This is a genomic window from Catellatospora bangladeshensis, assembly GCF_016862575.1.
GTDB classification, from domain to species: Bacteria; Actinomycetota; Actinomycetes; order Mycobacteriales; family Micromonosporaceae; genus Catellatospora; species Catellatospora bangladeshensis.
In genome coordinates this window covers 115,344-173,014 of record NZ_BONF01000017.1, presented here as the reverse complement: position 1 = coordinate 173,014, position 57,671 = coordinate 115,344, and the positions used below count along the sequence as shown (strand labels likewise).

The window sequence follows — 57,671 nt, the reverse complement described above, 5'->3', positions numbered from 1 at the left end:
CATCGAGTCTCGCCGGATCACGCCGGAGCTAGATCGGGCAGGCCGTTATGACGTGGTGAGCCGCGCGGACCTAGACGAGTTGCTGGCAGACCCGGCGAACTGGCAGTACACGGAGCGAGGTTGGGATGAGCGCGACGAGGGTCTCTGCATCGTGCTGGTCCACGTCCGCCAGGCCGTCTTAGGTCAACTGGCAGCAGACAACGACGACCAACGATGCTAATGTTTACGCTTGTCGCGAGCCTGATCCCGTCTATGACGGCTGGTCGTTGAACTCGCTAGCCAGTTCAACGCCAAGTGAGACATGGGCCTTGAAGCTCATACGCCGAGCATCGACGTGTCTAGTCCCTCCTGCTTGACCGATCCGTCCCAGTAGCTGCTTGACCGGTGACCTAGAAATGGTTGCGACCTTGCGGGGTCGTTGTGCTGTGTCGGCTGGCAACGCCGTCAGTCGCCGTACTCGTCGACGTCCAGTTCGGCGTGGGTGCGCCGTAGAAAGTCCAGTACCCGAGCGTCGACGTGCCAGCCGAACAGGTTGCGCTGCTCTGGCGACTCCTGCTCAAGCGTGGTGGTCGAGTCCTCGTCCTCGTCACCGAAGTACCGCACGACCTGCAGAACGCTGGAGATCGTCCGCTCATGGTCTCGGCCCGGCTCGGCAGCCAGCCCACCGATGCGGTCGGCAGCCGGCAGCAGCCGATCCAGAATGTGTTCGATCTGCTCGTCCACGGTCAAGTTCGGTTCGCGGCAGACGATCTTCCAGACATGGCATACCGGTCGCACGAACGGGTCGGTCTGGCGACTGCCGCGCACCCCGACCTCGTCGGGTTCGATGCCCAACCACGCGGTCATCTCGGAGGCCGAGACTGCCTCGGACTTCAACGCGAAGTACGCGTACTGGCGCAGGCGCATGGCCGGACCCTACCCATGAAGGCCGTCTACGCACTCCGGGTTTCCGGCCTATTGATCTACGCATCGGATGCCACCAGCCTCGGACGGTGCGCTCTGATCCGGGTGACGGCCTGGTCAGTGGTGCGGCGCACGGTCCGCACGCCGTCGTCGCACTCCACGGCCAGATGCGTCTCCGACACGGCGATGGTCAGTGTCTTGCCCGCGTGGACCCGACCGAGAGCGACCTTCTGCCCGACCACCATGATCACGCCGTTGTTGCTGGCCCGGCGCTGCACCCGCACCGGCTCGTCCACCGGCTGCGGAGACGGCCCGGCCGGACGGGCGCCGCGCAGCCGAGCGACCTCCGCCGGGCTTAGCGGGTTCGGGCGGGTGCGCAGCAGCTCACGGGTTTGCGGGTCGAAGAACATCAACGTGTGCTCCTCCACCCTGATGCTCACCCTGCGCCCGCCGAGGATGTCAGCGGCCAGCACGATGTGCTGACCAAGCGATACCGAACCGGTCCGGTTGACCGTCCGGTCCACCTCCACCACGTTACCCGGGCGTCGGCGGAGGCAGCGGCGACGGCCCAGCGCGACGGCCGCCGTCACGGGCCAGGATCTCCAGGTCGGTCACGGACAGGTGCGACCGCACCGACTTCACCCGCGACCCGCCGATCAGTAGGTGGATCACGTCGGTGTCGGCCCAGAACGTCACCAAAACCCCTGACCGCGCCGGGCCGAGCCAGAACTGCTTGCCACGGACCTCCATGTTCCCGCTGGGCGCCACGACCCGGTCGAACTCCACCGGCCCGCCGTCCCACGGCTGCGCGACCAGCGGCATCGCCATCGCGGCCACGTCCGCCGACACACGCTCGTTCACCGCTTCACGCAGCCCCACAGGCAGCCGCAGCGGCATCTCCACCGGGTCCTCGACCGGGCGGAACCGCTGCGCCGGAGATGCCATGTCCAGGCTCTGATGCGGCCGGGCGGTGTTGTATTCGGCCACCCAGGCGTCGACGGCCGCCAGCGCCGCGGCCACCTCCGCGAACACCCCGGAGTGGTTGAGCAGCTCCTCGCGCAGGCTGCGATGAAACCGCTCCACCTTCCCCGTCGTCGTCGGTGAAGCCGGCTGCGTCAGCCGATGCACGACGCCGTTCTCCCGGCAGATCCGGTCGAACAGCACCTCACCGCCCTTACCGAACCGGTCGGTGAACTCTGAGATGGGAACGCGCCAAGCGCTCTACGCCGATCTCGAAGTCGGCGCCAGTGAGATCCACGAATACCAGATGGTCTACCTGCCCGGGCTACTACCGTCGTACACCGAAGCGCGTGTACTGATGGACCGCCCGGACCAAGCAACTTATAGCCACGCCAGGGCACTGGAAGCCCGTGGCGACCGCCAGGTCGTACTCGAACGACCCGATGGCCCCACCCACCTACGAAGTCATCATCGACGAGCTGGCGGTACGCCGCTTCGCCGCGCCCGCACCGGTGATCGCCGAACAGCTCGACCACCTGGTGATGGTCGGGCACGAGCGCTCCACCATCACGATCACGAGGCGCAGACCTAGGACGGCAGCCGGTTCGTGGGACGAGCTGCCCGAATGCGGGGAGGCTACCGTCGCCTGATCATCGGATGTTGTGGCCACGTTAACACGCAGGACAGCGGCCTGGCCCCGCCTGAGGCCAGGCTCTGAGGCACGATGGCGGGCCGCAAGCATTCAGCTGGCTACCCGCCATCGTGCCGTCAATGGCCTCGACTATTTGAAATTGCCCACAACGAGTCGCCCTGCCACGCCGCTGAGATTAAACGCCCCTGAGGTGTACCAGCCAGCCCATGAGTTTCCACCCTTAAAGACGTGGTAGGTGAAGGTGGCGTCACTGTTCTGGTAGGCCATTACGATGTCGCCATCGCCATCGCCGTCGACATCCCCAGCAGCTACTCTATTGCCGACCTGGCTCAGCCGGAACGTACCTGATACATAGTCGGTTGTATGAGTGAACGACGAGCCCGTGGAGTGGTAGCGGAAGATGGTCATGGTGTCGCCGTGGTCTCTAGCAAGAGCTGGATCGGCCTTGCCGTCCCCATCGAAATCTGCGACGACAAGCCGACCGCCCACGCCGCTCAAATTGAACTGGCCAGAGGTATACCACCGTCCGGCATTTGTGATTCCTCCCTTGAAAACATAGAAACCGAAGGTGCCGTCACTGATCTGATAGGCCATTACGATATCGGCCTTGCCGTCTCCGTCGACATCGCCGCTCGCGGCACGATCGCCAACATTGGCCAGGTCGAACCCGCTAGCGGCGCTCCAATCTGTGATCCGCTGGAATGAAGATCCAGTGGACTGCCATCGCCAGATCGTCATGGTCCCGTCGCCATCATCTCGAACGAGAGCTGGTTCGGCTTTGCCGTCTCCGGTAAAGTCGTCGACGACGAGTCGACCGCCCACCGGGACCAGCGAGAATGTCGAGGACGTATACCACTTTCCGGCGTAGGAGTTCCCATTCTTCCAGACGTGGAAGCTGAATGTATTCTCCGCGTCTGGGTTTTGGTAGGCCATGACGATATCGTCTTTCCCGTCGCCATCGACGTCGCCACTAGCGACACGATCACCTACCGCAGATAACTGGAAGGTGCCGGATTCGTAACTCGTGGTGCGGTTGAATCCGCTACCGTTGGAGGACCAACGCCAGACAGTCATGCTGTTGTCGCCGTTGTCTCTCGCCATCGCCGGCTCTGCACGGCTGATGGTGCCGCTCGGATCCGAGCCGCCGCTTGGATCCGAACCTTGATTTACGTCTGGGTCTGGCAGTACATATTCAGCGCTGCCGGGAGCAGAAGTTCGATTGCGGCAGACGTTGTAGGCATTGGATTCGACCGCGCCAGCCTGCCAACTCTTGTCGACTACGCTCCAGCTGGCTCCGAATCCGTCTCTACTGGCCTGAAATCCGGTCGGAGTCCAGTCCGCGTACGAGTGGCCGTAGACCATGTATGCCTTTTGGAAGATGCACTCAGGGTCTGTGACGTTCAATAGGTCGAAGCCGTAGACAATGGCACCGCCATGCATATTGAAGTCATATTTGGATTCTACAAGGTTGCCTATAGAGCACGCGTAGTGACCGTCAAAGGGCGGCAAGTCCGGGGTTTTCAGCCCCATCAACTCGTCTTGCAGCATGAACGTGACCCCGAACTCATTCTGCGATACGCCGCCCGGAGCAGAACTCCGAGTGGCGCTGATCGTCTGAGTGCCGTGGTCATTGGGATACTGGTCCATACTGGGGTTTCCCCAGTAGGTTAGAGACGACGCGAAATGGAAGTAACCTGAGCTAGGGCCCGTAACGCGGATACCTACGCCGTCGAGGCCACCTACGTTCTCGCCATTGCAGAGAAAATCCGTGGCATCCTTGGAGTAGTTCGAGTTGTTCCATTCGAATACGCCAGAAGCGTAGAAGTGATTAGAATACTGATCCTTGTACAGCGCCACATTGTAGATGCCGACGTCATTGGGTATGGAGAATTCGGATTCCGTTAGGACGCTAACGCCCCGCGAGGAGACTTGCGTGGCACCGTCGGTGCCTGAAACCTTCTTTAGGCACCAATCGGATGCAATCTTTTCCTCTAGGGCCTCGCCTCCCAGTCCTGACCGGGTGAGTGCCGCTATGGCATTACTAAGATTGTCGGCGGTGGTGGTTCCCCCGGCTGCGGAACCCTGCTTTCGGCACTGTGGCTCACGCGACGGTGAATCTGCTGTCGCAGGTTCAACCGCAACTATCCCGGTGGCTGCGAGGATGAGGGCGCCAATAACCAGCACGCGTGACGTTCGCTTCATAAGCCCTTCAATCGACGGACGCGTTTCCAAAGAGGAGATGCCCGGCAGGCTATGTCCACGTGAGGCCGCTGAGAACGAAGTTAACTCACAAGGAGAACTTCTCAAATTCAACGAATGCTTACAAGTTAGCGTATGACGTGATTAAAGGTACAGCTATCGAAAAGTGCGCCGGGCCTTAGCTGGGTGATGTCGTGATCAGTGGAGCAGGCGAGTTCCGTGACCGGTCTCCAGCGGCGAAGTGGCTGATCCGTGCGACGGTCTCGGTGTCGGCGTCACCAGTCGAGACCAGCGCAGCAGGCGGGCGATGTCGGGTGGCGCGAAGCGCAGCGTGTTGATCAGGCACCGGGCCTCGGCGACAGTCAGGGCGATTATCTCGGTCGTGATGGTGCTGGTCAGTGCTAGGCGGTAAGGGACGGCGGCTGTCCGCGCTCTGAACGCGGCCAACATCCGGTTCCTCGCCGTAGAGGTACCGCTGACCTAGACCGAACCTAAGATCTTCCAGCCGTGCCAGGCTGCTGCGCGACGTCGCAGACCCGATCGTGATCGTCACCGACAACCACTCGGTGCACCACGCCCGCGCGGTCACCGCCTGGATTACCAAGGTCAACACCGCGCAGGCGTCGCGAAGCGCCACAACGGCGCGGATCTGCTCATTGCTCCAAGTGCTCACGACGATTTCGTCGAATCGTCGCCGCAGGCGGGCCCTAGCCAAAGGCGAAAGAAGCAATCACTGCGTGCGGTGACGGCAGGTAGCCGCCGCCAACGCTGGACACGTTTGTTGCCGTGGGCGGCTGGCTGCGAATCATGTACCGCAACTTCCGGCGGGCGGCGCGGTGTTGGCGTGATGAAAGTCGGGATGCTGAGTTCGGACACGGCCGCCGCCTGCCAGAGGCAGCAGGCGGCGGCACACCGGCCGGACGGCTAGCGCATGGCCGGTCGGCCGATCACGGGCTGGACGAGTCCGCTGTCGAACCCGCTGTCCCACGGGAACTGGTGCAGCGCGTCGGGCCATACGATCTGCTGCAACCGCACGTTGCGCCGGCCGAAGACCTCGTACGCCATGCCGGGTACCAGCCGCCCGGGGAGATGCATGTCCGCCTCGATCACGCACACGTCGAAGCCGTCGAGGACGTCGGTCAGGACTTGGGCGTGGTGCAGCCTGCGCTCGCCTGCCCGGATGGACTCGCCGAGGTCGTTGAGGATGTGGTGGGCGACGTCGACGGCCAGGCCGACGGTGAGCAGTTCAGGTTGGCCAGCTGCGGTCAGGCCGACGGTGTAGAGCATGGAGGTCGGAAGTTCGCTGTCTGCATGGATGTTCATGATCGTGAACTTGCCGCCGTCCGCGGTGGCCCGCATGTTCTCGATGAGCGTCTGCCGCCGCCGGGCGACTTCCTCAGCGGTGACCGGGCGCTGCGGGTGCAGCTCGGCGGATTCGGCGAAGCCGACCTCGATGACGTCGTCGTCGGGCAGGCGCAGGTACATGAAACGGAAGCCGGAAGCACGCATCCGCTTCAGCAGTGCGGTCGCGGGCTCGGTCGCCGACCGCAGGTGTAAGGGGCTGACGAAGCCGCCGTCGAACGGGCTGTCAGGGTCCTGGTGCTCGCCGCCCGGCTCCCATCCCCGTGCGTAGATCAGGGAGCTGGTGCCCGGGCCGAACTCGGCCGCAGGCAGCCCGTTGGACTCGAGGTAGACGCCCGTGTCGTCGGACACCCACAGCAGAGATCCCGGGCATTCGCCGTCGGGGTGCTCATTGCACGGCCCGCTTGAAGGGGTCACCGCGGCGTGCGACGCCAGGCGCAGCACCCACTCGAGGTCGAAGAAGAACACGTTGTCGTCCATGACGAACTCCTTGCAGATGGTGGGGCGCTCGACCCGTCTTTCGGCGATCTCTCGCCGTCGAGCGCAAGGAAGGTGTTGAAGCCTGCGGGCCTGCCGCCGGATTTCTGCACGCGTGATCAGGGCGGCGAACCGCACGCCCGGCACGGCGATCTGTCCGGTGCGAAGGACCCGTCAGGCCGCCGTGCTGCGTGCAGCCGGCTCAGTTGCGGGCTGAGGCGTACCTTGGCGGGCCGCTTCCAGGGGCCGGCTGCGAGCGAGCAGGCAGGGCGTGGGCGCCGTCGGCTGTCTCCGCCGGTGTCGCGAAGACGCCCGGGCGGAGGTCATCGCCGGGCGGTCATGGGCGGTCGTTGCCGCCGAGCCGGTGCCATCAAGTGCTCGCTGCAGCCCGTGTGGCGAATCTGTGTCATGCCCAGGACGGCCAGGCGGTAGGCCGTCAGTTCCAGGTGCAGTGCGGCAACGGTGGCCGCCTGCAGTGCGACGGCGGTGTTGCCGGTGCCGTCCGGGTCGCGGTCGGCGCCGAAGTCCACGATGCGCCACATGGGTGCTGCTCCGGTGTGGAAGTCGAGCTGCCACGCTGCGGCGAAAGGAACTCCGGCCTCTTCCGCGGAGGCCTTGAGGAGGGCGAACGCGTGGAAGATCATCGGCAGTTCCATGTCTGCCAGCGCGTCGATCGCGGCTTTGGAGACTTGCCGGGTCATCGGCCGGTCCCGCCAACACGAAGTCGTGCACAGACCTGCTGCGCCGGCAGCGGGCGGCCGGAGGTGTTGGGCGGAGGCGTCATACGTCGCCAGCCGAGCGTCTCGCATGCCAGCCACCGTGTTCGGCCCGTGTCCGCGGTCACCGCGAGCACGTCGCCGACCGACAGCGATCGCAGCCCGAGCAGCCGGTAGACGTAGGCGTTGAGGAATGCCAGCTCCCCGTCGGGGCCGGATCGCTCCCGCTCCAGCTGTTCGAGGTCTGCGTTGTAGATGTGGAACGCCCACTCCGCGAGCGTCTCGGGCTGCGTGGCGGCAGGCAGGTCGCGCCAGTGCGACATGGCCGCGGTCAGTCGCTGGCCGTCCTTGTATGGGATGAACAGCGTCTCGTTGTTGTGGTAGACGATCGTTTCGAACAGTGTCACTGCGTGTGTCTCCTTCGGCGGGTGGAGGTCAGGGCCGCGGGCCCGCGGGTATCTGCCGCGCGGGACGGTCGGCCGCCGTGGTGGGTGTCAAACGGGCCCGTGCTCCTGCAGCGGGCCGTGGGCTCCCTGCGTGCACGCCCAGCGTGAGTAGCGGGCTTCGAACAGGTAGGTGGCGGCGTGCGGCGACTTGTAGAGCCGGTTTCGCAGGTCGCGGAGCATCGGTGACTGCTCGGCGCGACGATGCCGGTCGGACTGGTATGCGGCGCATGTGTGGCAGGACGGTCCCTGATGGCCGGGGAAGGCGTCGTTGCTCTGGCGCGACGCGAACGGCAGCGCCCATAGCTTCCTCATGGATCTGGCTTCCTATCGGTAGTTCGAGTGCCGGTGATGTTCTCGGGCAAGCGGCTTGCCCCTGATGCGGTGCAAACGGCCGCTGACAGCGGCCAGCGGGAGATCCGGCGGGCGGACGGGACGGGGTAGGCCGCGACCAGCCACGGTGAAGGAGTCGGCTGGTGAATCGGGTGCCCATGTGCTGGGGTGGATGATCGCCAGGTGATCGAGTCCGCGGACTTCACGCTCGCCGACAACTGGCTCGGCGGCTTCTACGAGCTGGCGCTTGAACTTGGCGAACCGAGCGACGTGCGGCTGGAGACCGCGCTGGGCGTCCTATAGCCGGCCGCGGAGTAGAGGCATACGGCTGCCACCGGATGCCCCCGTCTTCCCGCAGGCCGTACCGTGCACCGTGGCGTCACTGGAACGGTTGCGCCGCCTGCACGGCGTGATACGGACGCCCAACGGAGCAGCGATCGTCTGCGGTGTCATGGCAGTCCGTGAGGACAACGTCCCCGACCGACTGGACTTCTACCTGCCCCTGGGCGCACTGGCCCGAGCCGCGCTCCGGTGAGCACATGGCTGGCGACCCTGCGACAGCGTGGCATCCCTTGCCTGGCGCAGGCCGATCGATGCCTGGCTTGCTGACCTGGGCGGTCGCGGGTACAGCGCCGTCGGCATCCGGCCGGGCTTGGCCGGCAACGAGATATCCGGCCAGACAGATGCCGCCGACGTTGGCGCGGGCCCGCCCTCGCAGCGCACGATGGGATACCTAGACCCCGACGACGGCCGGGTGCGCTACCTGCCGCGACCTAATTACCAACCCGGCCGAAGCGGCCCGGCCGGCTCGACTCCGACGCGCTGGCATCACGGGCCGAGACTGGCAGGGCCGCCACGGCAATGGTTCCCGCATCCGGGCGGGTGTGGTCGCCTGTTCTAGAGATTCAGCCTCCCGGACCTACGTCTTCAGCGCAGTGGGCACAGGCAGCGTTAGTTCAGGCTGTGGGCGTGGACGGCGCTCAGCAAGGCCCTGAGCGATGCGGGCACCCGACCCTCGACGCGAAGACCGAACGCGTCGTCGGCCGAGTCGTAGAAGACCGCCGGCTCGCTGCCTCGGATGCGCTGGACACACAGGTCCCGGCCGGGGAGGGCAGCCGACATGATGCGCACCTCCTGCCGCTGCGGGTGACGGCTGATCGGACGGGTAAGCCGGGAGTTGCGCACCTGTTCGAGCGCGGTGGGATCGGACACGGCCCACGCCTCGGTCACCACGCCCAGGCCGACGACGCCCGGACCGAGGCCCGACACGAAGCTGGCACCCACGATCGGGTGAGCGGTGACCGCCCAGGCGAGCTCTTCCAGGTAGCCGGCCGCGTCGGCGATGGGCTCGGGCGTCGTGACCACATTCGCGCTGATCACGGGGCCGCGCTGCCGGAAGATGATCAGGTTCGGTGGGGCGTCCCAGCCGTGCAGGTCCGCCTCGGCTTCGGTCTGGAAGACAAGGCTCAGAAGTACATCGTTCTGGATCATGTAAGTCTCCTCGTACTAACGATCGGTGTCATGCGGCGGCCAGGTGTGCCGCTGTAGAGCGGGGCCATGCCTGCCGCGACCGCGGCGACGCCCGCGCAGGGACACCGCCGCGGGCTGTGGCAGCCCATCCAGGAGCTGCGTGTATGGGCGCCGGGTGCCGCGGGCTGCGGCCACGCACGTGGCGGTGCGTTACGGCGCAGCCGTACCGGTGGGGCCGTCGGTGTCGGCACCTGTCCGGCCGAGGACCCGCACCGTGGTCGAGTGCCGGATCGGCAGATCGGCGGGCCCTTTGAGGAACGGGCTGATGTACACCGGCTTGCGCAGCGCCCGGCCCGGTCCGTGGGCCTGGTTGCGCCAGTGCCCCGACGTCCACCACCGGTGGGTGCGAACCTGCTCGCCGTGCGCTGCCGATGCAGCGGGCGGCCGTACGGCTGCGGTGCCCCGGATGCGGATGAGCCGCACGTCCGGTGCGGGCCGCCTGGCGCGCTGGTAGGCCTTGCGGATCGCCGGATCAACCTCGGCAGGCGCGACGTCGGCGACCGACTGCTGGCCGATGAGCAGCCACGTCGTGAGCAGGGCCGCTGCAGGGTGGCTGCCGGCGGCCAGCTGCCCGCGCCGCAGATGCGACGTCCGTATCGGCATGAGCCAGCCGACGGCGGCCCGCAGGTGCTGCACGGCCTCGTCCGGGCGGCCCTCGGCACCCAGGCCCGCGTACTCGACGACCTCCCATCCGTCGGGGCCGGCCGTCCAGCTCGCCGCCGCCGCTCCCGCGACCGGCTCCGCCCACGTGAGCAGGCCGTGGTCAGCCGGGGCGAGCGCAGCGGCGGCCGTGGTGGGCGGCAGCGCGGCCGTGGCGTGCTGGACCATCTGGCTGAAGTGGGCGTCGACGTAGTACAGCCGGGCCTGGTCCAGGCCTGATGCGAGGTCATGCCGGACCGGTTCCAGCGGCGGAGTGTCGATGTGGTCGGGGCCGCGCAGCAGCGCGGCCAGCCGGTCGCGGACCTTCGGCAGCAGCCGCGCGGCGGGTGCCGCCGACGGCCATCGGCCCGTCGTGATCAGCACCCGGCCGGGCAGCAGGCTGTCGAGCACGACACGCTGCAGATGGCCGGTGATCGCGAGCCCGGCGGCGTCGCGGCGAAGGCCGCTGCCCGTGGCCGCGCGGTCCAGCAGCCGGCCGGCGTCGCCGACAGTGAGCCAGTGGGAGCACATGTCGCATGCCGACCAGCGGGTGCCGTAGTACTCGACGTGTTCGACACCGGCGCCCACGGCCAGCGCGCTGATCGGGTGCGTGCGGTAGACGAACAGCAGCGGGTCGCTGCCGGACCCGCAGAAGTCGCACAGCCTGCGCAGGCCGGTCAGCCGCTCGGCCGGCACCGGCACCGGCCGGTGGTCGACCAGGCCGAGGATCAGCGGGTGTTCGTACACGGCCAGGCCGTGCTCGTCAGCACGCCGGTTGAGGACATGGGAGCAGATCTGGCAGCCGAACTCGCGGGTCATCGCATCACCTGCTGCTGCTCGCGGCGGTCGCGGCGGCGTGGGCCTTGCCGATGCCGGGCCTCGGGCATGGCCATGCCCGGCCGGTGCATAACGAACAGCCGCCACGTGTGCTTGGCGTGATAGAGGGCGACGTCGGCGCGGTGCAGCAGCGTGTCGAGGTCGTCGGACGGCTCGCTGATGCACACGCCGGCGCTGGCTGACGCCGGGAGCTCCACCGCGGTGCCGTCGATGCTGATCCTCACGGGCTGGCTGACGACGGCGACGATCGCATCGACGGTGCGTTCCAGGTCGCGGTGAGCGGGAAGCAGGACGGCGAACTCGTCGCCGGAACGGCGCGCGGCGGCGCCGCCGTAGAGGTCCGCGATCTCGGCGAGCCTGTGGGCGACCTCGATCAGCAGCTCGTCACCGGCGTGGTGGCCGTGGGTGTCGTTGACGGCCTTGAAGTCGTCGAGGTCGAGGAACACCAGCGCGAGCGGCCGGTGGTGTTTGCGCTGCCACCGGTCGTGCGCGGCGGCCAGGCCGCGCCGGTTGAGCAGGCCGGTGAGCGGGTCGTGCTCCAGCTGCCGAACGGCGCCGGCGAGCCGGCGCCGCAGCCTGCGGGTGGCGGGGACGGCGGCGAACCTGCCGAGCAGGAAGACCACCACCCAGCTGGCGATCATGGGGATGAACTCGGACACTTGAACCCTCCAGGTTTGGAGAGCCCGGGGCGTAGTTGTCGAAGCTGGCGTCCCGGGCACTAAACGGCGACGGCCCGCCGACGGCGGGCCGTGTTGCTGTGTGGTTTCTGCCGCGAGGCGGTACGGCGGCGGCGTTCGGTGCTGCGGAGACCGCGGTATTGCGGACCTGGCCGCGGCAGCAGAGCCGCTCGATGATCACCGTGACGGCGGATGGTGACGTGGTGGCCGCACGGTTGCCGCCCCTGCGCCTCGTCAGGAAATCGGGCTGCGTGCGGGCATGCAGCCAGGCAGCATGGCGGAATGCCGGACCTGCTGTGGGATGATGTCAGGGACTTCTTCGACCCTGACCTGATGGGCGCTCTGCCGGATCTCCACGTGGCGGATGCCTCGGTCGGGGACTGGCAGGCGGTGTTCGGCCTGGTCAGGTCGAAACGTTGGACGTTCGAGTACTCGGTGGGCGGTGTCGTCGGCCCGCTGCCGTCGGCAGCGCAGGTGCTGTCACGTCCGGCCGATGCTGACATGGCAGATCTGAGGGTCTGGCCGGTGCCGGATGTGCTGGCGGTCTTCCGTCCGAGAGGTGCCGACGAGATCGACTTTGATGTCGATCTTCGTGAACTGCAGGGCCAGGAGTGGACACCCTGTGTGGCTTCATGCGCGACATCGGCCGCCACCTGAGCAAGCCGGTAGTCATGACGGCCGAGGGTGGCTACGCCAACCCGGTCCTCGGATTCGATCCTGCTGCTGACAGAGTGGTGCTGCTGGCGCAGCCGCGGTTCAGCTGAGCGGATCGGCCAGACCGGGCCGGGTGGCACCGGTTGTGGAGCAAGGCCGACAGGACGTCATCGCGCAGGCCGGCCCGGCAGAGGTGGCGGAGGATGCACGGCGATGCGGTTGTGTTCAGCTGAGGTCGACGCCGCGGCTGGCGAAGAACGGCACCGGGTCGACGGCGTTGGCCACGATGGCCGGCCGGCCCGTGTGGGTCTGCAGGTGAAGGTGCGGGCCGGAGGAGTGGCCGCTGCTGCCGACCAGGCCGATGACCTGACCGGCGATGACCTGCTCGCCGACCGCGACGGTCGGGCGGCGCAGCATGTGGCAGTACCTGGTGACCGTCCCGTCGGTGTGCAGGATCTCGGCATACCAGCCGCAGCCGGGGGTACTGAGGTTGCCGTCGATGTCGCAGGAGCGTGGCGACCCGTCGGCGTTGTAGGCGTTGCACCGCACCTTGATCACCACACCGGACGACGCGGCCCGGATCGGTGTGCCCCGTCCAGCGCCGAGGTCAACGCCGTCGTGGCCCGGCCGTGAACCGGTGCGGAACCCGGAGTTCAGCGGCGCGTCGACCGGTTTGACCCACGCCCCGCTGACACAGAACCCGAACCCGCCCGGCGGATCGATCCCGGCGGCGGCGAGGGCGGCTGCGACCAGCGCGGTGGCATCGGGCTCCCACTTGGCGTACGCGTCGGGGTAGGCGCTGCGCTGCACAGCCTGCGCCGCCTGGGTCAGCGGCATCTGCTGCCAGCCGTCGACGTCCAGGAGCCTGCCGTAGAACCTACCGGCCGCATACCGCGGGTCCATGATCTGCTCCGGCGTTCCCCAGCCCTGGCTGGGCCGTTGCTGGAACAGGCCCAGCGAGTCGTGGTCGTTGGCGTCGCCCTGGTGGCCGAGGTTGCGCAGCCCCGACTCCTGGATCGCTGTCGCGACCGCGATGACCATCCCACGGACGGGCACGTCCTTGCCGGCGCCGACGGTGACGATGGTTGCCGCGTGCCCGGTCTGCTCGCTGTCGTAGCGTCCGGTCCACGCCGCCCCGGACGGGGCCGCGGCGGTGGGCGGGACGCAGGCGGTGGCGGCGCCGCTGAGGCCGACCACGCCGGCCACGCAGCAGACGGTGACGCCGAGGACCGCGGCGACGATGATGCTGATCGTGCGGCCGGTCATGTCCGGGCCGTCTCGAACTGTGGGGGCATGGTTCCTCCTTCGTGTGCCGCGTGTGTGCGGCGGTCCTCCCGCGGTGGTGTGGTGCGCAGCCGCTGCGGCGGGTGCGCACGGGCGGAACCGGGCCGCCCACGGTGGGCGGCCCGGTGAGGTCAGCGGGTGATGGGGGCGAGGCGGGCCAGGGCCCGCATGTCGGCGGTGACCGGGCGAGCGTGGATCGCACGGTCGGCGCGGGCGGCGTCGAGCAGCTGCAGAACCTTCTTGGCCTTGCCGATCGCCTGGGGGATAAGGCGCATGGGCAGGTCCTTGGGCAGCACGATGCGGCGCCCGGACAGGTCCAGGCTCGCGTACACCCGGGCCGGGCGGTTGCCGTCGGCGCTGTCGTGGCAGGTCAGGATCAGGTAGGCCTGGTCGTCGCCGGCCGGCCCGGCGATGACGTAGTGGGTCTGCCATGCGCGGTGGGCGATGTCGGGCGACAGGCGCACCGTCGCCGGTTTGCCGTGCCGGTGGTACGGCCACGGTCCCCGGCCGTAGGCGATCTGGGGTGTGTCGAGCTGGTAGCCCCACGCCCCGGTGAGGTCCCCGGCCAGCTGCAGCGGGTCGCCCGGCAGGTCGGCCGGCGGCGGGTAGGGCAGGGGAGCGGCGTGCCCAGTCGGTACGGGCATCGGTTCGGTCACGGTAGGTCTCCGTCAGTTGTCCGAGCGGGTCGGTGATGGGGTGGAGTGGCGCGCCGAGCACGCGCAGACCGTTCCCGCGGCAGCGGGCGGGCTGCCTCGCAGTTCGGGGCGGCACTCCGTTGGAGCCGCCGGTGCTGTGGTTCAGCCGCGCGGTGCGGCAGCGTTCGCGATGACCGGCGGTCGGTGCGTGCCAGGTCTCTTCGTCCGGCGATGCCGGTTGAAGCCGGCGCCACCGGGCCACGCGGCGTACAGCGCCGGTCGGGCGGGTCAGCGTGGTGGGCCGCAGGCGGGCGCGTAGCGCGCCTTCCCGCAGCCCACCTGCTCAGGCCGTGTTCACGGGAAGGTCAGCGACGTACGAGAGTGAGCAGCCGCTTGTGGGCGGTGTTCTTCCTTCCGTCCTGGTCTCCCTCAAGGGCCTGGCTGGCACGCCAGGCCGTCTCGGTCATCGACTTCGGCGCCCGCACACCACGCCCCCAGTCCATGAACTCGGTGATGGCCCGCTCCGCGGCGTAGGCGTTGCGGCCGAGCTTGTCGGCGTTCTGCTCGAACCGGTGGACCATGCCGTCGGCGAACCGCCGGTACTTGGCCTTGGCCTTATCCGCGTCGTCGTCGCCGGGCGGGGCCCAGACGTCGGCGACGACCGCCAGGTACTCGTCGATCGCGAGCTCGGTGGCCAGCAGCAGCTCCTGCTCGGCGGCGAACGACGCGTAGTACCTGCGCGTCATGCGCAGGGTCTGCTCGGCCTGCCTCAGCCGCGCCAAGGGGTCGCCGACGTGCGGGGTGCTCCACCGGGCGACGGCGTCACGCGCCGCGAACCGCTCGGTGTTGCCGCACAACACCCGCCACGGCGTCACGACCGACTCGTAGCCGGTCAGGCCGTCGTGGGAGTTGAACGCGGCCAGGAACGGCGCGACGACGTCGGCGATGCCCGCCGGGTCGATGACGATCGTGTCCGGCAGCCGCATCGTCACGAACACCCGCCGCCCGCCGCGCAGCGCACCAGCCGTCTCCCAGATGACGTCGTCGCGGCCGACGAGCGCCTGCAGGAACCCGAAGATGTCGCGGTTCTGCACGACCTCGTACCGGTTGCCGACCACACCGAGCCCGGCGTCGGTGTCCCGGCGGACGGTGACCCGCTGGTCGTCGAGCTCGTGCAGCTGCCCGTCGGGGGTGCGGAACAGCACCGGGAACGTCTCGACGGCGAAGTCGATCGCGCCAGCCTTGAGTACGGTGTCGATGTCGGTGGTGCCGCCCTCGATCACGGTGCCGAGCTGGTGCCAGGCGGGCTTGGCCGTGTAAAGCGCCGCCCGGCCGGTGGACATGTCCAGGCCGTGCTGCGGGACGACCAGGCCGCTGTCCTGCTGGATCCAGATCTCGCCGTTGTCCCAGCTGCCCGGGTCGTTGACCCGGTAGCGGCCGTCGCCCAGCGGGATGAGGGTCCCGGCGTCCAGCCGGGTCTTCAGGTCCGCCTGCCTGCGCTCGACAGCCTCCAGCTGCCGGGCCCGCTCGCTGGCGAACGCGTCGTTCACATCGGCGTGAGGGCCGAATGCTACGGTTGTCATCGGTCTTGGCTCCTTACCAGAGTGACCATTGCTCGTCCGGCCTCAGGCGTTGCCTCGTCTGAGGCCGTTGTCGTCCGGTGATGCCGGACGGATGACCCGGCTTGGCCGGGTGCGCACGGGCCGGAACCCGTACCGCGGCGTTGGCGCCGCAAAGCAGGACACGTCCACACGCTGGTGTCATGACAGCGGCGACGTGTCGGCAACAGGGCCGAACAAGGCACCTCGGCGGCGCGGACCAGCCAGTCCGCGACGATCGCGGTCATCGGGACGGTGCCGACGAGGTAGTGGACGGTGACCCTGCCGCCGGTCAGGACCTCGGTCACGGTGGCGGGCAGCCACGTCGAGCCGACGTTGAGGTGGACGGGCTGCTGCGCTGCGGACGGTCCCGCGCCGGCTGAGGGCGTGCGTATTTAGGTCATGGCGTGGACTCCTATGGCGAAGGATGGGAGTCCGGGCACGGCCTGTCGGCCGTGCCCGGAACGCGCTGCTGCGCGATCGGCCAGGCTCGGCCGGGGAGTCGCTGGGTGTTGATGCAGTTGGCGAGCGCGCAGACGGGTCGGTGGTCCGCGTGCTCTGCCTACGGCGCTGGTGGGACCGCTCACGTCAGCGTCTGGCAGCGGCGTGATGACGGCCGTGCCTGCCGGGCGTGATCGCAGCTGCGGCGTCGGTGGCTTGGCCGATGCCGATGATCCAGCCGACGAGGGTCTGGATCGTGGGGATCGGTGCTTTGGCGGCCAGGTGCTTGACGACTGTGGTCTCCCAGCCGGTCAGCTGCACCTGATGCAGGGCCAATGTCATGGTCAGCCACGCACGGGCGAGCGTGCGCCGGTCGGCGGTGGTCGGCTGCGGCAGTGCCGCGAGCCGTTCGTCGAAGGTGGTCAGCGCCTGCGCAGGGTTGTCGTAGGGACCGGCCCAGGGTGCGAGGCGGTCGGTCCAGAGGCTGGGGCGTGTCTGGTGGAGCAGGCATATGGCCGTCCACATCTGAGCTTCGTCGCAGACCCCGGCCAACACCTGCACCTGGACCGATTCCCAGGTCGGCAGGTGCAGGCCGTGGGTTGTCGCCAGCAGTGAGCCCATCCGCATCGCCGCCATCGTCGTGCGGATGCCGGGAATGGAAACCGGCACGGCCATGGCGTCGAACTGCTGTTGGGCGTGCTCACGGCTGAAGCAGCGCTTGTAGTCGGAAGGTTCCGCCACGAGGACTCCTTAGGTCGAGACGGTTGATGGAGGTCCGACAGCAGGAGGCGTCGGGCCTGGTGTCAGAGTTGTTGCGGCTCAGCGTCGTGTGACGGCGGTCTGCCGGTCGGCCTTCACGGCGGCCAGCGTGAGTCGGCACAGCTGGTCGCAGGCCGGGCAGTATGCCGCTTCGGGGACGTCGTCGCGGTCGTGGTGGTCGCAGAGGACGGCGATGAGCTGGATGTCGCGGCACCGGATCGGTATTGCAGGACCGGCACACCTGAACAGGACTGCGTCGTCCGCGCCCGAACAGCGCCGCCACGGGCAGGGTTGCAGCGACCGGATCCAGGACGGCATCGCCGCCACCCCAGACGAACCGTGGCCGTCTGGGCATTGCCGCCACGGGCAGCGTCGCGCGCCACACCGCGGGATCGACGGTGGAAGTCCATGTTCACGGTGTCGTCGCCGCGGTCGTCGGCGACGATCTCGTCCCGGGTGCCGTCAGGTGCGAAAGCCAAGACGACTCCGAGCGTGTACTGGGAACAGCGGCAGCCGGCCAGGCATTTTCGGCGCGGCACGAAACGAAGACTTGAGCGCCCTGGCCACAACCAGACACAGGCCGGTGGGTGCTCGCCTGAACGGGCCACGACGGCGAGGGCTCGGATCCGTCGAACCGGATCTGAGCCCTCGCCGTCGTCGGGTCAGTGCTCGAGCAGGGCGACCATGCAGTCGTCGGGCGACATCTGCCGCATCGCGATGGCGGCGAACTTCATGAACTCCCACAACTGCGACAGCGGCTGGTTGGGTCGGCACTCGAAGATCTGGCCGCCGAGGGCGACCATCGCGTTGCCGGGCACCGCAGTGTGGTAGCCGAGTTCGACGTAGGCCTCGCAGCCCACCTGAAATGCCTCCAGGTGATCCAGGGGCAGCGGCGTCACGGCGCGGCCAGAGTTGTTGTAGATCTCCATCGCCGCGATCCGGGGCTGTGCCCGGAAGTCGCGGTGCGCCTGTTCCAGGCTGTACCCGCGCTTGGGGGTGGTGAGGTGCCGGTCGACGAATCGCCACAGGGGCTGCGCGTCCCGGGTGCCCTGCACGACCTGACGCCACACGTGCCAGCGGCGGCGGTGAACGGTCGCGTTGTGCTGCGCCATCCAGCCCAGGTTCAGCAGCCTCACCGGACCTCCCGCGGCCAGGTGCTCGCGTGGGGCGAACAGCTCGCCCCGGCTGCGTCGGTTCGCGGTGTGGACGAAGTGGGGGTAGGGGTTGTTGGCGTAGTCGGGTGAGGCGACAGCGATCGTAGCGGGGGTGCTGGCAGACAGGGCTCGTATGTAGGCGGTTTTAGCCTCGTGGCCTAGGCGGACAGCGGGCTTGTCGGGACCTGCGGGCAGGCAGACGGTGACGATTTGCGGCATGAGGTGGACTCCTTCTGCGTGCGGATACGCGGAAACGCACCGCTGGTCAGGCGGTGCTGGCAGGCAGGGTGAAGTGGCGCGGGTGATGTCACCGCGCTGCCTCCGGTCAGGGACCGGGAACGGGGTGTTCGCCGACGTTGTGGTTGCGGGCCGACCGGCTTGTGGCGGGTGGGCGGTTACGACCGCAGGTCGTGGCGGACAAGCCCTGGGGTGGTACGTACTGGTTGTCTCTAGGAGATGACCCAAGCGTATGGCCCCTGCCCAACGCACCTCACAGACCGCCGGAACGGGATGGTGTCTGAACTGCGGGTTTGCCCGACGTGCCGAGTAGGGCAGGCAGTGCGCCAGCGACTGCGTACAGTCGCTGACCTGGTGTTGGTCACGTCGCGGAGAAAGTTTCGCCCACCCGCTTGGTAACCACGCAACCCACCGCACCGGAAGCCGCTCCACTCGGGTCTCGGCCGATGCCTGATGCCGCCGGCAGCGGTCAACGGTGCTGCAACAGCCGCAGCGGGTCGTCTGCGGCCGATGGCGGCCCGGGATTGATTGGGCCTGTCTGGCCGTGCGAGCTCGGCAGGTCCACCAGCCGGCGTCGACGGCCGTCGCCTACCAGCTCCCACACCGCAGCTGCTGGGTCGGTGCCGGCCTGCGGACACGTCGTGGCGACCGTGACCGTCGTACCCACCCCAGCGCCCAAACGCCGATGCAGGTGCTGCTCGCGCACGGGGCTCTGCAGCACGAACAGGACCGGGTAGTTAGGGCCGCCGTCCTCGCACAGCCGCTGGTAGGCGGGCAGCTTGTCGATGAGGCGGCCGATGGGTTCGGTGCCGGTGTCGTACTCGACGAAGAAGCCGACGGACGCGGTGCCCTTGGTCCAGACACCGTGGCCGTCGGGGCGGATCCGGCGTCCGTAGGCGGCGGTGCTGCTGCGCTCGGACCACCACCGCGCCAGGCGCGTCGACGGGTCGGTGCGGGTGTGGGCTGCCAGGGTGCCGAAGAAGCCGTTGACGCCGAGAAGGTGGTCGAGCCTGGGGCTGGCCATTATCCGTTCGGCGCGCTGTTGGACGGCCTTGGGTGTTGGTGGAGCCTCATCGCGGGCCAGCGCGACGTACCGAGCGGCCAGGGGGCCGACCACCCAACACATAGGTCGCGGCCTGGTGGGTTGGTTGCGGATGAACCTGTCGACGAACCGTAGCTTGCGAAGGCTGTTGAGCCGGTGTTGGCACGTGATCTGGCTGCCGAACAGCATCGCGGTCAGTTGCGGAGTGGTGAGTGCGGTGTGCTCGTCGAGCAGGTGGGCGATGGTGTAGTCGCGGGCGTTGAGGCGCCCGGACAGGTCCATGAGGGTCGGCAGCCGCGCCGTCAGCGGGCGCTTGCGAGTCTTTGCTCTGTCATCGTTCCCCGGTAGGGAAGAGTCCCCTTGAAGGGACAGTCGCGATTCGCGTGCGTCGGTCATCGTGTGCTCCTGGCTGGATCTTTCAGCTGAGTCGGGGCGGCAGCGGGCCGGCAGTACACGGACCGGACCCACGTGCACGTGGGAGTCAGGGCAGGACCGGGGTCAGGACCGACGCCGTCGGGGCGTGGCCGCCCAGTGCCGGATGCGGCCGTTGCGGTGCCAGCGGTTGACCAGTGCGCGGACGTAGGCGTGACGCGTTCGGTGCGGCGGTGGGGGCGGCGTCGGCAGCCGCCAGAGCGGGCCTGCCTGGCGCCGACGGCGGAGCTGCCGGCTGGCGGGAAGGGCGGTGTCTTGTCCTGTCACCTGATCTCCTCCTGGTGTGGGTTGTGCTGCCCGGCAGCCGCGGCTGCCGGGCAGCGAGGTCAGGCACCGGGTTCGTCCGGGGCGGCATCGGTGTCGCCGACGCCAGCGAGGCGGGCGACCGCGGCCGTGCGCCGGTGTCGGGCGGCCGCGGTGATGACCTGCCGCACGGCGGTGGTCTCGTTGGCCAGCGGCGGTGCGGGATTGGTGCGGAGCACGAACGCCGCGGTCTCGCGGTTGTTGACCAGCAGGCGTGCGGCTGCCCGGAACGCGTCCAGGTGGGACAGGTCGTGGTCGTCGAGTTCGGGGTTGGTGTGTTTGGCCAGGTGTGTGGCGTCTTCCGGCGAGCTTGAGAAGAAGATCTTCGTGCGGGCGTTGGCGGACAGGGCCAGCTGCGTCTCCCGGGGCAGCTGGGTGAGGTTCTGGTGGGCCAGGACGAGGCCGAAGTGGTAGCCGCGGGCCTCGGCGAGCATGTCGCCGACCGATCCGGGCAGGTTGAGGAAGTTGTGGTGAAAGTCGGCCCGCAGCGCCCTGCTGGTGTTCCCGCCAGTGGGTTTCTGCGGACCGCTTCCCGAACCGGACGTGCGCCTCTCAGCGCATCCGGCTCTCCACAAGTCCCGTTGTGCGGTGTGATCCTCAGATGGGCTCTGACCATGGCGTCGGAATCTTCGCTCCCCGGTAGCGGTACACGATCGTGCGTACCTTGCCGGGGTCGAACAGGGTGATCCCGTCGTCGCTGGGCCACCAGCGTCCGCCGCTGTAGCGGCGGCGCAGGTCCTTCCAGGTGGTCTTGGGGTGCTTGCGACGGATCCAGGACCACACGTGCTTCCAGAGGAACGCGCGTAGGTACTGGAACGTCTGGAACGACACCCCGGGTCGGAAGTATTGGCACCAGCCCGCAACTGCCTGGTTGAGGCCAAGCAGCAGGTCGGCCAGAGTCTGGTTCGTGGTCTGTCGGCACAGCGTCTTGATCTTCCCGGTGATGTTGGCCAGGGCCTTCTTCGACGGGTAGGTGTAGACGTGGCGCTGGTCTGCGGTGCCCTTCTTGACGTGGCGCTGGATGCGCCAGCCGAGAAAGTCCAGACCCTCCTCGATGTGGGTGATCAAGGTCTTGTCCTCCGACAGGCGCAGGCCCATCGTGGCCAAGACCCCGGCGATCTCCTCCCGTAGGGCGTCCGCGTCTTCGCGGGTGCCCGCCACCATCAGGCACCAGTCGTCGGCGTAGCGGACCAGCCGGACGTTCGGCAGCCCCTTCGCGCGGCGTCTGAGCCTGACGTGGGCCGCTGACGACGGACCCCCAGGCGCTTGGGCGATGTGCTCGTCCAGCACCGCCAGGGCCACGTTGCTCAGCAGCGGAGAAAGAATCGCCCCTTGCGGGGCGCCGGCGTCGGTCTTGCGCAGCATCCGCTCCTCGGAGAGGATGCCCGCCTTCAGGAACGCCTTCACCAGGTCCAGCACGCGCTTGTCGGAGATCCGCATCCGCACCCGATGCATCAGGGCAGGATGGGAGATCTCGTCGAAGCACGCCTTGATGTCACCTTCCACGATCCAGTCGTAGCGGCTGTTGCCGCTGGTCAGGAAGGTCACCTCCGCGACAGCATCGCGGGCCCGGCGCTTGGGGCGGAACCCGTAGGAGCACGGGAGGAAATCCGCCTCGAAGATCGGCTCCAACACCAGCTTCAAGGACGCCTGCACCACCCGGTCGGCGATCGTCGGAATCCCCAGACGGCGCAGCTTGCCGCCCGCCTTCGGGATCATCCGCTCACGCACCGGCAGCGGGCAGAACGTGCGGTCCTTCAACGAGCTGCGAAGCCCGTTCAGGAACTCTTGCACTCCCACTGTGACCTGGATCGACGCCGCAGTGCGGCCGTCGACCCCGGCGGTCTTGGCACCCTTGTTGCCCCGCACCCGATCCCAGGCGACCAGAAGGAACGCCGGGTCAGTGACGAGGTTGAACAGATCATCGAACTTCTTGTGAGGATCGTTGGTCGCCCAACGGTGCAGCTTGGTCTGGATCTCCAGTACCCGGATCTCGGCCCTCATCAGAGCCGAGGCCAGCTCATCGGTATTCACCGACGGACCTCCTGATCTTCCAGTTCTTCGGCTGCTTGACTTGCTGGACCCCTTCGCCATGTACGCGGCTTTCCCGCGCTCGGACTACTACGGGTCCTCCGTCCCATGCCGTGGCCGTCAGACGACAACGGTCCTGCCCTCGACCGGGATGGCTTCCCGGCCGGTAGGGCGACCACGGATGGTTCCCAGGTTCACTGCACACCGGTCCACGGATTAGGTGCCCGACTCTGCCCCGGCAGCATCGCCAGTGGTACGCCGCAGGCTTTCCCACTGGCCTCCTTCCCGTCGAATGCCAAACGGTTACGGAGTTGACCACCGTCGCTGTGTCGCGGCGGTGGTCACGCACTGCACACCAGCCCATATCCACCAGATTTGAGCTGGCACGTCGCTTACGGGGGTTCAAACGCCGGTTCCTCTCGTACACCTTTCCGCGTTGCTCGCCGGGCCCGGCCTGTCTGGTAGTTCCAGACCGTCCCGTCGTTGTCAGGACTGCTCTCACCCTCACCGGCGTTTCCCGGATCGGGCTGTCCTCAGCTTCACCAGCCAGCTGCGACTGGCCGGTGGAGGGGCTCTTTCATCCCCTCCCGGTGTTGCATCCCCAGGTCAGCAAGCTGACCTGGGACTACAGCGCTTCCTGGCGCACGCACTCGTCGACGTAGGTCACGCTGTCGCGGCGGTCGGCTTCGTCGAGCCGGACCCGCGCCGTGGCGGCCTGCCATGCCGAGGCGAGGACGAACGAGCCCATCAGGCGGGCGGTGTCCTCACCGATGACGCCCTTGGGCACCCGGGCCAGCAGCACGCCGCCGTCCAGGATCTCGCCCATGTCGAAGGAGTTGAACGGTGTGCCGAGGGTGCGGCGGACGAACGGGCGCAGCAGCACCGACCGCAGCCGTGCCTGGACCGGCCCGATGATCTGTGTGCGCACGGCCGGCGGGGTGGCTTCGAACCATTCCCAGAACCCGCGCAGGCCTTCGGGGTCGGTGAGGTCCTCGGTGAACCGGCGCCGGAACTTGAAGTCGTTGAGCAGCGGCGGCACCAGCGTCAGCGTCGCGTTGGCGTGCCGCATCAACGTCAGGCACGACACCCGCAGCACGTCGTCGATGCGGGGTCCCCAGTGCCTGGCGAAGATCCTGGAGAAGATCGACACGATGTTGTCGACGACCAAGTCGTGGTCATCGCCCAGCAGCGGGTTGAGTGTCGTTCCGGTGTCGATGTCGGGGTCGATCAGCACGACGCTTCTGGCCTTCTTCGCCGACATCCGGTCCAGGACGTCGCGGACCAGGTCACCCTTGGGGTCGATGACGACCGCGCCGCGCCCTGAGCTGATGTCGTCGAGGATCATGTTCAGCATCAGGGTCGACTTGCCGGAGCCGGTGCTGCCGACGATGTGCACGTGCTGGCGGGCGTCGGCGACCGGCAGCGCGACCGGATGCCCGCCCCATTCGGCCCGGCCGAGGACCTTGGTGCCGCGGCCGCCGGTGGGGACATCGACCGGCGCGGGCATCGTCTTGGCCCGCGCCCGCAGCAAGCCCGGCACGGCCAGGTCATGTGGCAGCGCGGCGAGGCTGCCCAGCTCCACGGCGTCCAGGACGCATCCGTGCCGCAGGGACCGGGCCGCGACGACCGCCGCCGGATGTGGCATCCGCAGCCGCCGCAGCCGGTTGCGTCCCGTCCACGGACCGGTCGCACCGACCAGCGCCTCGACCGCCGTGACAAGGCGGCTGTGAGCGGTCGCGCCCGGCGGCCGCCCGGGTGCGGCGTGGTGGGCCACCGCGATGCGGATCGCGGTCTCCCACTGAGGACCTGCGGCCAGTTTCTCGACCGCGGCACGGGCGTCGCGGTCACGCTGCGGGTCGACGGCCAGCAACGCCTGCTGCGACGGCCCCGTACTCGGGTGCGGTTGCCGCGACGGGCTGATCAGCCGCTCGAGCCCGTCCAGTGCCGCGCTGAGCCACCAGCCGGGATCGGCGACGCTGCCGGGGCTGCGGCCGGTGCGCAGCGCGGCCACGCCCCGGCGCAGCTGCCGCAGCTGCCGCCGCGACGCCGGGCGGGTCAGGATCTGCACACACGCGGACTCGTTGTCCTTGAGCCCCGACGCCGCAGCCACGACGGCCCGCAGCGGGTCGGTGTCGTGGTCGGTGAGCAGCCGATACCAGGCCGGCATCACCGGTACCAACGCGGTGCCCGCCGACGCCGCGACAGGGCCGCCCTGCCGACGGCTGAGCGCGGGCCCGGCATCGGTCGCCGATACGGTCACGCCCGGCCACGCGCCCCGGATCGCGGCCAGCACCGGCGTGACCTTGACCGTGCCCGGCACCCACAGCACGATCGTGAGCTCCCGTCCGGCCCACCGGTACTCCCAGGCCACGTGCGGTCGCGGCCGCCACAGCCGCCAGCGGCCCCGCGTCAGCAGCGCTGCCATGGCCGCCCAGAACGCGGTGATCCCGGCCGGGTCGACCTGCGGCGGCGCCGCGATCGTGACCTGCTGGGCGCCGGCCTGCAGCATCCGGTCGGCGCGCCGCAGCCACCCGGCACGAGCCGCGGCAACGCCCAACACCACCGCGAACGCGACCAGCCCCACCCACGCACGGTCCCGGCACCACGCTGCCGCGGCGGTGACAGCGTCGGACAGCTCACGCGCCGAATCCGGGCCCTGCGCAAGCCCTGTGGCGAGCGGGCCGCTCATCGGGGCGCCTCCTCGTCCTCGTCGTCTTCGTCGAGCCGGTCGAGATCACCGACACACAGCCGGTGCTCGGCCGGGCTGGCCAAGGCCTGAAACGACACCCGGTGAGCGCCGGCCAGCAGGATCCCTTCGCCGCGCCGTGCTGCCAGCAGGGCGCGGGCTTCGCCGGTGGTCAGCCCGAACGCCTCGGTGATCTCGTCGATGGCCTGCGGCGCCTGCCGCATCAGCACCTGGGTGGCCGCATTGGCGATGACGGCCTGCCCGAGCTGCGAGCCGAGCAGGTCAGCAGCGTCCTGCGTCACGACCGACACCCCGGCGCGGCGCTTGCGGGCCTGCTTGGACAACCGGAACAGGAACCGGGCGCCTTCACCGTCGTGCAGCAGCCGCCACGCCTCATCGACGATCACCAGCCGCCGCAGTGCCGAACCGCCGCGCGCGGGGACGGCGTCGACGTCCTGCCAGATCGCATCGAGCGCCAGCAGCATGCCCGGCGCCCGCAGCTCGTCAGCCAGCTGCCGCGTCGACCAGACCACCAGCTGCCCGGCGGGAACCGTGGTCGTCGGCCCGTCGAAAGGCTCCTTGAACGACCCGGTCGTCCACGGCGTGAGCCGGGCAGCCAGCCCGGCAGCGGCATCGTCGCCCTGCTCGGCCAGGGCTGCGGCGACGTCACGCAGCAGCGGCGCCTGCAGCGTCCACGTGACCGGGTCGTGGGAGATGCCCGCACCGGCGTACGCCGTGGCTATTGCCGTGTCCAGAGCGGCCTGCTCGGCGGCCGTAGGCTGCTCGGCGAGCAGGACCGCGACCAGCGAGTGGACGAACAGGGCCCGCCGTACCAGTGCGTCGCTGCGGCGGTCGCCTGGCGGGATGTCGAGCGGGTTGACCCGCACACCGGGTCTACCGAGCTGGATGACGGTCCCGTCGACGGCCCGGGCCAGGCGCACGTACTCGTCCTCAGGGTCGACGACGGCGACGTGCACACCGTCGGCGAGGCTGCGCAGCACCTCCAGCTTGACGAAGTAGCTCTTGCCAGCACCGGAACGGGCCACCACGACACTGTTGTGGTTGTGCTGCGCCCAGCGATCCCACCAAACCACCCCAGCCGAATCCGGATTGATCCCGTACAGCACCCCACCGGCCGGAGCCGGCTCACCCGGCAGCGGCGCCGGCAGGTCCGCGCTCGCGAGAGGGAACGCCGCGGCCAGGGCTTCGGTGTCCATGACCCGGCGCATCCGCAGACTGTCGGTGCCCAACGGCAGGGTCGACGTCCAGCCCTGCAGCTGCCGGAACGTCACCGGCTGCGTGTCGAGCATCGTGCTCGCGGCGCTGGCCCGTACGTGGGCGACGGCTTCGGCAAGCTCGTCGAGGTCGGTGGCGTGGATCGTCACGTAGGTCGCGACGTCGTGCAGCTTCGACTGCCCGCGCGCGACCCGGTCGGCCAGGTCCGCGGCGTCTTCGGCCGCGGCTTCGGTCGCCGGGTCGGTAAGCCGTCCCTGGTCGGCGTCGAGCCGGCGGCTGGACTCCAGCCGGGCCCGCTGGCGGCGCAGCATCTGCGCCGACTGCGGGCCGGTGAACGGCGAGATGTGCTGGGTGATGTCGATGCGGCCCGGCCACGACGTCAGCGGCGACAGCCACGCCGGACCGACCAGCGTCGGCAGCCCGCTGATCACGAGGGTGGCGGCGTAGCCGTCACCGACCCGCAGCCAGTTCGGCGTCACCTCCACCGCTGACGGGCCCACAACCGCTGCGAGCCCGGCCGAATCGGCGGGGCTCGCAGCGGTGGCGGGGGAGAGTCTGCGCAGTGCGCGGGGGAGCTTCACGGGTTGCCTCCGGTGACGACATCGGTGGGGCGCGACCGTGGCCAGGTCGCGTCGGTGGGGATGTAGGGGTCGACCGCGGTCGTCAGGACCGCGGTCGCGCGCGCACCGTCCAGGACCGCGGCGCTGGCGCCCAGCGCCGTCAGCGCGGTCGCCGCCTGCTCGGCGCGGCGGGTCGCCTCGCTGCTGCGGGTCTTGTCTCCGGTGGCGGTGGCGGTGACGGCGATGGTGACGGTCCGCCACAACGGGTCGTGGTGCTCGGCCAGGTCGCTGAGGAACCGGGCGTACTCCACGGCCACCGCCGCTAGAGCCGGGCTGGTGAGCAGGTCGGCGCGTTCGGTGATGCGCTGGGCGTGGCTGGACAGGTCGACGCGCTGCGTCGACACTACGACCTGGACCGGCCCGGTGAGGCTGTTGAGCCACCGGCCGTATCCGGCCAGCAGCGCGGCCTGCTCGTCTCCGGTGCGCAGGCCGATGTTCAGGGTCGTGCACGCCACCAGCGCCACGGCCGCTTCTCCGGTGTCGACGATGCCCTGCTCGTCGATGCCGCTGGCGGGCAGCCTCAGCACTGAAGGCAGCCGCAGGTTGTCGACCTGCGGTGCCCATACGGGTGGGGGATGGTGCAGCCCGTCGGCGGCTGGGGCAAGCGCCTTCGGTGCCGGCAGGAAGCGCAGCGCTGCCAGCAGCCACGATTCCAGAGGCAGGCCGTCGCGGGTGCCCATCGCGATGGCCGTGGCCAGGCCGCCCAGGGGCAGCATGATCGCCAGCATCGCCGACGGGCTGACATACCCGGCCAGGGCGCGGTAGACGCCGTAGACGGCCACGGCGGCGATGCTGAGGACCGCGAGCTGGCGGGCCGTCAGCCCGAAGGCGATCTTGTCGGGGGTGTTGACGTCGGCGGGGATCCGGGTGACCGGAACGACGTCGGGATCGTGGCGCATGGGTGCTCCTTAGATGGTTCCTCGCGGTTTCTTCATCCGGCGGGTGTAGAGGTCAACTCCGGCGGCCAGTTCGTCGGCTGTGTACGGCTTCGGGCGTGCACGTGCCGGCTGGGCCGCTGTAGCCGGGGAGCGTCGCGCGGCGCGGCCAGCCGGGCCGGCCAGTCCGCCGGGGCGTGAAGACCCGCTCGGATCGGACTGCCAGCTGGGGCGGCCACGCCACGGCGCGCGGCCCGGAGTGGCCGGCTCGGAAGCCATCTCGATCCGTGGCCACCCACCGCCGCCACTGCTGCCGGATCGGGCGCCGATGGCGGCCAGCGGCGCCCTGCGGCCGAAGCCCGGCAGGCGGCCGGTGATGATGCGGGTCGCCTGCTGCAGCACGAGGAAGCCGATGACCCGGCCGCCGCTGGACCCGCCTCGCAGTACCAGACGTTTCATCAGCCCGGGGATCTTGATGACGCCGATCAGGATGCAGGCGGCGACCATCAGGTTCAGGACCGCGCCCGGGTCGCCGGGTATGCCGAGCATCGGCAGGTTGTCGGCTGGGGTCAGCAGGATCCGCATCGCCAGATGCAGGCAGAGGGCCTGCACGGTCACCGTGCCGAGCGTGGCCAGCACCGACCGCCACCACAGCTTCGCCGCCGGCTCTGTCCATGGCGTGCCGTGCAGGGCCAGCGCGACCGGTGAGATGCCTGCCAGGACCAGCAGCAGGCCCAGGCGGGTGATCCACTGTGCGAGCAGGATGGCGAGCAGCACCGCGATGAGCAGCCCGATGAGGACCAGCAGGAACGCGTTCGGGCTGGGCGAGGTGCCGATGGAGCCGGTGCCTGCCTGCGGCAGCGCGGAGCTGACCAGTTGCCGCAGGTATGGCAGTGTCTGCTGGTCGGCGATGGGCCTTTCGGCCAGAGCCGCGGTGACGGAGTTGGCGCCTCGGATGATCAGCGACGTCAGCGGCAGGGCGGAGTTCGCGCCGATGAGCCCGATGATCAGCCGCGGGATCAGTTCTCCGGGTCCGTAGGGGGACTGCGTCATGATCGTGTCCCGCCCCATGATCATCAAGGCGGTCGCGAGGACCGCCAGGATGTAGGCGGCGTTGACGACCGTCAGCGACGTGCTGGCGAACTCCTTCACCTGCGGCAGGGCCGTGACGTCCGGGCTGCGCAGCAGCGCGTTGGACAGCAGGTCCCACATGGTGTTCAGGGTGTTGTCGACGTTGGTGGCCAGCCACGCGATGAACGCCCCGATCATCTGTCCCGCGATCGCGCTCACGGCTACTCGACGATGTTCTTGACCAGCGCGAGCGCCGGCTGGGACACGATCGCCAGGGCGTAGCCGATCAGCGCGTTGCGGAACGCGCCCTTGCCCTTCTCGGTGGCGGCCGGGTCGCCGTTGGCCATCATGTAGCGGACGCAGCCCAGCGTGAGGAACAGGGTCGCCAGGCCGATGAGCAGCCCGGTCACCAGGCCTTGGATATTGCCGATGATCGCGGCGAGATCCAGCTCATCGGGCTTGGTGCCGCCGCCCGGGGTGGGCGCGGCGTAGACAGCGGACGCAGCGACGCTGACGGCGGCGGTCACCGTCAATGTCACGGTGCACGCGAGACGCAAGAGTCGACGGAACATGGCAGCACCTCCGGCCCCGGCCTGGCCGGGGCGTAGTACGGAAACGAGGTGCGCCAGCGCAGAAACCAGCCGCGGTAGGCGGCAGGTACCGGTTGCCGACCGATCGGGTCGCCGCTGCAGCTGGCGCGACGGGCGCCGCAACGTCGGCGCGAAACTCCCGTCGCCTACCAAAGGCTGCTGTTGGTCGCCGATCGACCACAGCGCGGGCCAACACCACCCAACACCCGCCCAACACGCCTGCTGTCACGCCACGGCCGACGCCGGGGCGGGCTGCCGCCCCAGACGGCGAGGCTTCGCAACGAACGCGAGTTCACCGGAGCGGATGGCACCTCTCAACCGCAGCTCCGCCTGTCGGCGCCACCGCCGCGCAGCCGGCTCGGCCAACCCGAGCGCTGACGCCGCCTGCCCCAACGTCGTATCACCCAGCCGCGTCGCGCCGATCACGTCCGCCTCCTCACGGCACAACACCGCAGCTGCCACCGCCCGGGCCAGAACGTAGTCCGGGTGATCCCACGGCAAGCCGGGAACCGCGGGCCCAGCGGCGAGGGAGCTCGGCTGCTGAGACCACGGTCCCGCCGGCTCCGCCCGCCGGACCGCCCGCACCGCCGCGTCGATCAGCCGACCACAGATCCGCGGCGCCTCGATGTCAACCGTCCGCAGCCGGTCCAGAAAGCCCGCGAACAGCTCTGACTCCAGGTCCTCGACATCGCCGCGCCACCGCGACCGGAAGTCGCGCGCCACCCGCCGCAGGCCAGGCAGAGCCATACCCAACGCCGCGACCGTCCACGCGCCCGCCTCCAGACGTGACCGCTGGACCAGACCTCGCCACAACCGGTCGGCGACCCCGTCGCCTACCGCGCCGCCCAGCATCAAGTCGCGCAGCTGCGGCAGCCCGACACGCGACGCGACAACCGATTCCAGCTCCGGCGGCAGCGGCAGTTGCCCAGCCTCGACCAACGCCAGGAAACGCTCCTGCACCGCATCGAAGCACGAACGACGGACCACCAGCGACATCGCAACCCCACCGAGCCAGGCGCCACCAGATCGCAGCGCATCAGCCCATCTGGCCACGGCAAGCCCAACAACAACGGCGTCCCAGCCCAACACCAGGACCGACGCCGACGCCGACGGATCCGGCCCGCCCCCGGCAGCAGCTGCGACGTGGCCCCCTCGCCTGCGACGATCGGAAGGGGTGCACCTGTTGCCGGGTGTTGGCTGCTGACACCGCTGCAGAACGTGTGCAACGGCTGGAAGATCGCGAACGGTCCTGCGGTATGGCTCACGTCCTCGGCGTCCGCCCCCTGGTGCCCCATTCCTGGTTCCCCAGCGTCAGCAGCGCCCAGCACCGGACGGGCAGCGACATCCAATGCCAGATCACGACGTAGCCCAGGCACAGCGCAGGTCCGAGGCCGGTCAGATAGACAGTGACCGCGGTGTCTACCACCAATGCTGCAGGAGCCACCACGGCAGCCCAGCCGAGAAGGCCCTGGCCTGCAAGTAGCGCGGATGCGCCGGACAGGAGCAGCATCACCGGAAGCAGTTCGCCGGCGACGACATCGGCGAGCAGGTAGCGCGGACGTGCTCTCACGATGCGCAGCAGCATCACGAAGTCCCGGTAGTAGCTGCGAGTCCAGCGCAGCTGCTGGCGTAGCAGGTCTCCCGCGTCGCGTGGGGCCTGGGTGCGTGCGCTCGCCTGCGGCACGAAGCGTGTCGCCCGGCCGGGACGGAGCAGAAGCAGCGTGAGGTACATGTCCTCGCCGTGGTTGCAGGCGACGCGGCGGAACCGCTGGCTGATGTAGTCCGGCCAGACGGCCAGCAGCGCACTGCGCCGATATGCGGTCAGCGCTCCTCCACAGCACAGCACGGCGTCGTGGAAGCTGTGTGCGGCTCTGCCGGTCTCGTGCAGTAACCGGTAGCGCATGTCGAGCAGGCGATGCAGAACGGTCCGCAGTGGCGGCTGGATAGTGACCGTGCCGGTCGCCGCCACGACATCGGCGCCGTCGAGCGCGCCGACCAGAGCCGTGATCGCGCCGGGATCTATCACGGTGTCGGAGTCGACGGACACGATGACTTCGGCGGAGCAGTCCTGGAACGCCGCATGCTGGGCCAGTCTTTTGCCACGCCGCTCAGGCAGCCGCAACAGCCGCCATCCGGCAGCCGCATGTCGGTGGAACTCCCTTTCGATCTCCTCGGGCCGGTGTGAGCCGTCATCGACCAGGTGCACCCGCAGTTCGCCGCCGTAGCGTTGCCCCGCCAGTGCTGACAGGCACCGGCCGAGCTCCTGCGGCTGTTCGTTGTGACAGCAGACGATGACGTCGACGGCGGTGGCCGCCTGAGCATCAGGCCCGGCAGCGGCAGGTGCGCGGGTGTGCACGATGCGGGCACGCGACCGCTGCCGCCGAGCGTGCCACACAGCGAATCCCGCGTAAGCGGTCAGTGCCGTGATCACAGGAGCGATAGACATGCCACGATATTGTCTTGGATGCGTCCGCCCGCAGCGGCTGTTCCCACTGCGCGGGCGAGACGAAGCGGCCAGATCACGGAGCGAGATGATCTACCTACTGGTGCGTCGGCGACGACCCCATTCCGGCCCGGCTACATACGCCCGCGGTCTGGCTCATGCTGCAGACGGCCACATCCGGATCCTCGACCTGGGCGAGGACACCGTTCCCGTGCCCGAGCACGATGACCTCGTCGTCTTCGAAGGACACATCGGTGACGACGGACGTGCCCTGCTCGCCGCATGGCCCCCTCGGCCACCGCGAGACGTAGCGGTACTACTGCACAGCCCGCTGCTGCAGATGGACCTCAGCGCCGAGATCGACGGCACCCTCGAGGTGCTGGCCGACCCCACGGTGGGCCTGATCCTCGCCGCCGACCGGCAGACCGCGCAGGTCCTGCAGAAGATGTCCGGACCGGCCAGAGTGGTATGGCTCCCGCACTGCCCGCCGCCCGCGCCGCAACGCCCGCGCCGGGTCGTCGGCCCGCCCGCGCCGCAGCCACCACGATGCTGGCTGCCGATGACACTCGACGACGCCGACCCCTACTACCGCCACAAGAACGTCTACTGCCAGCTCGCCGCGGTTGCACTCAGCGGGCTCGCGCTCCGCGTGGAGACAAGCTACGCCTCAGCCAGCCTGCTTGCATTCGCCCAGCGCCTCGGCGTCGCGCTGACGACCGTGGGCAGCGTGCCCGAGGACGGCTTCGCCGACTACCTTCACCAGACAGCGGTGGGGCTGTGCACGGGCCTCAGCGAGTCGTTCTGCTACAGCGCAGCGGAACTCATGCTCGCCGGCGTTCCGGTGCTGTTCGGGCCCACGCTGCGCTGGGCATGGGACGACCCCGACCTGGCCCGGATCTGCGGCGTCACCGACCCCGGATCGCCCGCCGAGACCGCCCAGAAGCTGCACGCCCTGCTCACCGATACGCGCCGTTCACACGACGCCGCAGCCGCCGGCCGCCGGGCAGCCACTGCCGCGCTGGCACAACACCGATCGGTCGCCCAAGCCGTCGTAGCCGACCTGCACGATCCCCGCACCCGAGGCCACGCCGGAACCACCGCGCGCATCAGCAGCGCAGCCCAGGGACGGTGAAATGCGGTCCCGCTCAGGTGTCATCCTCGCGATCATCGGCGTACTGCTGACAGTCGCCATCGGCATCGCCACCAACGTCGCGACCGGAGGCACCCTGCCAGGATGGCTCGCCGGCCACGAAGCTCTCGCCTGGCCCGCTGTGGCCGTGCTCGCGCTCGCGGCCGTGGCGGCCGCGCTGGCCGAGTGGCACTCCAACCGGGCCCGCACCGCCGGGCCCGGCGGCACCCTGCAGGCGGCAGCGCCGGTCGCGGCTCAACTGCCGCCCGACATCGCCGACTTCGCCGGCCGCCGTGCCGAGCTCAAGGAACTCCAGCGCCTGATCCGGCACCACCGCCGCACCCGCAGCCAGGGACCGCTCGTCCTGCACATCTTCGGACCTCCAGGAGTGGGCAAGTCGACACTGGCCGTCCGCCTCGGCCACCTGATCTCAGCCCGGCACCCCGACGGATCGCTCTACGCCGACCTCCGCGGCGCCGACCCCCAAGCCCGCTCACCCATCGAGATCATCGTGGGGTTCCTCGTCGCCATGGGCGTATCCGAGCGGCCCAGCCATCTCGAAGACGCATCCACCCTGCTGCGGACCTCGCTGCACCGCAAGCACGTGCTGCTGCTCCTGGACAACGCATCCGACGCCGTGCAGGTCCGCCCCCTGCTCCCCGCGGAGACACGATGCACCGTGATCGTCACCAGCAGGGCACCGCTGGCAGCGCTCGCCGGCGCCCATCTCATCCGCCTCAACCCCTTGCCGCCCGCGGATGCTGCGGCGATGCTGCGCCCGGCCACCAGCGCCCTGCCCGACGCCTCGCCGCAAGACGTCGACCGTCTGGCCGTGGCCTGCGGCAACCTGCCGCTCGCGCTGCGCATCGCCGCGTCCCGGCTGCGGGAGCGCACCGACTGGACCGTCACCGACCTGCTGCGCCGTCTGGAGGACCAGCATCGCCGCCTCGGCGAACTCCGGGTCGGAGACCTGGAGGTACGAGCCAGCTTCGCGGTCAGCTACGCCCCGCAGCATCCGTCGGTGGCACACACCTTCCGCCTGCTGGGCCTGCTGCACGGGCTCGACTTCTCGGCCGCCACGGTGGCCGCCCTCACCGCCAAACCCCTCGACGAGGCTGCCGCCGACCTGGATCGGCTCACGGAAGCCCAGCTCGTCGAAGGCCGCGGCGGCGACCGGTACGGCATGCACGACCTGCTGCGGCTGTTCGCACGAGAGCGCGCCGAGGCACAGGAAGACGCCACCCACCTGGCCGCGGCGCAATCCCGCGTCGCCCAGTGGCATCTGCAGTCGGCCAGTCACTGGCTATCCCTGGCCGCCGACGGCGAGCAGCCCGACCCCGGCGCACTGCAGTGGTTCGACGCCGAGCGGCTCGGCCTGCTCGGTGCCGTAACCGACGCCTTCAACGCCGGCCAATGGGAGATCGTGTGCGACACGACCACCGCCATCCGTGACCTCTTCCGCTACCGAGGGCTCTGGGAGCAGGGCGAACAGCTCTGCCGCACGGCGGTGGCGGCGGCGCGCCGACTCGGCAGGCCCCAGGCCATCGCACAGGCACTGGTGGAGCTATCCTCGATCCTCAACGAGATGGGCCGGCCCGACCAGACCGCGGCAAGCCTGCGCGAGGCCTGTGAGCTGCTGGCCCCGGCCGGGCCGCAACCCCTGCTCGTCGGGGCGCTCACCCACCTCGGCGAGGTGTACCGGCACCAGGGCGACACCGAACAGGCCATGCAGGTCCTCCAGCAGGCATGCCAGCACCTCGACGGTATCGAGGATCTGCACACCCACGCGTGGGTGCACACCCACCTCGGCGCGGCATACTTCGACACCGGCTCGCCGCAGCAGGCGCTGGAGTGCTACAACCTGGCGGACGGCCTGTACCGGCAGGCCACCGGGGAACGGTGGCACTGGCTCGGGTACTACCTAGCCGGGGCATACGCGGCCCTCGAACGCCATGACGAAGCCGAGCACGTCCTGCTGGAGTCGATTCAGGCACAGCGCCAGACCGGGAACCTGCGCAGCATCGCCTGGTTCGCGCTGACCCTCGCCCGGCTGCTGCTGGAACTCGGCCGCAGACCTGAAGCCGAACACTGGTACCGCGAAGCGCTCACCATTGCACGCCAGATGCGACTTCGACCGTACGAAACGGAGGTTCTCAGCGAATTGCAGGCGGTCACCGCCGGCGGCAGGCCGGATCGTCGGCCCATGAACGCGTGGCCGTTCTGATCTGGTGCTGCCCACGTTGCCAGACCGTGAGAGAACTCGCACGGGCGAGCTTCAATTACTACCATCACGCTCATCCCAGCCGACGGCACCATCGACTAGCCTCGGTCTTTCACGAGTAGTAGATCTTGTCGTGCATTCGGATGTGCGATGATGTCTGTCGATTCCTGCTGGTGGCGGGCATGCTGATGGCCCGGCTTGGGTCGGGTTTCTCCGTGTCCGGGGTCGCAGTGCTGCTGGATGAATGGCCGGGTCAGGTCGCTCGTACAACTGCGACCCCAACGCCCCGCTCGACCCGGTCGAGGTCACCGCGACCGGCAACACCAGCCTGCGCTACGACAGCACCGGCGGGCAGTACGTCTACAACCCGCAGACCCCCAAGACCAAGGGCCTGTGCTACCAGTTCGCGTCTCGACCGTCGACGGAGTCACCGTGATCGCCCTGTTCAAGACCACCTGACCGCGCTCGCGGTCGTGAGGAGCCGCGGGCCCGGCCCGCCGCTGCTTGCTCATACCCGGCGGTACGGCACCCGCGACGTGCGTGTCACCGCGCCTGCAGCAGTGCGAGCACGGCCAGCACCCGCCGGTTGTCCTCGACGCCGTCGGGCAGGTCCAGCTTGCGGAAGATGCGCTGGACGTGGGTGCCGACGGTGTTGGCCGACACGAACAGCCGCTGGGCGATGCCCTTGTCCGACAGGCCTTCGGCCATCAGCCGCAGCACGTCGTGTTCGCGTTCGGTCAGGCAGCTGAGCCGGTCGGTGTTGCGCCTGGTGGCCAGCAGGTCGCCGACGACGTCGGGGTCGACGACACAGCCGCCCTCGGCCAGCCGTGCCAGGGTCTGGCTGAGTTGCCAAGGCTCCAGGATCCGGTCTTTAAGCAGGTATCCGGTCGCGCGGGCGCCGCCGTCGAGCAGCCGGGTGGCGTATTCGGGCACTGCGTGTTGCGACAACACGAGCACGGCCAGGCCCGGGTGCTCCCGGCGCAGCGCCGCGGCGGTGTGCAGGCCCTCGTCGGTGAACGTGGGCGGCATCCGGATGTCGAGCACGACCGCGTCGGGGGTCCGTTCGGCGACCGCGGCGGCGACGGTGCCCGGGTGCGCGAGGGTGTCGACGACGTGGTGGCCTTCGGATTCCAGCAGCCGCCGCAGGCCTTCACGGACGATGACGGAGTCGTCGACGACGGTCACGCGCATGGCAGCTCCGCTCGTAGTGTCGTGCCGCCGCCGGGCGGCGAGTCCAGGTGCAGCCGCCCGCCGACCGCGTCGACCCGGTCGGCCAGTCCGCGCAGGCCGCTGCCCCGCTGCGGCGACGCCCCGCCGGGCCCATCGTCGCCGACCTCGATGACCAGGTGCCCGGCCTGGACGACCGCCCGGACGCGGGTGGTGGCGGCACCGGCGTGCTTGGCCACGTTCTGCAGGGCCTCGCTGACGAGGTAGTAGGCCGTGGCTTCGACGATCGCGTCGAGCCGGTCGGGGACGCGCACGTCCAGCGTCACCGGCGCCGGCGACCGCCGGGCGAGGTCGGCCAGTGCCGAGGCCAGCCCCTGGTCGGTCAGCACGGCCGGCCGGATGCCGTTTGCCACGTCGCGCAGGTCGCCGATCGCGGCCCGCAGCTCGCGGCTCAGTTCGTCGATCAGCTCACGGTCGGGATGGTCGGCCGTCCGGTTGCGCAGCACGCTCAGTCCCATGCCGACGCCGAGGAAGCGTTGCTGCGCGCCGTCGTGCAGGTCACGTTCGAGCCGCTGCCGTTCGGCGTCGGTGGCGGCGGCGATGCGCTGCCGGGAGGCCCGGACCTCGGCCAGCCGTGCTCGTAGCTCGGCGTGCAGGCGGGCGTTGTCCAGGGCGAGGCGGGCGGCGGCGCCGGCGGCCTGCAGCAGGTGTGTCTCCTCGGCCAGGGCGGGGTCGTGCACGAGCACGGCGATCGGCGGTTCGCCCAGGCGGGTGAGGGTCTGGGAGCCGTCGTCGGGTGGGCGGTAGGGGCGGCCGGACACGTCGACCCAGCCGCCGGAGGCGGGGAACGCGACCCGCAGGTGCGGATCGCGCAGGGTCTGGCCCAGGGCGGTCTCGACGGAAGCGGCCGACACGTGTTCCAGCCGTGCCACGAGCGTGCCGACCGAGGCGAAGGCGAGGCGTTCACGCATCAGCCCGGCGAAGAACGGGACCGGCAGCGCGGCCACACCGGCCCAGTGGTGGCCGTACTGGAGGATCGCGGCCGTGGCCGTGCCCGCTCCGCCGGCGGCGACGGTCGCCGTGAACGCCGCGAACAGGACCACCGACAGGCCCAGCGCGGCCGCGACGAACCCGAACACGCGCCGCTGCCGTCGCGAGGACCGGGCCAGCCTCCTGGCCAGGACGATCAGCGTCACGACCGCCAGGACCAGCCAGCCCGCCAGCACGGCCGCGCGGATCGACACGTACAGCTGCCGGTCGGCGACCAGCTGCACGGGGCTGTGCATGCACCACTGCGCGCAGGTCGCCGGATCGGAGGTCAGCGTCAGCAGCAGCACGACACCGCCGGCCAGCGCCAGGGTGAACGCCGCCCTGACCAGGATCCGCTCCAGCCGCCCGTTCAGGCGGCCGGACGGGTAGCCGAGCAGGACATGACCCGCGATCGCGTACTGCAGCCACACGGTCAGTCCGCCGACCGAGGTGATCAGGCCCTTGCCCGGCAGGTCGGCGGGCAGGCGGAAGTCGTACGGGTTGGTGAGCAGGACCGCCACGCCCAGCGCCAGCAGCCACGGACCGGTCCGGCTGCGCGGCCGCAGACACCACGCGAGCAGCCCGAGCCCGGCGAAGCAGACGCCGACGCCGGTCTCGGATGCGACTGCCAGGCCCGGCAGGCCGCTGTAGCGCAGGCCGAGCCACAGGTTGACCGCGGTGAGCACGGCGACGATCGACGAGTGGGCGGACAGCAGCGGACCCGACGGCCCGCTACTCGTGCGTGCCACCACACCGCGATTCTTCCGTCACGGTTCGTGTGCGAGACACCGTCCGGACGGGCAAAGTCATGGATTCGCATGACCCCGTCTCATGGTTCGCCACGATGCGCCGCGCCCCTCCCGCAACGGATCCTGAACGGGCTGGAGCTGCCAGAACACGGCAGCCCGGCATCCCGGCGAACTCCTGGAAGGGGAGCCCTCATGTCCACCCTCACGCCAAGCCGACCGCGTACGGCCGTCACCGTGCTGCGGCTGGCGGTCCTGGCACTGACCGCTGGCGCGGCAATCGTCTTCACCGGTCCCGCGCAGCCCGCCCACGCCGTCACCGGCACCTGGGAACTCATCGACAGCACCGGTTCCTACAACGTCGCGGCCGCCGACATCGGGCTGGTCCGCCGCAACCACCGCAACGAGATCCACCTCTACACCGGTGCCCCGCCTACCTGGCAGATCCTCGACAACAACCCGCGGACCGTCCAGATCGCCGCATCGGGCGCCAACATCTACCAGCGCCACGGCGACGGCCGGATCTGGAAGTACCTGGGCGTGCCGATCACCGGCTGGCAGCAGCTGGACGCCAACCCGGCCACCGCCGACATCGTCGCCGACGGCAACCTGCTCTACCAGCGGCACTACAACGGCTCGATCTTCCGGTACACCGGTTCTGGATGGCAGCTGCTGGACGCCAACCCCGCCACCCGCAAGATCGCAGCCGCCGGCGGCAACCTGTACCAGATCCACGACACCGGATCCATCTTCAAGCTCGTCGGCGCCGGCTGGCAGCTGATCGACACCAACCCCGCCAGCGTCGACATCGTCGCCGACGGCCAGGACCTCTACCAGATGCACCGCACCGGCGCGATCTACAAGCGCACACCCACCAGCTGGGCCTGGCTCGACGGCAACCCCGCAACCGCCGCGATCGCCGCCCACGGCGGGACCCTCGTCCAGCGCCACCACACCGGATCGGTGTTCCGCCACACCGGCGCGGGCTGGGAGCTGCTCGACAGCAACCCGGCCACGGCCGCGGTCGCCGTCGGCCCCAGCTTCATCTACCAGCAGCACACCGACGGCCGCACGTTCCAGCGTCCGCTGGGCCGTCGCAACACCGCCTTCCAGCCCGCCGTGCACGGGTTCAAGTTCGTCAACACGTTCGTGTCCGAGCCGATCTCCGGCGTCAAGTTCGGCGGCCTGTGCGGCGGGATGTCATACGCCAGCCTCGACTACTACTTCCGGTCGATGCGGATCCCGCAGCAGAACACCCTGCCGCCCAACGGCTCCACCCTGCAGAGCTACATCTACAACCGGCAGGTCAACTCGATCGTCGACAACGCCGACAAGTGGGCCGAGCTGCTGGTGAACCCGTTCGGCTGGCGGACCCAGGAGTTCTTCAACTGGGGCCTGCAGGACTACGACGGCGGACGGCTGCAGGAGCTGCGCTGGCTCGTCGACACCGGCCGGCCCGCCCCGTTGGGCCTGTTCGCCGCCGGCAACGGGGGAGTGGCGCCGCACCACCAGGTCGTCGCCATCGGGTACGACATGGGCCGCTACCGCGGCGACCTCGGAGCGTTCAAGGAGGACCTGAAGATCTTCGTGTCCGACCCGAACTACCCCGGAGAGCGGCTCACGCTCGTCCCGTCGCCGGGCACCACCTCCTACCGTTACCTCGAGCACCCGGAGAAGTCCTGGATGACGTACTTCGTCGACCGCAAGTACCAGGTCGGCAACCCGCCGTCGCTGCCGTGACCCCGACAGCGAGCTGATCACCGGCTCACGGCGGCCACCACCCGCACAGCGGGGGCGGCCACCGTGAGCCTTGTCGTCATGCTGCACCGTGCGTGCAGCCGCAGCGCCTCGAACAGGGCGGGCAGTTGCCGCGCTGGCCGTGCCACGACCCGGAGCGGAGCTCGACTTCGATGCAGTCTGCAGCCCGACGGTGGAAAGTGGGCCGGCACCGGGCAACCCCGGTGACAGCCCAGCGGTCCGGGTCGACGTCGGCGACCCGGACCGCTGGTGCTCCGTGGGGACGGTGTGGGGTCGGTCAGCCGATCACGGTGGCGAAGAACCGGCGGATGTCGCCGGCGAGGACCTCGGGCGATTCGTGCGCGGCGTAGTGCCCGGCGGCGTCGCGTGGCGAGCCGGTGGGCCGGCCGGTGTCGTAGGAGTGCCAGCTGACGATGTTGGCGTGGTCGCGGTCGGCGAACCGTCGGATCGACTGGAAGTCTCCGGCGAACATCGCCAGACCCAGTGGCGCGGTCGTCGGCCCCGTGGACTCGGGGGTGTGGTGTGCGTCTTCGTAGTAGAACCGAATCGACGAGCCGGACGTGCCGGTCAGCCAGTAGAGGGCGACGTTGGCGATCACGAACTCCGGGTCGAGGCCTTCTCCGAACAGCTGCCCGTTCCAGGCCAGCAGGCCCACGGGGGAGTCGGCCAGCGCGAAGGCGATCGTCTGCGGCTGCTGGCTGTGCAGGGTGTTGAAGGCGAACATGTTCTCGTAGAACCACTGCAGCTTGGCCAGTGCCGCGAGGTCGGCGGCATCGAGTCCGTCGAACTCGGCGGCGTCGCCGGAGGGGAAGGAGAAGATCTGCGTGACGTGCACACCGATGACGTTGTCTGGTGCGACCTGCCCCAGCAGCGGCGCGATCATCGAGCCGGCGTCGTTGCCGACCGCGCCGTAGCGGTCGTAGCCCAGCCTGCTCATCAGTTCGGCCCAGGCGCGTGCGGTCCGGTGCCGGTTCCAGCCGGGCGTGCGCGTGGGACCGGAGAAACCGAAGCCGGGCAGCGACGGGATGACCAGGTGGTACGCCGGTGCCTCGAGGTCGGCCGGGTCGGTCAGCGGTGCGATGAGGTCGAGGTACTCCAGCACGGAGCCGGGCCACCCGTGGGTGAGGATCAGCGCGGTCGCGTCCGGCCGCGGCGAGCGCACGTGCAGGAAGTGGATGTTCTCGCCGTCGATTTCCGTCGTGAACTGGTCGTAGGAGTTCAGCCGCTGCTCGGTGACGCGCCAGTCGTACTCGTCGAGCCAGTAGCGGGCCAGCGTTTGGATCCGGTCGTTGGTCACGCCGTAGGCGGCGCCGACGCCGGGCAGTTCGTGCGGCCACAGGGCGCGGGTCAGGCGGTCGCGGAGGTCGTCGAGGCGGGACTGCGCGACGTCGATGCGGAAGGGGCGGATGGCAGACACGACGATCTCCTCGAATCAGAGCGGAATGCTTCGTTCCGTTTCAGCTTAGCAGAGCGGAACGATCTGTTCCACTGCTATGGTGGACGCATGACGACAGCGACTTCCGGGCTTCCGGGCCGGCGCGGGCAGGCGGCCCGAAACGACGAGGTCATCCTCGCGGCAGCCCGCGAAGTCTTCCTGGCCAACCCGTCCGCGCCCATCGCGGCCGTGGCCGAGCGGGCCGGGGTCGGCATCAGCGCGCTCTACCGGCGCTACCCGAGCAAAGAGGAACTGCTACGCACCCTGTGCCATGAGGGTCTGCGCCGATACATCGCCGAGGCGGAGGCCGCCGCCGACGAACCCGACGACTGGCGCGCCTTCACCGGGTTCGTGGAGCGGATCGTCGCCGCCGACGTCCATTCGCTGACGGTCCATCTGGCAGGCACCTTCATCCCGACCGAGCAGATGGGCCGCGACGCGGTCCGCGCCAGCGAGCTCGCCGAGGCACTGATGCGGCGGGCTCACCGTTCAGGCCGGCTGCGCCCCGACGTGGTCACTGCCGACCTCATTCTGCTGCTGGAGGGCTGTGCCGCGGTGCGCGTACCCGACCCAGACCGCACCGCCGCCCTACGCCGTCGCTATCTGGCAGTTCACCTGGCCGGATGGGCCGCCCGTGACGCTGCCGACCTGCCTGGCCCGCCCCCGACAGCCGCCGAGCTCAACTGGCGCTGGCAGCAGTGATATTCGAACCGGCTACTGCCTAAGTCACACTTAGGACAGTGAGGGGTTTTCTTGGGAACGTGTGCGGGCACGGAGGAGCGAATGCACGGCGACCAATGGAATGACGCCGACGGGGTACCAGGCGACATCGATGAGGTCGAACTGGGCGCCTAGCAGCTGGCGCACGAACCAGCTGCGTTGGGAGAGTGCCGCAGGTATGGGGGTGAGCTGCGCGAACTCGATGAACCAGCAGTATGCGATCGCGGCGCTGCCGGCGGCCGGAGGGGAGACCGTCGGCCATATGAAGATCACTATCGTGTAGACGATGGCCGCGGACAAGGCGGCGCCTGAGTACTGTTCGATAGGCCCGTCCATCGCGGCGCGGATTGCGAAGGCAGCCCCTGTAAAGCCGGCTGCCCATGCCACCATCAGCAGCCGAGTCCAGCGCACTGCGAGAGACATCGCGCAATCATAAGGGGCCGCGCAGCTAAGGGTGGCAGCTGGTCTGCTGAGCTTTGACGGGCACAGCTCGCACATCGGATTACTATCCCGGCGGCTCATCGCGGTTACGCATCATCAGCACCGCATTTGAGCCAGAGCCGTTTGTGGCACAGTCCCCTCGACCCGGCGAATGAGGTGCCAGACCTTCGCCTGCTCGGGATCTGCCGGAGGTTCCTCGTTCGGGTCGTCGGGCTGAAGCGTCGTCTCCCGGCGATCATGCCACGCCACGATCGGTTGATAGACGTGACCACGTAGCTTGTGCACGTCGCAGGCGGCCTGGCCAACGTGTCCAGCTGTACGGGTCAGGGCTGGCACCAGAGCCGTTCTGTGCTGACGCCGAGACGGGGTCTTCACCTGCTGCGGCCGCTGCCCTCGAGCGCGCCGAGGGCAGCGGCCGCAGCGGAGGTCAGCAGAGCCCGTCGCAGCCGCCCACGCCCGGGGGAGCGGCGATGATCGGGCTGGGCAGGTCGGGGTGGCCCTCCGGCTGCGCCGTCGTGATCCGCTTCGGTTCGGTCAGCACGAACAGCTCACCGACGGTGCCGTCGACCAGCATGATCGTGGTCGGGTTGCGCGGGTCCTCGGGCTGCTCTTCCATGCCGGGGGCGTTCCAGCCGGGCACGACGTTGATCGCCGCGCCGCGCAGGCGCAGCGTGGCATCCACCATCTCCTGGGTGACCATCACGTTGTACGCCTGCTCGGGGTCGAGGTAGTGCGTCTGCTTCGAGCACTGTGTCCCGCTGGCGTCGCACACGGTGGTCGTCGTGGTCGTGGAGTGCGTCGACCCGTCGCCTGAGGTGTACTCGGTCGTCTCGGTGGTCCTGGTGCCCATCAGGTTGCCGTCTTCGTCGCGGACGTACTCGGTGGTGGAGGTGTAGGTCGTCTGCGAGCCGTCGGCTTCGAGGACCTGCTCGGTGTGCGTCGACTGGATCAGGTTGTCGTCGCTGTCGAGGACCTTCACGTCCTCGAACACGACCTCGGTGGTGCCCTCCTTGGTGGAGTAGCCCTGCGTCACGATCGTGCCGACCTTGTCTCCCTCGGCGTCGATGATCTCCTTGCTGACGCCGTCCTTGATGGGCGTGATGATCTCCTTGGACTCGTCGGCGTAGGTGCGTACCGTGCGGCCGCCCCATGCGGTGTCGACGTCGACGACCCCGCCGCCGTGGACGTGGTTGAGGGGGCTCTTGGCGCCGCCGCCGCTGATGAGGCTGACCTTGATGCCGCTCACCCGGACCTCCGCGGGCGCGTCGGCCGGTCGCAGGTCGTCGAGCCCGAGCGCGAACCCGTCGCGATCCGGTGAGATGCCGTACTCGGCCAGCTTCTCAGCGGAGATGCCCAGCCGGGTGAGCATGTCGGCGCGCTGGTGGACGGGGAAGGCCCCGAGCAGGTCGACGCCGAGTTCCTGACGCGCTTTCATGATCTCGGCGGGCACGAGGACCAGCGAGGCCAGGCCGTACTCGAACGACGGCAACTGCCGGGCGGTGAGCAGCTCGGCGATCAGCTCCAGGCCCGGTCGGCTGGCCGGATCGTAGGGGGCGGTGCCGGCTCGCAGCTCGTCGGCGTCGCAGACGCCGTCGTGGTCGGAGTCGACCACCGACCAGGCGACGTAGCAGGCCGTCGGGTCACACAGCCGCAGGGTGCTGTACTTGCGCGGCCTTTCCTCGGCGGCGCCCGCCGCAGTCGCGGTCAGAGCGACGAACGCGACAGCCGCCATACCGGCGCGGAACAGTTTCGGCATCATCGGCGAACCATCCCACCGCGTCTGCGCACCGCCCGCCGTCTGTCGGCAAACTGCCAGTGCGCGTCCGCGTGCCTGTCGCTGACGAGCTGGGAAGCGATGTGCTCTGCCCGGCAATGACCCGTGGCGACGGGTTGGTCAGCGCGCATCCTGCAGGCAAAAGCGTGGCAGGCAAGCGGTCATGACGACCCTCCACCCGCCATCGCAGGTCAGTATTCGCGGCGTCCCCTGACGATGGACATTCCCAGGAAGATCCCGATGATGAGGCCACCGCGGTCTCGTGGCCGGCCCGAGCCGTGGCAGTGCGTTCGCGGGCCGAGGCAGCCCAGCCATCATGGCCTCGACCTGCCCGCCGACAGATAACCCAGTTGCTTGGCCGGGCCGTGTCGCTGCGGGCTGCGGCGCTTGTCCGCTGTCAGCAGGCCGACTGATGTTACGTGTGAGCACTGATGTTGCGCCGTAGCTGGGTTTCTACCGTCTACGGGGTCAGGACCTGCGGCAGAAGGAGAAAGACGTGACACTCAGGCGATGGCTGTGGACGGCGCTGCTCGGCGTACTCGGATTGGCTACCGCTGCGATACTGGTCGTGCCGACCCCGGCCCATGCGACGGTGACCGGTTTCCAGGGGGCGCAGGGTTCGTGGGGCTGGACCGACGTCAACGGCGACGGCCACTCCGATCTGTGCGGGCAGAGCGGCTGCCGGCTCGCGACGGCTACCGGGTTCGGTGCCACCTGGGCGTTGGGCGGTGACCTCGGCTGGGCGGCCGGGCGGGCGTGGATGGACTTCAACGCCGACGCCAAGGCCGACTACTGCCGGGTCGTCAACAGTGGAACGTTCTTCCTGCAGTGCACGGTCGCGGGGACGTCGGGTTTCGGTGCCACGTACACGTCTGGGGCGGTCGATCCCGGCTACGATGCCGGCCGTGCCTGGGTCGACGTGACGGCGGACTACGCCGCCGACTACTGCCGCTTGATCAATTCGGGTGGTTACCGGGTGCAGTGCACCCTGTCCACCCGCACGGGCTTCGGCGACACGTTCACCTCCGGCGTCCTTGACCCCGGCTACGACCAGGGCCGCACCTGGGCCGACGTCAACGGCGACAACCGCGCCGACTACTGCCGCATCGTCGGCAGCGGTACCAAGTACCTGCAGTGCACCCTGATCAGCGGCAGCGGGTTCGGGGCGACCATCACCTCGGCCGGGCTCGACCCGGGCTACGACGACAGCCGCCGCTTCGCCGACGTCAACGGCGACAGCCGGGCCGACTACTGCCGCATCGTCGGCTCGGCGCTGTACTCCTCGACGAACCTGCGCTGCACCCTGTCGACCGGCACCGGGTTCGGCCTGACGTTCACCTCGCCGACCCTGGACGCCGGCTACGCCAACACCGGCGGCTGGGCCGACGTCAACGCCGACGGCCGACAGGACTACTGCCGCATCGTCGGTGGCCCGCAGGCCCGCTGCACGCTGTCGACCGGCTCGGGGTTCGGCACCACCTTCAGCACACCGATCTCCGGCTACGGCTCGCTGGGCTGGACCGACTTCAACCTCGACTACCGAGCCGACGCCTGCCGGGTGGAGTCGGGGGTGCCACGCTGCACACTGTCCACCGGCAACGCCTTCGGGGTCACGTACGGCTGACCCGGCTACCCGCCGGCAAGCTGTGCCCGCCTCCCGCCCGGGAGGCGGGCACAGCCCTGTCAGCGCAATCGGCCACGCCACACGCCGTCGTCGTTGACTGCCGTAACGGCCCGGCCAAGAGACCCCACCGCCGAACAACGCCCCGCCGCCGCAGACCTCGCCGCGACCCTCCGCGAGCACCTGCCCGCCGACGTCGCCGCCGTGATGCCGCTGTTACGGCCGTGGCCTGTGGCGATGCCGGCAGGTAAGAGCACCTCGCCCCGGATCGCCTTACCGCAGTCATGGCACATGCGTCTGTCGCTGTACCCGGGTTACCCCGGGGCGTTGTGATGCGGGTTCACCTCCGAGTCGGTGGTTGCCGCGTCGGATCCGCGGTCGTCTGTTCCGGCGCAGGCGCCGTCGTCTTGCCTACCCGCGGGGTCGAGGAGACGGCGCTGCTGCGCGATCTCGGTCCGGCCTACGCCGAGTACGCGGCCACCCGCAAGCGGCTGATCCCGTTCGTCTGGTGACCGGTGGGCAGCGTGACCTGGCCGATCGATGTGCCGGTCTGGCCACGAGGCGAGCGGCGGTCACCTCGTCACGGGCTCGCTGCTGAGCTACTTCCTCATCCGCGAGAACCGCGAACTGCGAGCCGCCGAACAATAGGAACGGGGGCAGGGTCACCACTGGGCGATGAGCGGCGGGTCGGGCACGTGCCGCCGCCAGGCGTCGGTGAGGCGGGCCAGGCGGGTGGGCGCGGCGACACCGCGCACCGTGGTGATCCTGCCGTCGGCGATGTCGAACGTCACCGCGCCCACCACCTGGTCGCCGACGACGAACAGGACCGCCGGGGCGCCGTTGACGATCGTGTAGTGGACGGCGGGCGTGCCGCCGGCGAGTCGCCGCTTGGCGGGTGTCGGTGCGAACCCGGCCCGGGCGACGGCGGCGATCCGCTGGGCGGTGGTGTACCGCAGCAGCGTCGCGGTCAGCCCGGCGCCGTCGGAGATCGCGGTCGCGTCATCGGTGAGCAGCTCCACCAGTCGCTCGGTGCGGCCGGAAGAAGCGGCGGCGAGGAACTCCTCGACGATCCTGCGCGCCGCCGCCGGGTCGGTCTCCCCGCCGGGGCGGCGTACGGCCGTGATGCGGCCCCGGGCCCGGTGGAGGTGCTGCTGGCTCGCGGACTCGGTGATGTCGAGGATCCCGGCGATCTCGGCGTGGCTGTAGGAGAACGCCTCGCGCAGCAGGTACACGGCCCGCTCGTGCGGTGACAGGCGTTCCATCACGGTCAGCACCGCCAGGGACACCGATTCGCGCTGCTCGTACGTGTCGGCCGGGCCGAGCATCGGGTCGCCGGCCAGCAGCGGCTCGGGCAGCCACGCGCCGACGGCGCGTTCGCGGCGGTCCTGCGCCGAGCGCAGCCGGTCCAGGCACAGGTTGGTGACGACCCTGGTCAGCCACGCCTCGGGCACGTTGATGTGTCGACGGTCGGCGGCCTGCCAGCGCAGGTACGCGTCCTGCACAGCGTCCTCGGCGTCGGCGGCCGACCCCAGCAGCCGGTATGCCAGCGAGGCCAGCCGGGTGCGGCTGGCCTCGAACCGGCCGGTGTCGAAGCCGTCGACAACGGTGTCGTCCACGCGGACCACCCTAGGCGGTTACGCGAGCGCCCTGGCGGCGGACGCGTCGTGCGCGGCGGCCAGGCGGTGCCTGCGCTGGGGCAGGCCGAAGGTCGGGTGCCCGACGGCCCACAGCGACATCCACACGATGGCCGCCTTGATCCGCGCTGCCTTGCGGCCACCGACGTACCTGGAACCGGCCTGCGCCTGGGCGTCGACCGGCTGAAGGATCCCGTCGTGCCGCCCGAGGCTGATGTGGTTGCCCACGTAGCTCAGCGCGGTGTTCGCGACCTTGCGGCCGGTCAGGCGCCCCAGAATCGCTTCGGTGGCCTGACGGCCGGTGTAACCGGCCGAAGCGCACGACATCGGCAGCGGCAGCCCGTTGTCGCCGATGGCGTAGGCGCTGTCGCCGGCGGCGAACACGTCCGGATGCGACACCGAGCGCATGGTGCGATCGACGACGATCAGGCCGCTGCCGGTGACCTCCAGCCCGCCGGCGGCGGCGATGGAGTCGACCGCGAAGCCGGCCGTCCACACCGTCGCATCCGACGCCAGAGCTGCACCGTCGGCGCATAGAACACCCGTCGCCTCGACGGCCTGGACGACAGTGTGTTCGACGACGGTGATGCCCAGCCGCTCGCAGGCCCGGCGCAGGTGACCCCGGGCTCCAGCGGACAGTCGGGCACCCAGCTCGCTGCTGGCGACCAGCGTCACGGACAGGCCGGGCCGGGCTTCGGCGATCTCGGTGGCGGTCTCGATGCCGGTCAGCCCGTCGCCGACGATCAGCACGCGGCCGCCCTCGCCGCGCCCGTCCAGGCTGTCCAGGCGCTCACGCAGGCGCCGCGCCGAGGGCCGGGCTGCGACGTCGTAGCCGTGCTCGGCTACGCCGGGCACGTCATGGCCGGCGGCGTGGCTGCCCAGCGCGTACAGCAGGGTGTCGTAGCCCAGCACACCGCCGCCGTCGGCGTCGGCCACCGCGACGACCCGCCGGTCGGGATCGACGGCGGTGACACGGGCCACGTGCAACCGGACCCCGGTGCCGTCGAAGACGTCGGCCAGCCTCGGGGCCTCGATGTCGCGGCCGGCCGCGAGCTGGTGCAGCCTCAGCCGCTGGACGAAGTCCGGTTCCGCGTTGACCACTGTGATTTCGGCGTCGGCCGGGGACAGCCGGCGGGCCAGGGTTCCGGCCACGTAGGCCCCGGCGTACCCGGCGCCGAGGACGACGATGCGGTGTCTCATCTGCTGCTCCTGTCGGTTTGCTTGACTCCCGTGAGTTGAGCGGGACAGCTCGCCGATTGCTGACAGGACCCGGGTATGGCATGGGTCACTACCCGGCATTACCTGCCGGGTAATCGACCGCGCGCACCCGGCAGGGCAACGTGGCAGGCATGACATACGACGCACTGACCGCGCCTGTCCCGTCCCGAATGCTGCGCACCGTGCTGCGGATCGACTCGATCGCTGGGCTAGTGTCCGGAGCCGGGCTCGTCGCCGCCGCTCCCACGTACGCCGACCTGTTCGGCCTGCCCGTCGCCGTGGCGGTTCCCGTGGGCCTGTTCCTGGTGGCCCTGGCCGGGTTCATCTGGTTCGCCGCGACCCGTCTCGACGCCTGGGCCGTCACCGCCGTCATCGTGACCAACGTGTACTGGGTGCTGCTCAGCGCGGTCGTGCTGGCGACCGGCGCCATGCCGCTGACGACGGCAGGGACCGTGTTCGTCGTCGCCCAGGCCGCCGGGGTCGGGCTGCTGGCCGAGCTGCAGTACGTCGGCCTGCGGCGCACCCGGCGGTGATCGCAGTCGACGTTAGGGTGGGCGGCGTGACAACCATCCACCCGGTCGGCGTCCAGCTGCGTCAGTGGCGGGAGCGGCGCCGCTACAGCCAGCTCGAACTGGCCGGCCTCGCCGAGATCTCCACCCGCCACCTGAGCTTCGTCGAGACCGGACGGTCCACGCCGAGCCGGGACATGGTCCTGACCATCACCGACCACCTGGAGGTGCCGCTGCGGGAACGCAACAAGCTCCTGCTCGCGGCAGGCTACGCGCCGGTGTACGCGGAATCGGCGTTCGACGCGCCACAGCTGGAACCGGTACGGGCCGCCCTGCGCCAGGTCCTCGACGGCCACGAACCCCATCCCGCGATCGTCTTCGACCGGGCCTGGAACCTGGTCGAGGCCAACAGCGCACTGTCGCTGTTCACCGACCTGATCCCACCGCACCTGCTGACGCCGCCTGTCAACGTGCTGCGCACCGCCCTGCACCCCGACGGTCTGGCAAGGCACATCGTCAACATCGGTGAGTGGCGGGCGCACCTGCTGACGCGACTTCGGCGACAGATCGAGATCACCGCCGACCCCGGGCTCACCGCACTGCACCGGGAGCTGGCCGGATATCCGTGTCCGGAGCCGGAGCCGGCGGTGGAGCTGCCCGGGCCGGGGGAGATCCTCGTGCCGCTGCGCCTTCGCGTCGGCGATCGGGAGCTACGGTTCTTCAGCATCATCGCGACCTTCGGCACGCCGATGGACGTCACCCTGGCCGAGCTCGCCATCGAATCGTTCTACCCGGCCGATCCGGCGACCGCCGACCTGCTGCGCGACCGGCCCGTCCGATAGTGTCCCGCCACGGCGTCCTCGCCGGCACCGCCGGCATCCCGTCCGTCCCTGGCCCGCGCTCACGTACCGGGGGGTGAGCGGGGTCAGCTGCTGGATGTCGTGGCGCGCCCGCAAATCCTTGATCACGGCCGAGCGATCGTCGATGCGCCGACAACCCGCGCAAGCGGTGCCGCATGATCCTGGGCGACCTCGCTTCGACATGAGATGCCGGGGTTGCGACGTGGAGCACCTGGCCGGGCTTCGATCACTTGCAGGTGCGCACAGTTGTATGCGGCGCGGTCGAAGTTCGGTGGTCTGCCGCTGGCGCAACCGCGCCGCTTCCGGTTGGCGATCTGGTCACCACCAGCGCCGTGCAAGACCGCGATGCCGCCCGTGCGCTGCTGTGGGCGATGCGCACCTGCTTCTCCCGGCGTGATCAAGGTCTGGGCCGACGCTGGATATGCAGGTCAACTCGTCGGGTTGGCCGCCGTCGCGCTGTCGACTGGACGCGTAGCGTCCCCGAGCGCACTGTCTGAATGGCGACATTTCGCGGTGACCAGCCGGGTATCTCGGGGCCACGCCACCTCCCTTATCAGGTGACGGCGGACGGCCCGCCGAACCGGGAGGTACCCGATGCACCACATCCACCCGCCCACCACGCGCCGCCGGCCTCTGGCCACGCGGCTGGCCGCGGCACTCGTCGCCGCGCTGTCAGCGCTCGCCCTGCCGGCGCTGACGCCGACCCCGGCGGCAGCCATCGACGGTGGCTACCTGGTCACCACCAACGAGTTCGCCTACGTCGCCGAGATCCGCAACACCGTGGCCGGTGGCCTGTGCACCGGTTCGCTCATCCACCCCAGCTGGGTGCTCACCGCCGTGCACTGCTCCGTGCCGACCTCGGTCGGGGACATGACCGTCCGGGTCGGCAACATCTACGCCGGCAGCGGCGGCCAGGTGCGGCGGATCTCCCGGATCCTGCGTCACCCCGACTACACCGGCGGGCACAACGACGTGGCCCTGCTGGAGCTCGCGACACCGATCACCAACATCACCCCGGTCCGGCTCGCGGACCCGGCCTACGCCTACCTGTGGGACGGCTACCAGGGCGGCCCCTTCACACAGTACGACCAGGGTATCGCCACCGGCTGGGGGCGCGACGTGAACGGCCAGCTCGCAACCCAGCTCAAGTATGTCGGCGTGTTCATCACCCCATCGCGGCTCGACAACCTCGGGATCAAGCGGATCATGGTGGACCGGGGGCCGTGCCCGGGCGACAGCGGTGGGCCGCTGCTCGTGAACCTCAACAGCACGCTGGTGCAGGTCGGCGTGTTCAAAGGCGGGGTGTGCGGCGGCGAATCTTCGTACAGCGAGATCGGTGCCGGGACCAACCGGACCTGGTTGAACAGCCAGCTCACGGCCGTGCCGTACACGCCGTTCGGGCTGGCCGACTGGGACCGCGACGGCCACCAGGACCTCATCGCCCGCCACACCCCCAGCGGCGACCTGTGGCTCTACCCCGGCGAGAGCCGCCGCGGGTACAGCTACGCCACGCCGGTGCGCATCGGCATCGGCTACAACGGTTACAGCTTCTTCGGCAGCGCCGACTGGGACCGCGACGGCCACCAGGACCTCATCGTCCGTCACGACGCCACCGGTGACCTGTGGCTGCACCCGGGCGAGAGTCGCCGCGGGGGCAGCTACGCCACGCCGGTGCGCATCGGCAACGGCTACCAGGGCTTCACGGCGTTCGGCGCGACCGACTGGGACCGCGACGGGCACCAGGACCTGATCGCACGCAACGACACCACCGGAGACCTGTGGCTGTATCCGGGCGAGAGCCGGCGCGGCTACAGCACCGCGACGCCGGTGCGTATCGGCAACGGCTGGAACAGCTACACCTCGTTCGACCTGGCCGACTGGGACCGCGACGGCCACCAGGACATCCTGGCGCGCGACAACGACAGCGGCCACGTGTACATCTATCCCGGCGACAGCCGGCGCGGCTACAGCAGCGCCGCCAGGGTGCTGATGCGCAGCGGGTACAGCGGCTACACGCCCTTCGGGGTGGGCGACTGGGACCGCGACGGCCACCAGGACCTGATCACCCGCAAGGACGCCACCGGTGACCTCTACCTGCACCCGGGGGAGAGCCGGCGCGACTACAGCTACGCCTCGCTCGTCCGTATCGGCAACGGCTGGTAGCACGCGACGTCCCTCGACCGGCTCCGGGCATGCCCCAGGCGGCCCGGAGCCGGCCTGTCGTGTCCCTGTGATCGTCAGACGTACTGGCTGACCGGGACCATCAACGGCCGCCGCGACAGCGAGGACACCCCGCTCCAGAGCACCCGGCGGGCATGTCGAAGAGCCGCACGCCGACCCCAGATTCACGGCCTGCCGAACGGTACGCGGCCCCATCTGGCGATGGCCGAAACGTTATGAGCGTCGATGCTGCTGAAAGTGTCACTGCTTTGTGACAAGCCCAACTCCGCCCGCCCATCGGCTGGAAGTATCCCAGGTCAAAGACTCGGATAACGATCTCGGTCGGTTACTCGGCGCAGGCCACGGGTATCGGCGGGCTGTAGCCGCGAACCCGCGGCCCGCCTTGGAGGTGACCACCATGGGTATCGGCGCAAGCATCTTCCTGATCGTGCTCGGCGCGATCTTCACGTTCGCGCTGGACTTCGATATCGCCGGCATCGACATCGACGTGATCGGCTGGATCTTCATGATCGGCGGTGTGCTCGGCCTGCTGTTCACGACCCTGATCTGGGGGCCGCGCAACCGCGCCACGATCGTCAGCGAGCCGACGCACGTGCGCCGCGTCGAGGAGCGCACCGACATCTGACACCCCGGCGGCGCCCCCGCCGGCCGGTGACGCCGGCGGGCGCCGCCGACGGCGGGGGAGGTGCACGTGCGGCGCTTCGAGGTGGTCGCCAATCATGACGTGTGGGACGTCCTCGACGCCGACCACGTCGTCGGCATCCACCGGCGCAAACCCGAGGCCGTCCGGCAGGCCGTAGCCGCCGCCCGCGCCAGCGCCCCCGCACGGCTGGCAGTGGTCGCCGCCGACGGCCACATCGAGAACATCACCGATTTCGATGCCGACGGGGCCGCCACGGCCGAGCCCACTTTCCGTGGTCGGGCACCTGACCGCTGACGGCACTGCCTTCGTGCGGTCGCGCAGCACCACCACCCCTGTTCATCTGCTCGCCGCATCGGAGACCGCGGTCATGACTGTCAGCAGGCGCATCGGACGCGCCACCGTCGCCCGGCACATCGGCCGCGCCCGGCCCCGCACCATCGACCCGCCCGCGGCGGCCGGCGTGGCGGCTGTCGCCGCAGACGCCACCAGACGCATGCCCGCACCCGCACCCATCGCGCCGGTGTTCGTCGACGACACCGGCCGCCGACGCGGCCGCATCCGCATCGTCGTGCTCGCCGTCGCGGCGCTGCTGGTGGCCGCGGCCGCCGCCGTATGGCTCAGCATCTCGGCCGCGCCGGTGCACCCGGACCCCGCCCCGGCCGGCACCTGCCCGACGGCGTCAGGCCCGAGGTGTGCCCGGTGAGTGTCTACCTGAGCAGCAACAGCGCCCCCACCGAGGATGAGCCGGCAGTGACCAGCAGGATCAGCGGCCGCCGCCCGGTGGGCCGGTGGCTGCGCAGGCTCGCGGCCGTGGGCCTGGTAGGGGTGTTCGTCACGCTGCTGCTGGTGCAGGCCTACACCAACGCCTCATTCGCGCCCGACAACACCACCGTGGCAGCCGGCAGCGACGCTGCCGTGCCCGCACAGGTACGCGACGGCGGCCCCGCGATCACCACCACCGGCCGACCCGCCACCACCCAGCCCGCCCGGGACCGGATCGCGCTGACCTTCGACGACGGCCCCGACCCCGTCTGGACGCCGCAGATCCTCGACCTGCTGGCCCGCCACCGGGTCCAGGCCACGTTCTTCGTCGTTGGAGCGCAAGCCGCCCGCTACCCGGAGCTGACCCGGCGCATCGTCGCCGAAGGCCACGAGATCGGCGTGCACACCTTCACCCACCCCGACCTGACCGCGATCTCCCCATGGCGGCGCGACCTCGAATACACCCTGACCCAGCTCGCGATCGCGCACGCGACCGGCGTCAAGACCACCCTGTTCCGGCCCCCGTACTCGTCCTCGCCCGACGCCGTGCGCGACAGCGACTGGCAGGTGCTGCAGCAAGCCGGGGCTGCCGGCTACCTGACGGTACTGGAGAACGCCGACAGCCGTGACTGGGCCCGGCCCGGGCAGGCGGCGATCGTCGCCAACGCCACCCCGCGTGACGGCGGGGCGATCGTGCTGCTGCACGACGCCGGCGGCGACCGGGCGCAGACCCTGGCCGCGCTGGGCCGCTACATCCCGGCCATGCGCGAGCGCGGCTACCGGTTCACCACCGCCTCCCAGGCACTGGCCACCACGCCGGCGGCCCCGGCGCACCAGCCGGCCGGCGTCGGCGACCGGTGGCGCGGACACATCCTCGTCGGGACCATCGCCGCATCCGACGCGATGATGGGCGGCCTGTGGTGGATCCTCATCGCCGTCGGGGTGCTCACGCTGGCCCGGACGCTGCTGATGTTCGCCGTCGCGCTGCGCACCCGCCGCCGCCCGTCCTGGCAGCCCGGGCCGCCGGTCACCGCACCCGTGTCGATCATCGTGCCGGCCTACAACGAGCAGGACACCATCGCCGCGACCGTGCGTACCCTGGCCGCGTCGGCGTACCCGCAGCTGGAGATCGTCGTCGTCGACGACGGCTCCACCGACGACACCGCCGCCACGGTCGAGGCGCTGGGCATGGACAACGTCCGGCTCGTACGGGTCCCCAACGGAGGCAAGGCGCTCGCGCTCAACACCGGAGTCGCCCTGGCCCGCCACGACCTGGTCGTGATGGTCGACGCCGACACCGTGGTCGAGCCCGACGCGCTCGCGCGGCTGGTCGAGCCGTTCGCCGACACCGCTGTGGGTGCGGTCGCCGGCAACGTCAAGGTCGGCAACCGCCGTCGGCTGCTGGCCCTTTTCCAGCACATCGAGTACGTGATCGGGTTCAATCTCGACCGGCGGCTCTACGACGCCCTCGGCTGCATCCCGACGATTCCCGGCGCGCTGGGGGCGTTTCGCCGGCAGGCCCTGACCGACGCCGGCGGGCTGTCGATCGACACCCTGGCTGAGGACACCGACCTGACCATGGGCATCCTGCGCGCGGGCTGGCGGGTGGTCTACCAGCAGCGCGCCCGCTGCCACACCGAAGCACCCACGACGCTGCGGCAGCTGTGGCAGCAGCGCTACCGGTGGAGCTACGGCACCATGCAGTCGATGTGGAAGCACCGCCGCAGCGTCATCGAAGGCGGGGCCTCCGGCCGGTTCGGCCGCCGCGGCCTGACCCTGATCGCCGCGTTCAGCGTGCTGCTGCCGCTGTTCGGGCCGATCCTGGACCTGCTCACGATCTACGGCTGGTTCTTCCTCGACCGCACCAGCACCCTCTACGGCTGGCTCGCGGTCCTCGCGGTGCAGATCGCCACCGCGATCCTGGCGTTCCGCCTGGACAGCGAGCCGCTGCGCCCGCTGTGGGCGCTGCCGCTGCAGCAGCTGGTCTACCGGCAGCTCATGTACGCCGTCCTGCTGCGCTCAGCGACCACCGCCATCGCCGGACGCAGGTTGCGCTGGCAGAAGATGCACCGCACCGCCGAAGTCGCCGCCCGCGCCTGAACCAGGAGGACCCACCATGACCAGCACGGCAACGTCGCCGTGGCAGGCAGGCACCCTGCTGGAGGACCGCTACCTGCTCACCGAACCCGCCGGACGCGGCGGCAGCGCCACCGTCTGGCACGCCCGCGACGAACGACTCGGGCGCATGGTCGCCGTCAAACTCCTCAAGACCGAACTGCTCGACGCCGACGCCGCGCTGGCCCGCCTGCAGGTCGAAGCGCAGGCACTGGCAAGGCTACGCCACCGCAACATCGCCGACGTGTACGACTTCGGAACCGCCTACAAGGGCGGCCGGCTGAGCGCGGCGTACCTGGTCATGGAACTCATCGACGGCGTCCCGCTCACGCAGTCGCTGGCCGAGCAGCGCAGCCTGCCGTGGCAGCAGGCGGCGCGGGTCGGCGCGCAGACCGCCGACGGGCTGGCCGCCGCACACGCCCGCGGCGTCGTGCACCGCGACATCGCCCCGGGCAACATCCTGCTCACCGCCGACGGCGTGAAGATCATCGACTTCGAGCTGTGCGCACCGGCCGGAAGCGACGAGTACGACGCCGACGGCCAGCTCATCGGCACACCGCCCTACGTCTCACCCGAACGGCTCGACGGCCGGTCCGTCCAGCCGGCCGCCGACGTCTACGCCCTCGGCGTGCTGCTGTACCGGATGCTGTCCGGAACCCTGCCGTGGCGGGCCGACAACGCGGTCGCGCTGATGACCGCCCCGCGGCTGCGCCCACCCACGCCGCTGCCGCCCGTGGCGGGCCTGCCGCAGGAACTGGCCGACGCCGTCGCGGCCTGCCTGGCCGACGAACCCGGCCAGCGGCCCACCGCCGCCGACCTCGCCCACATGCTGGCCGCGCACACCCCCGAGGACGTACCCGCCGTCGTCGCCGTCCCCGCCGCCGCCGATGAGCAGGAGACCCACATCCTGCCGTGGCAGCCGGCCGACAACCGCCGCCGCCACCGCCACCTCGCCGCCGCACTGGCCACCGCCGCCGTGGTAGCAGGCGTGGCCTGGGCCGCGAGCACGCGAACCGACCCGCCGCCGCAGGTCGGCGCCGCGCCGCCGTCACCGCAGCCCAGCCCGGCCGGTTGCACGGCGGTGTACCGGCTGCTGAGCGACGACGCCGGCCGGTACACCGCGAACCTCACCATCACCAACACCAGCGGCACACCGGTCACCGGCCCGGTCACCTTCACCGTCCCCGGCGGCCAGCGCGTCGACGCCGCGCACGGCTGGTCTCAGCGCAACCGCACCGCCCGCAACGACACCGCTGGCACGGTGGATCCGGGCAAGTCGGCGACCCTGGCGCTTGCCGGCACCTACGCCGGCACCAACCCGCTGCCCGTGGCTTTCCAGCTGGCAGGCATGCCGTGCACGCCCACGCTGCTGAGCATGTCTGGCAGCCCGCTGCCCCTGCCCTCCACCGGCACCGCTGGCGCCTCACCCGGCCCCTTCCCGGCCAGCCCGGGAGGTCAGCCCGGCGGGGAACCCAGCCCGGCGGTCTCTGAGGCGGCACCGCCGACTCCGCCGCCTTCTTCGCAGGCCCCACCATCGCCGCAACCCACGCCGGCCGAGCCTTCGCCCGGCCCGAGCAACCCCGGCAACGGCAAAGGCGGGCCCAGACCATCGGCGGACGGAGAGCACAGCGCGGTGCAGCCCGATGACCTCCTCTGATACTGCCGGCCTGACGGGCCAGCCCGTCACCGGCTTATGAGATCAAGCGGAGCCTGGCGGCGGTCCACCCGGCGCCGTACCGCGCACGCCGGCGGCTGCACGGGCGGGGCAGGCTCGTGCTCTCACCCGTCGTGAGCACGTCTAGGCTGCGCGAATGCTGATCGCCCGCTCCATCGTCCTGTTCGCCGTGGCGGCTTTGTTCGAGATCGGCGGGGCGTGGCTGATCTGGCAG

Annotated in this window: 49 protein-coding genes and 3 pseudogenes (2 of these 52 cut by a window edge); 19 read left to right on the top strand and 33 right to left on the bottom strand. The window is 69.8% G+C overall.

What is annotated here, in order from left to right; all coding sequences use genetic code 11:
• On the top strand, positions 1-220 hold the 3' portion of the coding sequence (locus Cba03nite_RS16990; RefSeq protein ID WP_203746839.1) for a hypothetical protein. It extends 176 nt beyond the left edge of the window; only the last 220 of its 396 coding nucleotides appear in the window; its start codon lies off the left edge, out of view; its stop codon occupies positions 218-220.
• A gap of 224 nt (positions 221-444) precedes the next feature.
• Here Cba03nite_RS16990 and Cba03nite_RS16985 read toward each other — a convergent pair whose 3' ends face one another.
• From Cba03nite_RS16985 to Cba03nite_RS39790, 3 genes and pseudogenes are all read right to left on the bottom strand, one after another.
• The gene (locus tag Cba03nite_RS16985) at positions 445-906 is read right to left on the bottom strand and encodes a DUF4279 domain-containing protein (protein ID WP_203746837.1); all 462 of its coding nucleotides are present in this window, start codon (positions 904-906) and stop codon (positions 445-447) included.
• Positions 907-962: 56 nt separating this feature from the next.
• On the bottom strand, positions 963-1,427 hold the full coding sequence (locus Cba03nite_RS16980; protein WP_203746835.1) for a hypothetical protein: 465 nt from the start codon (positions 1,425-1,427) through the stop codon (positions 963-965).
• Positions 1,428-1,806: 379 nt separating this feature from the next.
• Positions 1,807-2,097: pseudogene (locus Cba03nite_RS39790) on the bottom strand (integrase core domain-containing protein); the annotation flags it as partial.
• A 4-nt stretch (positions 2,098-2,101) separates the two neighbouring features.
• Here Cba03nite_RS39790 and Cba03nite_RS40505 point away from each other — a divergent pair.
• Positions 2,102-2,438, top strand: a pseudogene (locus tag Cba03nite_RS40505) (Scr1 family TA system antitoxin-like transcriptional regulator); the annotation flags it as partial.
• Positions 2,439-2,644: 206 nt separating this feature from the next.
• Here the strand turns inward: Cba03nite_RS40505 and Cba03nite_RS16965 are convergent.
• On the bottom strand, positions 2,645-4,372 hold the full coding sequence (locus Cba03nite_RS16965; protein WP_203746831.1) for an FG-GAP repeat domain-containing protein: 1,728 nt from the start codon (positions 4,370-4,372) through the stop codon (positions 2,645-2,647).
• Positions 4,373-5,256: 884 nt separating this feature from the next.
• Here Cba03nite_RS16965 and Cba03nite_RS16960 point away from each other — a divergent pair.
• Positions 5,257-5,460 carry a hypothetical protein gene (locus Cba03nite_RS16960; RefSeq protein WP_203746829.1) on the top strand — a complete coding sequence of 68 codons (204 nt, stop codon included), beginning with the start codon at positions 5,257-5,259 and terminating at the stop codon, positions 5,458-5,460.
• Positions 5,461-5,638: 178 nt separating this feature from the next.
• Here the strand turns inward: Cba03nite_RS16960 and Cba03nite_RS16955 are convergent, their stop codons facing one another.
• The 7 genes from Cba03nite_RS16955 to Cba03nite_RS16925 all read right to left on the bottom strand — a co-directional run bounded on the left by Cba03nite_RS16955 (position 5,639) and on the right by Cba03nite_RS16925 (position 11,710).
• Positions 5,639-6,691 carry a DUF4262 domain-containing protein gene (locus Cba03nite_RS16955; protein WP_203746827.1) on the bottom strand — a complete coding sequence of 351 codons (1,053 nt, stop codon included), beginning with the start codon at positions 6,689-6,691 and terminating at the stop codon, positions 5,639-5,641.
• 185 nt (positions 6,692-6,876) lie between these two features.
• Complete coding sequence (locus tag Cba03nite_RS16950) at positions 6,877-7,254, bottom strand: hypothetical protein (RefSeq protein WP_203746825.1); 378 nt, start codon at positions 7,252-7,254, stop codon at positions 6,877-6,879.
• Positions 7,251-7,676 carry a hypothetical protein gene (locus tag Cba03nite_RS16945; protein WP_203746824.1) on the bottom strand — a complete coding sequence of 142 codons (426 nt, stop codon included), beginning with the start codon at positions 7,674-7,676 and terminating at the stop codon, positions 7,251-7,253. Before Cba03nite_RS16945 ends, Cba03nite_RS16950 begins: the two co-directional genes overlap by 4 nt.
• Positions 7,677-7,763: 87 nt before the next feature.
• The gene (locus Cba03nite_RS16940; protein WP_203746823.1) at positions 7,764-8,027 is read right to left on the bottom strand and encodes a hypothetical protein; all 264 of its coding nucleotides are present in this window, start codon (positions 8,025-8,027) and stop codon (positions 7,764-7,766) included.
• Positions 8,028-8,996: 969 nt separating this feature from the next.
• Positions 8,997-9,536: a hypothetical protein gene (locus Cba03nite_RS16935; RefSeq protein ID WP_203746822.1), complete on the bottom strand. Its 540-nt coding sequence runs from the start codon at positions 9,534-9,536 to the stop codon at positions 8,997-8,999.
• A gap of 189 nt (positions 9,537-9,725) precedes the next feature.
• Positions 9,726-11,033: an AcrVA2 family anti-CRISPR protein gene (locus Cba03nite_RS16930; RefSeq protein ID WP_203746821.1), complete on the bottom strand. Its 1,308-nt coding sequence runs from the start codon at positions 11,031-11,033 to the stop codon at positions 9,726-9,728.
• Positions 11,030-11,710: a GGDEF domain-containing protein gene (locus Cba03nite_RS16925; RefSeq protein WP_203746820.1), complete on the bottom strand. Its 681-nt coding sequence runs from the start codon at positions 11,708-11,710 to the stop codon at positions 11,030-11,032. Before Cba03nite_RS16925 ends, Cba03nite_RS16930 begins: the two co-directional genes overlap by 4 nt.
• A 300-nt stretch (positions 11,711-12,010) precedes the next feature.
• Between Cba03nite_RS16925 and Cba03nite_RS16920 the strand changes: the two are divergent.
• Positions 12,011-12,492, top strand: a pseudogene (locus Cba03nite_RS16920) (hypothetical protein).
• 115 nt (positions 12,493-12,607) lie between these two features.
• Here Cba03nite_RS16920 and Cba03nite_RS16915 read toward each other — a convergent pair.
• The 15 genes from Cba03nite_RS16915 to Cba03nite_RS16850 all read right to left on the bottom strand — a co-directional run bounded on the left by Cba03nite_RS16915 (position 12,608) and on the right by Cba03nite_RS16850 (position 31,822).
• A complete protein-coding gene (locus tag Cba03nite_RS16915) occupies positions 12,608-13,648 on the bottom strand; it encodes a M23 family metallopeptidase (protein ID WP_203746818.1) in 1,041 nt (346 codons plus the stop codon).
• 149 nt (positions 13,649-13,797) lie between these two features.
• Positions 13,798-14,310: a hypothetical protein gene (locus Cba03nite_RS16910; protein WP_203746817.1), complete on the bottom strand. Its 513-nt coding sequence runs from the start codon at positions 14,308-14,310 to the stop codon at positions 13,798-13,800.
• Between the two features lie 356 nt (positions 14,311-14,666).
• Entirely contained in the window at positions 14,667-15,884 is a 1,218-nt protein-coding gene (locus Cba03nite_RS16905) for a DUF932 domain-containing protein (RefSeq protein WP_203746816.1), read from the bottom strand.
• A 603-nt stretch (positions 15,885-16,487) separates the two neighbouring features.
• On the bottom strand, positions 16,488-17,081 hold the full coding sequence (locus Cba03nite_RS16900) for a hypothetical protein (RefSeq protein ID WP_203746815.1): 594 nt from the start codon (positions 17,079-17,081) through the stop codon (positions 16,488-16,490).
• Between the two features lie 680 nt (positions 17,082-17,761).
• Positions 17,762-18,472 (bottom strand): hypothetical protein, encoded by a 711-nt coding sequence (locus Cba03nite_RS16895; RefSeq protein ID WP_203746814.1) that lies wholly within the window; start codon positions 18,470-18,472, stop codon positions 17,762-17,764.
• Between the two features lie 487 nt (positions 18,473-18,959).
• A complete protein-coding gene (locus Cba03nite_RS16890; protein WP_203746813.1) occupies positions 18,960-19,928 on the bottom strand; it encodes a replication-relaxation family protein in 969 nt (322 codons plus the stop codon).
• A 362-nt stretch (positions 19,929-20,290) separates the two neighbouring features.
• Positions 20,291-20,701 (bottom strand): hypothetical protein, encoded by a 411-nt coding sequence (locus Cba03nite_RS16885; RefSeq protein WP_239125797.1) that lies wholly within the window; start codon positions 20,699-20,701, stop codon positions 20,291-20,293.
• 163 nt (positions 20,702-20,864) lie between these two features.
• Complete coding sequence (gene ltrA / locus Cba03nite_RS16880) at positions 20,865-22,301, bottom strand: group II intron reverse transcriptase/maturase (RefSeq protein WP_239125796.1); 1,437 nt, start codon at positions 22,299-22,301, stop codon at positions 20,865-20,867.
• A 622-nt stretch (positions 22,302-22,923) separates the two neighbouring features.
• Positions 22,924-24,987, bottom strand: coding sequence for a DUF8128 domain-containing protein (locus tag Cba03nite_RS16875; RefSeq protein ID WP_203746812.1), 2,064 nt, complete (start codon positions 24,985-24,987; stop codon positions 22,924-22,926).
• Positions 24,984-26,801: a VirB4 family type IV secretion system protein gene (locus Cba03nite_RS16870; RefSeq protein ID WP_346111685.1), complete on the bottom strand. Its 1,818-nt coding sequence runs from the start codon at positions 26,799-26,801 to the stop codon at positions 24,984-24,986. Before Cba03nite_RS16870 ends, Cba03nite_RS16875 begins: the two co-directional genes overlap by 4 nt.
• On the bottom strand, positions 26,798-27,739 hold the full coding sequence (locus tag Cba03nite_RS39775) for a PrgI family protein (protein WP_239125795.1): 942 nt from the start codon (positions 27,737-27,739) through the stop codon (positions 26,798-26,800). Before Cba03nite_RS39775 ends, Cba03nite_RS16870 begins: the two co-directional genes overlap by 4 nt.
• A gap of 9 nt (positions 27,740-27,748) precedes the next feature.
• Positions 27,749-29,005, bottom strand: a complete 1,257-nt coding sequence (locus Cba03nite_RS16865) for a hypothetical protein (protein ID WP_203746804.1) — start codon at positions 29,003-29,005, stop codon at positions 27,749-27,751.
• Positions 29,006-29,007: 2 nt separating this feature from the next.
• Positions 29,008-29,358, bottom strand: coding sequence for a pilin (locus tag Cba03nite_RS16860; protein WP_203746802.1), 351 nt, complete (start codon positions 29,356-29,358; stop codon positions 29,008-29,010).
• Positions 29,359-29,601: 243 nt separating this feature from the next.
• Positions 29,602-30,372: a hypothetical protein gene (locus tag Cba03nite_RS16855; protein ID WP_203746800.1), complete on the bottom strand. Its 771-nt coding sequence runs from the start codon at positions 30,370-30,372 to the stop codon at positions 29,602-29,604.
• Positions 30,373-30,637: 265 nt separating this feature from the next.
• Complete coding sequence (locus tag Cba03nite_RS16850; protein ID WP_203746798.1) at positions 30,638-31,822, bottom strand: glycosyltransferase family 2 protein; 1,185 nt, start codon at positions 31,820-31,822, stop codon at positions 30,638-30,640.
• 85 nt (positions 31,823-31,907) lie between these two features.
• Here Cba03nite_RS16850 and Cba03nite_RS16845 point away from each other — a divergent pair, with 85 nt between their 5' ends.
• From Cba03nite_RS16845 to Cba03nite_RS16835, 3 genes are all read left to right on the top strand, one after another.
• Positions 31,908-32,951 (top strand): glycosyltransferase family protein, encoded by a 1,044-nt coding sequence (locus Cba03nite_RS16845; protein ID WP_203746797.1) that lies wholly within the window; start codon positions 31,908-31,910, stop codon positions 32,949-32,951.
• Between the two features lies 1 nt (position 32,952).
• Positions 32,953-35,172, top strand: coding sequence for an ATP-binding protein (locus tag Cba03nite_RS16840; protein ID WP_203746796.1), 2,220 nt, complete (start codon positions 32,953-32,955; stop codon positions 35,170-35,172).
• 241 nt (positions 35,173-35,413) lie between these two features.
• Positions 35,414-35,605, top strand: a complete 192-nt coding sequence (locus tag Cba03nite_RS16835) for a PxKF domain-containing protein (protein ID WP_203746795.1) — start codon at positions 35,414-35,416, stop codon at positions 35,603-35,605.
• A gap of 107 nt (positions 35,606-35,712) precedes the next feature.
• Here Cba03nite_RS16835 and Cba03nite_RS16830 read toward each other — a convergent pair whose 3' ends face one another.
• The gene (locus Cba03nite_RS16830; RefSeq protein ID WP_203746794.1) at positions 35,713-36,360 is read right to left on the bottom strand and encodes a response regulator; all 648 of its coding nucleotides are present in this window, start codon (positions 36,358-36,360) and stop codon (positions 35,713-35,715) included.
• Complete coding sequence (locus Cba03nite_RS16825; protein WP_203746793.1) at positions 36,351-38,117, bottom strand: sensor histidine kinase; 1,767 nt, start codon at positions 38,115-38,117, stop codon at positions 36,351-36,353. The genes Cba03nite_RS16830 and Cba03nite_RS16825 overlap by 10 nt, the downstream gene beginning before the upstream one ends.
• Positions 38,118-38,306: 189 nt before the next feature.
• On the opposite strand from Cba03nite_RS16825, the gene Cba03nite_RS16820 reads away from it, so the two are divergent.
• Positions 38,307-39,851 carry a hypothetical protein gene (locus Cba03nite_RS16820; protein ID WP_203746792.1) on the top strand — a complete coding sequence of 515 codons (1,545 nt, stop codon included), beginning with the start codon at positions 38,307-38,309 and terminating at the stop codon, positions 39,849-39,851.
• A 295-nt stretch (positions 39,852-40,146) separates the two neighbouring features.
• Here Cba03nite_RS16820 and Cba03nite_RS16815 read toward each other — a convergent pair whose 3' ends face one another.
• Entirely contained in the window at positions 40,147-41,277 is a 1,131-nt protein-coding gene (locus Cba03nite_RS16815) for an epoxide hydrolase family protein (RefSeq protein WP_203746880.1), read from the bottom strand.
• Positions 41,278-41,373: 96 nt separating this feature from the next.
• Between Cba03nite_RS16815 and Cba03nite_RS16810 the strand changes: the two genes are divergently transcribed.
• The gene (locus Cba03nite_RS16810) at positions 41,374-42,006 is read left to right on the top strand and encodes a TetR/AcrR family transcriptional regulator (RefSeq protein WP_203746790.1); all 633 of its coding nucleotides are present in this window, start codon (positions 41,374-41,376) and stop codon (positions 42,004-42,006) included.
• A 30-nt stretch (positions 42,007-42,036) separates the two neighbouring features.
• Here Cba03nite_RS16810 and Cba03nite_RS16805 read toward each other — a convergent pair whose 3' ends face one another.
• Both Cba03nite_RS16805 and Cba03nite_RS16800 read right to left on the bottom strand, forming a co-directional pair.
• Positions 42,037-42,447: a ribosomal maturation YjgA family protein gene (locus Cba03nite_RS16805; protein ID WP_203746788.1), complete on the bottom strand. Its 411-nt coding sequence runs from the start codon at positions 42,445-42,447 to the stop codon at positions 42,037-42,039.
• Between the two features lie 445 nt (positions 42,448-42,892).
• Positions 42,893-44,224 carry an MBL fold metallo-hydrolase gene (locus Cba03nite_RS16800; RefSeq protein WP_203746786.1) on the bottom strand — a complete coding sequence of 444 codons (1,332 nt, stop codon included), beginning with the start codon at positions 44,222-44,224 and terminating at the stop codon, positions 42,893-42,895.
• A gap of 511 nt (positions 44,225-44,735) precedes the next feature.
• Here Cba03nite_RS16800 and Cba03nite_RS16795 point away from each other — a divergent pair.
• Entirely contained in the window at positions 44,736-45,863 is a 1,128-nt protein-coding gene (locus Cba03nite_RS16795; protein WP_203746785.1) for a hypothetical protein, read from the top strand.
• A 659-nt stretch (positions 45,864-46,522) separates the two neighbouring features.
• Here the strand turns inward: Cba03nite_RS16795 and Cba03nite_RS16790 are convergent.
• Both Cba03nite_RS16790 and Cba03nite_RS16785 read right to left on the bottom strand, forming a co-directional pair.
• The gene (locus Cba03nite_RS16790; protein WP_203746783.1) at positions 46,523-47,476 is read right to left on the bottom strand and encodes a sigma-70 family RNA polymerase sigma factor; all 954 of its coding nucleotides are present in this window, start codon (positions 47,474-47,476) and stop codon (positions 46,523-46,525) included.
• Between the two features lie 18 nt (positions 47,477-47,494).
• Positions 47,495-48,694 (bottom strand): NAD(P)/FAD-dependent oxidoreductase, encoded by a 1,200-nt coding sequence (locus tag Cba03nite_RS16785; RefSeq protein ID WP_203746780.1) that lies wholly within the window; start codon positions 48,692-48,694, stop codon positions 47,495-47,497.
• Between the two features lie 149 nt (positions 48,695-48,843).
• Between Cba03nite_RS16785 and Cba03nite_RS16780 the strand changes: the two genes are divergently transcribed.
• The 9 genes from Cba03nite_RS16780 to Cba03nite_RS16740 all read left to right on the top strand — a co-directional run.
• Positions 48,844-49,245 carry a hypothetical protein gene (locus Cba03nite_RS16780; protein ID WP_203746778.1) on the top strand — a complete coding sequence of 134 codons (402 nt, stop codon included), beginning with the start codon at positions 48,844-48,846 and terminating at the stop codon, positions 49,243-49,245.
• A 26-nt stretch (positions 49,246-49,271) separates the two neighbouring features.
• Entirely contained in the window at positions 49,272-50,063 is a 792-nt protein-coding gene (locus Cba03nite_RS16775; RefSeq protein WP_203746776.1) for a helix-turn-helix domain-containing protein, read from the top strand.
• A 612-nt stretch (positions 50,064-50,675) separates the two neighbouring features.
• Positions 50,676-52,244, top strand: coding sequence for an FG-GAP-like repeat-containing protein (locus Cba03nite_RS16770; protein WP_203746774.1), 1,569 nt, complete (start codon positions 50,676-50,678; stop codon positions 52,242-52,244).
• Positions 52,245-52,659: 415 nt separating this feature from the next.
• Positions 52,660-52,887: a DUF6458 family protein gene (locus Cba03nite_RS16765; RefSeq protein WP_203746772.1), complete on the top strand. Its 228-nt coding sequence runs from the start codon at positions 52,660-52,662 to the stop codon at positions 52,885-52,887.
• Between the two features lie 66 nt (positions 52,888-52,953).
• Positions 52,954-53,199 carry a DUF2188 domain-containing protein gene (locus tag Cba03nite_RS16760; RefSeq protein ID WP_203746770.1) on the top strand — a complete coding sequence of 82 codons (246 nt, stop codon included), beginning with the start codon at positions 52,954-52,956 and terminating at the stop codon, positions 53,197-53,199.
• Positions 53,200-53,272: 73 nt separating this feature from the next.
• On the top strand, positions 53,273-53,608 hold the full coding sequence (locus Cba03nite_RS16755; RefSeq protein ID WP_203746768.1) for a hypothetical protein: 336 nt from the start codon (positions 53,273-53,275) through the stop codon (positions 53,606-53,608).
• The gene (locus Cba03nite_RS16750; protein WP_239125794.1) at positions 53,605-55,767 is read left to right on the top strand and encodes a bifunctional polysaccharide deacetylase/glycosyltransferase family 2 protein; all 2,163 of its coding nucleotides are present in this window, start codon (positions 53,605-53,607) and stop codon (positions 55,765-55,767) included. The genes Cba03nite_RS16755 and Cba03nite_RS16750 overlap by 4 nt, the downstream gene beginning before the upstream one ends.
• Before the next feature lie 16 nt (positions 55,768-55,783).
• Complete coding sequence (locus Cba03nite_RS16745; protein ID WP_203746764.1) at positions 55,784-57,439, top strand: serine/threonine-protein kinase; 1,656 nt, start codon at positions 55,784-55,786, stop codon at positions 57,437-57,439.
• 154 nt (positions 57,440-57,593) lie between these two features.
• Positions 57,594-57,671, top strand: partial view of a YnfA family protein gene (locus Cba03nite_RS16740; RefSeq protein ID WP_203746762.1) — the beginning only. 258 nt of this gene lie beyond the right edge of the window; 78 of the gene's 336 nt are visible here — the first part of the coding sequence; the start codon lies at positions 57,594-57,596; its stop codon lies off the right edge, out of view.

Coding starts and splice junctions, on each gene's coding strand:
- Cba03nite_RS16835 (WP_203746795.1), top strand. CDS start 35,414: ATGGCCGGGTCAGGTCGCTCGTACAACTGCGACCCCAACGCCCCGCTC.
- Cba03nite_RS16850 (WP_203746798.1), bottom strand. CDS start 31,822: ATGTCTATCGCTCCTGTGATCACGGCACTGACCGCTTACGCGGGATTC.
- Cba03nite_RS16915 (WP_203746818.1), bottom strand. CDS start 13,648: ATGACCGGCCGCACGATCAGCATCATCGTCGCCGCGGTCCTCGGCGTC.
- Cba03nite_RS16840 (WP_203746796.1), top strand. CDS start 32,953: ATGCGGTCCCGCTCAGGTGTCATCCTCGCGATCATCGGCGTACTGCTG.
- Cba03nite_RS16935 (WP_203746822.1), bottom strand. CDS start 9,536: ATGATCCAGAACGATGTACTTCTGAGCCTTGTCTTCCAGACCGAAGCC.
- Cba03nite_RS16905 (WP_203746816.1), bottom strand. CDS start 15,884: ATGACAACCGTAGCATTCGGCCCTCACGCCGATGTGAACGACGCGTTC.
- Cba03nite_RS16875 (WP_203746812.1), bottom strand. CDS start 24,987: ATGAGCGGCCCGCTCGCCACAGGGCTTGCGCAGGGCCCGGATTCGGCG.
- Cba03nite_RS16800 (WP_203746786.1), bottom strand. CDS start 44,224: ATGATGCCGAAACTGTTCCGCGCCGGTATGGCGGCTGTCGCGTTCGTC.
- Cba03nite_RS16855 (WP_203746800.1), bottom strand. CDS start 30,372: ATGTCGCTGGTGGTCCGTCGTTCGTGCTTCGATGCGGTGCAGGAGCGT.
- Cba03nite_RS16910 (WP_203746817.1), bottom strand. CDS start 14,310: ATGCCCGTACCGACTGGGCACGCCGCTCCCCTGCCCTACCCGCCGCCG.
- Cba03nite_RS16930 (WP_203746821.1), bottom strand. CDS start 11,033: ATGACCCGCGAGTTCGGCTGCCAGATCTGCTCCCATGTCCTCAACCGG.
- Cba03nite_RS16770 (WP_203746774.1), top strand. CDS start 50,676: ATGCACCACATCCACCCGCCCACCACGCGCCGCCGGCCTCTGGCCACG.
- Cba03nite_RS16940 (WP_203746823.1), bottom strand. CDS start 8,027: ATGAGGAAGCTATGGGCGCTGCCGTTCGCGTCGCGCCAGAGCAACGAC.
- Cba03nite_RS16890 (WP_203746813.1), bottom strand. CDS start 19,928: ATGACCGACGCACGCGAATCGCGACTGTCCCTTCAAGGGGACTCTTCC.
- Cba03nite_RS16755 (WP_203746768.1), top strand. CDS start 53,273: ATGACTGTCAGCAGGCGCATCGGACGCGCCACCGTCGCCCGGCACATC.
- Cba03nite_RS16895 (WP_203746814.1), bottom strand. CDS start 18,472: ATGCCGCAAATCGTCACCGTCTGCCTGCCCGCAGGTCCCGACAAGCCC.
- Cba03nite_RS16805 (WP_203746788.1), bottom strand. CDS start 42,447: ATGTCTCTCGCAGTGCGCTGGACTCGGCTGCTGATGGTGGCATGGGCA.
- Cba03nite_RS39775 (WP_239125795.1), bottom strand. CDS start 27,739: ATGCGCCACGATCCCGACGTCGTTCCGGTCACCCGGATCCCCGCCGAC.
- Cba03nite_RS16820 (WP_203746792.1), top strand. CDS start 38,307: ATGTCCACCCTCACGCCAAGCCGACCGCGTACGGCCGTCACCGTGCTG.
- Cba03nite_RS16830 (WP_203746794.1), bottom strand. CDS start 36,360: ATGCGCGTGACCGTCGTCGACGACTCCGTCATCGTCCGTGAAGGCCTG.
- Cba03nite_RS16950 (WP_203746825.1), bottom strand. CDS start 7,254: ATGACCCGGCAAGTCTCCAAAGCCGCGATCGACGCGCTGGCAGACATG.
- Cba03nite_RS16765 (WP_203746772.1), top strand. CDS start 52,660: ATGGGTATCGGCGCAAGCATCTTCCTGATCGTGCTCGGCGCGATCTTC.
- Cba03nite_RS16845 (WP_203746797.1), top strand. CDS start 31,908: ATGATCTACCTACTGGTGCGTCGGCGACGACCCCATTCCGGCCCGGCT.
- Cba03nite_RS16985 (WP_203746837.1), bottom strand. CDS start 906: ATGCGCCTGCGCCAGTACGCGTACTTCGCGTTGAAGTCCGAGGCAGTC.
- Cba03nite_RS16745 (WP_203746764.1), top strand. CDS start 55,784: ATGACCAGCACGGCAACGTCGCCGTGGCAGGCAGGCACCCTGCTGGAG.
- Cba03nite_RS16885 (WP_239125797.1), bottom strand. CDS start 20,701: ATGCTCGCCGAGGCCCGCGGCTACCACTTCGGCCTCGTCCTGGCCCAC.
- Cba03nite_RS16785 (WP_203746780.1), bottom strand. CDS start 48,694: ATGAGACACCGCATCGTCGTCCTCGGCGCCGGGTACGCCGGGGCCTAC.
- Cba03nite_RS16810 (WP_203746790.1), top strand. CDS start 41,374: ATGACGACAGCGACTTCCGGGCTTCCGGGCCGGCGCGGGCAGGCGGCC.
- Cba03nite_RS16780 (WP_203746778.1), top strand. CDS start 48,844: ATGACATACGACGCACTGACCGCGCCTGTCCCGTCCCGAATGCTGCGC.
- Cba03nite_RS16860 (WP_203746802.1), bottom strand. CDS start 29,358: ATGTTCCGTCGACTCTTGCGTCTCGCGTGCACCGTGACATTGACGGTG.